This is a genomic window from Pontibacillus sp. HN14, from assembly GCF_021129245.1.
Taxonomy (GTDB): domain Bacteria; phylum Bacillota; class Bacilli; order Bacillales; family BH030062; genus Pontibacillus.
Genome location: NZ_JAJOLR010000004.1, coordinates 169,718 through 227,388, shown reverse-complemented (window position 1 = coordinate 227,388; position 57,671 = coordinate 169,718). Strand labels below are relative to the sequence as shown.

Here is a 57,671-nt window from a genome sequence, read left to right as displayed (position 1 = left end):
CATATTATCTAGCGTCATTGGCTGATCTGCAAAGTAAAGCGTTCCATACAGTCGACCTACTGAAGAGGTGATTCCGTACAGGCTCATGTTTTTGGCGATCACTTGAATAAATTTTTCTATTGTTTCTTCATATTCTGTCCATTCTTGACTTCTTTCTTTATCTACCAATGGACGACCCTCCACTAGCTTTATTCGACATTGTCCTCAAGTATTTTATCACTATTATTCCAAAAGTGCGAGGTCATGACAAATAAAAACTTAATTTTTATAAAAAAATTTTTTTACGTTCTGTTATTTTTTGATTAATTGCATCATTACACGTGAACAGAATGACCTGTTGATCCTGTGAAATTTGTTGAAGGACCTCTAACATTTCATCCGTTCGTTCGTTATCGAAGTTTACAAAAGCATCATCAATAATGAAAGGTAAAGGATGTTCTTCTTTTATCGTTTGACTTAAGGCTAACCGTAAGGCTACATATAATTGTTCTTTTGTACCTTGAGACAGGGACTCAACAGAGAAACGATACCCATCTTTCCTCTCTACCGTCAGGGCACCTTCTTCCGGCATCCATACACGTAAATATGTACCTCTTGTTAGGATGGAGAAAAAGTGGCCGCAATATTCAATAACAGCTGGCATTCTTTCTTCCTGATACATTTGTTTGGTCCTTTTTAAGAACGTATGGGCTACTTTATAGGTTGCCCACTCTTTCGCTAACTCCCGGCTCTTTTCTTTTCCTAAGGTCACTTCATGTCGTTTCTTTGAATACCGGTCATCTTTTTCAAGATACTGAATCGCTGAACGAAGATCGGCTAATTGCTGGCGCTTTTCTTCGATCTCCTTTTCGACCGCTTCGAGCTCTCCTCTCGCACGCTCGAGAGCTTCTTTCAATGAGGGTTCATCAATCTTCATTGACTTGGCTTCGGATGATGCGTCATTGTCCATATAGATGGTATCAATTTGTTTCTCTACTTGATGAAGTTCTGCCTCTATATTTGCTATCTCGGTTGCCATTTCCCCTTTCTGAAGAAACGACTCCGCTTCTGTGACACATGCTTTATCATACAGCTGTTGCAACTCCCTTTGGATCGGCCCTTGCCTTTGTTCTAGCTGCTCGAGTTGCTTCTGTAGATGGATGGAACGTTCCGTTAACTTAGAACGGTCACGCTTCGACTCTTCTGCCTTTTCAACATAGTCTGCTACGTTATTCCATATGAAACCTATTTCCCCTTCACGTCCTAGTTGTAAACGGTCTGCAAAGAAAAATAATTGATTTTCTAACGTTTTTTGACGGGCCGCGATGGATTCAATTTGTTCTTGCTTTTTCCACCATTCATGTTGTCTGGTCTGGAGGTTTGAGAGTCGCTGGTACACTTTTGGCCAATAGGTTTCGGACACATCACGAAGAAACGGATAGTTCTCCACCTGTTCCTCTATCACTTGCTTGATCCTTTGCTGACGTTGGCCTAGTGTATGAAGCTGTTCTTCTAATTGAATCTCCCTCATCCTTAAGGTTTGCCCCTCTTGCTCATATTTCAGGCGCTCTTGAACAAGGTGATCTTGTTCTTGTAACTGTCTCTCCCATTCTGAAAGGGTAGCAGTAGACACCTCTTCCCCGCGTCTGTCGTTTGTTGGTGATTGAACCGTTGATTGCTTTAATTGATTTACGAGTAAGAGAGTTGCGATTAATAGGATAGCGCTGAAAATAAACCAGATCGGATCAGACAAAATCCATCCACTTATCCCACCTGCAAAGGCAAGGACGATTCCTACAACCGCCATTTGGTTCCCAAGCTTTGATTGTTTCTTAGCAAACTGGTTTCGACTTTTAAGCTCTTCCTCTTCCATCTCTTTCTTCCATACATTCTCCCTGGCATTGCTTACCTTGGCTCGTAACCGGGCTTCTTCCTCTTCTGAAAGCCGTTTATCTCTATGTTCACTCACATAGCGCTGTATGCGTGACTGTTCTTCCTGATTGGCTCGGATTTCTTGGTGCAATCGATCCTTGTCTTCTTCAAGCGACGCTTTTTCCCGGCTCATTTGCTGCCATTCTTCCTCTAAGTAGAAAGGCAAGGAAAGATCTAAGAGCTCTTCAAATGTGAGCTGAATGCCTAATTCATCTAGCTTACGAGATATTTGATCCTGCTCTTGAGTAGATTCAGCTATCAACGTCTCCAAGCGAGCATCATTTCGATCATACTCTGGCTTTCGCTCCATCCACTTCGTTCCCTCATCGACAAGGTCCGCATCATAATCAGGCACGCCCTCCCTCTCAGCTTCAATCTCTTTAAGAGATTGTTGCACGACTTCTCGTTCACTAAGGATGGGCATCTCTTGTTCTTTCCATTTATAATACCGCTCAAGTCCCTGTTCAGGGAACGAAAGATGATCAGGTAACGACGTCCGCTTTTCGGTAAGTTGTTGATAACGGAAAATCAAATGGGCAGCTTGATTGTGTTTTTCCAAACGATCTTTATGAAGCGTACCGGCAGAGCGCTTCTCTTGTAACTGATTCAGTTCATTCGAGGCTTCATCTTCCTCCATTTTTAAATCTGCATATTTCCGTTCTTCTTGTTTTAACTGAGCTTGTGTTCCTTCCATTTCCTTAACTAGGGCAAATTGTTCGTTTAACTCCGGTTTCTTCCCCTGTTTCTTAAACAACCTCTCCATCTCTTTCTCAAGTTTCGATTCCACCTTGTAGATTTGTTCAGAACCGGTCATACCAACCCCAAACAAAACATCTCCAATAGCTTTAGAACCGATTGTATGAATATGTTGGATGTCATGAAGATCAAAGGAGAAGATGGCTTCAAATGTAGGTTGATCGATCCCTTTTAAATAATGCCTCAACCAGTCCTCCTCACGCTCAGTTCCATCGTCAAATAAACATCGCGCTTTTCCACCGTTCTGATTCATTTCACGCTCAACCGTAATCAAACCGTAAGAAGGATCTTCGATGACTAAACGTCCTCCAACCGTTCCTCCCATCTTAGGCACGAATGCTTTCACCTTTTTAGGTGGAAAGTTAAAGAGCATATACATCATAAATTGCCTCAGCGTGGACTTGCCTGCTTCATTTTTTCCATAGAAAACAGTTAAACCATCCTCTCGGAAATCAATCGTCTCCTGCTGCCATTTCCCAAAGCCATATATGAAAGCCTGTTTTAATCTCATTCTGTCCGCTCCTTCTCTAATAAGGATGTGAGCAAATACGTCTCTGCGTCTCGGACGATCTCTTTCTTCTCCTCTTCTGTAAACGATCCTATATACTTGCGACCTTGTTTATGCGAAGTTAATTCGCTCACGATCTGATCCACTTCTTGTTTTTTCGAATCAATGTGACGAATTAAATCAGCAATAAAATGAGACCCTTCTTTCAATTCTTCACGATCCCACGTCGGCTTCGTTTCCGTCACAAGACTTTGAATCCAAATCCAACTGGACTCCTCTTCCTCTGCCTCGTTCCAGATATCAATAAGATCACGGAGCGCCTCTCTTTCCCGCGCCCCTTCCATGTTGGACCCTTCTACAACCACTTTCACCAATACAGGTGCTAATGTATTTCTATTCTTTTCTTTCCAGTGCTCTACTTGTTCATAAAGCTCAATGCTAGAATGGACAGAATCAAACGACACATCCATAAACCGTATGGCACTCGTAGCCAAAAACGTGAGGGTTGTATCCCCCTCTCCTAATTCAATAAGGTAGCAGCCCTTCTCCCCACTCTCATTCTGATGCCGGCCTTGTATGTTTCCTGGGTAAACCACAGGCGGGTCATCCTGCAAGATCTGTCGCTTATGAATATGGCCAAGAGCCCAATAATCAAGACCCACCTCATTTAATTGTCCCAGCCTAAAAGGAGCATAGACATCATGGTCGGTATTTGTCGCAATACTCCCGTGTAACATTCCGATATGGAACACATCTTCTTCCGACCGCTTGTACTCCCCTACCTTCTCTTCATAAACCGCTCTTTCGGGGTAACTAAATCCTTCAATGTTCGCCACGTGTTCTCCATTTTTATAAAAAGGAACGACCGAGACAGATTCCTCTTTAAAAATAGTCACATTCTCCGGGTATTCAACAGGATAGAAGCTTCCCCCTGTATGATCATGATTTCCATGGGAAACAAACACGTTGATTCCTGCTTTATGTAAGGTTTGAAATCCATTCTTTAAACGAATCTGGGCTTTCAAACTTCGTCCATCTTGATCAAATAAATCTCCCACCATTAAAACAAAATCCACTTTGTTCTCAACAGCGTGAGAAATGACCCGTTCAAATGCCTGAAATGTACTTTCTACCACCTCTTGATATAAACGGCCCGCAAGCCCTGATCCGATCCCTTTAAAGGGACTGTCCAAATGGAGGTCTGCACAATGTATGAAACGAAGCGTCGGCTTCATATCTCAAAGCTCCCTTCTTAACCTATTGCTTGTATTTTACCAGAGGAATCCACCGAAAGCACGTTCGCCTTATAATTCATTCGGATCAGGATACGCTATGAAAGGAGGTGATTATAAATGGCAAAGAGAAAGAAGAATCCTTCAGAACGTGGAAAAAGTGCTGCAAGTGTTAAAGGCTCTCCAAACAGCGGACCTGTCGAGCGTTTCCGTGATGAGCCTGATCATCAAACAACGAATATGCAATATAAAAAAGAAAACACAGCCGGGGAATAATCCCAGGCTGTGTTCTGATTATGATTCTTTTTTAGATAATTGAAAGGCACGTTTGAAACTTTTTACTACATTCCCTTTTCCATACATCAACACGCCGCCTCGATAAATTCTTCCTCCAATAACAGCAAGAAGAAGAATGGTCCCAATAAGCAGTCCAATCGAGACCCCTACTTCCCAAAGAGGCACGTCAAGCATCCCTACCCGCAGAAACATTAACATCGGCGCAAAGAACGGAATAAATGAAGTTACTGTAACAAGTGTGGTCTCAGGAGCGTTCAAACCATACATAGCGATCATAAATGCCGCTACGATCAGTAAGATCATTGGAGTAACGACTTGTTGCGCATCCTCTGTACGACTGACAAGAGACCCAAGCATCGCCGCAAGCGTCGCATATAACAAGTATCCTAATAAGAAAAAGATTACAGCATAAACGAGTGTGGTCGCATTCGCATCACCTAATCCGAAATAGGTAAAAATGCCACCTTCTAGTTGATCCATATTCCTAGAGACCGACTGAACCCCTACGAGTAGAATCAAACCGAATTGGGTAATTCCTAACAGCGCAATCCCTATAATTTTTCCAAACATTTGCGTCACAGGGGAGACACTCGAAATTAAAATCTCCATCACTCGAGATGACTTTTCCTGAGCCACTTCTTGCGCAATCATATTTCCATACATAATGACTCCAATATAAAGAAGGAACAGCATGACATATACCAAACCTCGCGCCTCGCTTAGCTCTTCTTGTGTCTTAGCTTTCTTATCGAGGGCGACCTTCTCAAAGGAAACAGGGGCAAAAATTCCATTCACGGTTTGTTGGTCGATCCCCGCTTGTTCAGTCGCAACAGACACCTTCACTTGCTGAAGAGCTTGTTGAAGACGCCCACTAATGGAGCTCTCAGCGATTTGCTCGGTATAGTACGTACCTGTCGGGATCCCTTCACTAGTTTGAAGCATTAACACCCCTTGATACTCTCCATCCTGAACCGCTTGCTTCGCTTCTTCCGCTTCTCCCTGGAAGGATTCAAGTTCGAGTTCAGCTTGCTGGGCATTGACTTGTTCTTCTAAATCTTTAAAGAAAGACCCTTCCTCATCCACCACGGCAATCTTTGGCGCTTTACTTTCACCATCATCAAACGAATCCATTACATTTTGGAAGTTCGTTAAAGCGAAAATTAATAATAGGATAATACCTGTCGTAATGAGAAACGTCTTCGATTTCAGCCGGCTAAGATACGTATGACCGAGAACGATCCAAAACTTATTCATACGAATCCCCCACTTTCTCTATAAAGATATCGTTTAACGATGGTTCTTCAAGGTCAAAGGTGCGGACAAACCCTCGATCTTGAAGGGCACGAAACACTCGTCCGGCAGCTTCTTCATCTTCAACTTGAAGTTCACATCCCTCTCCTACAGCTCTGTAGGACACTACGCCTGATAGGTCTCGAAGGTACGATACATCAAAGTCCGCATGTACCACAACGTTCTTCTTTCCAAATGACCGTTTTATCTCTTTTAATCCACCGTGAACAACGGGCTTCCCCTTATGTAGAATACATAAGTGCTCACAAAGTTCTTCCACATGCTCCATACGGTGCGAGGAAAATACAATCGAGGTCCCGCTTTCTTTCAAGTTCACTACCGCTTGTTTCAACTGTTCCACATTAACCGGGTCAAGCCCAGAAAATGGTTCATCCAATATGAGCAGTTTTGGCTTATGAATAACGGCTGAGATAAATTGAATCTTTTGCTGATTTCCTTTTGATAATTCCTCTATCTTTTTGTTCTTGTATTCTGGCACATGAAAACGTTCCAACCACTCATCTAACTCTCGTATGACTTCCTGCTTGGTCATACCTCTTAATTTCCCTAAGTAAATGAGTTGATCTTTAACGGTTAATTTTGGATATAACCCTCGTTCTTCGGGTAAATACCCTATGAGGTGGCTTTTGCTATAGTCAATCGCTTCCCCGTTCCATTCGATTGACCCTTGGCTTGCATCTAATAAACCCAGGATCATTCGGAATGTTGTCGTTTTGCCCGCTCCATTTGCACCTAAAAAACCAAAGATCTGACTTTCCGGTATGGTTAATGACAAATGATCGACCGCTGTGTGAGACCCAAAGCGCTTTGTTACTTCATTTAATGTTAACGTCATACAACTTCTCCCCCTTCTCATTTATAAATACGTGTCATCAGATCAGAAGTTTCATTTTTTATGAAGGAGGAGAAACAGCTACTACTTTCGAATATGTAAGAAGAAGAGAAAGAGGAGGAATTGATTATGGAAGCTTATATTTTAACAGTCTTTGCTCCAGACGGAACTCAATTATTAGAAGAGTCCTTTGAAGCTCAAGACGACCAAGATGCTAAGAAAATTGGCCAGAATCTACTCGCAGATAACGGGTACGACGAACACACTCACCGCTGCGTGTCCCCTGATGGCCGTATGGTGTTATTCCATCGCTAAACTAAAATGCGCCTGCCTGGATTTCAATCATTCCAGACAGGCGCTTTCTTTCCTTATTCTCCTTTAAACACAGGTGAACGCTTTTCCATAAAAGCGGCTACCGCTTCTTTATGGTCTTCTGTGTGACGAAGTTCAAATTGATGAAGGCGCTCCTGGTCCATTAAATGCTTCAATCGTTGGACAGACTGCCCGTGATACACGCGCTTCGAACGAATCATAGCTTGTAAAGGCCTGCGGCTCCAGTAAGCGGCCAGGTTCTCTGCACGTTCTTCTACTTCCGTTTCGCACACTTCATCGACAAGACCTTCTGTAAGAGCTTCTTCTCCGGACAAAGCTTTCCCGTCCCAGGCAAACAACTTAGCCCGCTGAGTGCCTAGTCGTTCCTGAAGCCAAAAATGACCGCCCCCATCAGGCAACAGGCCTACCCCAATAAAATTCATAGATAGGCTTGCTTCTTTATGAGCCACTACATAATCACAAGCTAGCGCAAGGCTAAGCCCTAAACCTACAGCAGGGCCATGAACAGCAGAGATCACTAATTTCTTCATAAGGAATAAGCGCATCATAATTTCTTCGATATCATCCATCACTTCTTCATAAGCCTGTTTATCCCGCGTTCCCTGCATCATCGCTAAATCTCCACCAGCACAAAACCCCTTCCCCGCTCCAGAAAGGATCACAATCAGGTCCTGATTGTCTTCAATGGTTTGCAAGTGATGCTTTAGTTCCCTAAGACTGTCCTGATTTAACGCATTCATTTTATCTGGTCGATTCAATTGCAGATGCGTAATGCCATTCGATCGGTCTATCGTATAATAACTCATAAAACTCCCCCATTCGTTTAATAAAGTCAAATTCCGCTACAATCGTACCAACAACATTCGAGGAACTTCCTAAAAAATCCTGCTTTTTTGGGGGAGATAATTAAGTTAAAAGGGTTCGTTGATATGTCTTTACACGCGCCTTGTAACAACTCGCTTGCATGTTTTACGTCACACTACAACTTTAAAACATAAAAAAACCCGCTAACCTAATAGGCTAGCGGGTTTTAAAGTCTTATTGTTGTTCGCCTTCTCCAGCACCGTAAAGGTCTTCAAGAGGCTTCGTGATGATGCGACTAACATCGTTAATCACTTGGTTTAAGCGTTGTTCTTGTTCCATAAGTTTAGAAATTTGAGGGTGCTGTTGAACTGTCTCAACTACTTTACGAGCTTGTTCAACTTCTTCCTCAGAGATTTCTTGACCTTGCATTTGTTTCTGCTGAAGTTCAATCTGAGTGTTACGGAAGTTATCGAACATTTGCTTCGCTGCTTCGTCAGACATTACTGCGTTGTATGCTTCTTGTAATTGTGTGAATTCTTCACTGTTGCGTAGAGCTGTTTCTAGCTCATAAGCGTGATCATAGATATTAGCCATGTATATGCCTCCTACAAGTGTTTTTCTTTTTCATTCCTTACCACTATAACAAACGAGACTAGCTGTGTATAGGAATTCCCATTAATCATCCTATTAAAAGAATAATTCCCGCCTGAATAAGGCCAATCAGCCCTCCAAGTAGCGCCCCTAAATAGGTAATCATTTTAAATTCTCGTTTTGATATGCCTAATACAATTTCCTCTAAACGCTCCACAGGGAAAGACTCTACTTCTTTACGAACCACTTCTGATAAGTGAAGGGTTTCCATAATAGAAGGAAGTCTCGTTGAAAGCGCATCTCCCACTTTGTGAACGAGTTGGGGCACGAGGGTTTGAATGATGTATGGTTGGACATTTTCTGTGTGCTCACGAATCGAACGCTCAAGCCATACGTTTGTAGGAATGGCTTTGACGATTTCTTCACTCACTTTTTCAGGAATGCCATCTAATCCAAGTTTCTCTTCATAGACAGAAAATGGCCTTTCCATCCACTTATCCCATTCCGTATGAAGCACTTCTTTCAACCAATAATGAGCATCCTCAGAGTTTAAGAAATCAGAAACAGCAGGCTGCACTTTATCGGCAAGCCCCTGGTTCCCCATAAAGGATGAAATCATATTGCCAAGGAAGCCTTGTCCTTCAAGATAATCTTCAATAATTACACCGATCTTTGCTTTTCCTTCTTCACTTGAAATGAAAGAATCGATTTGATTTAAGATGTATTCACTGGCCTTACCGACTTGGGCTTTCCCTTTATAAAAGGCTTGGTCCCCAATTAATTCTCGAACTGATTTCTCTCTTCGATCCTTCATATAAGCCGCTACCTTATCTTCAGTAAAACCTTTTAGCTTACTTTCAATGACTTGCTGACTGACCGGGATCTGAAAATCATCCATCACTTGTTGCAAGGAACGTTCACTAGAAAGAAAAGTCGACGCTTCTTTCTGGGCATAATCCACAACTTGTTGCTGAAAGGATTCATCAGCTAGCTTTCTTTGAATACCCTCAGGTGTTAACAAGTGATCAGTTACCATTTTTCCCAGTTGTTCAGCCAGTTCATCATGACGTTTAGGAATCAAACCAGGTGTAAACGGAATACGTTTGTTCAGGAAATATTTCGGTTTAAAAGGACGAAATAGCATACGGATCGCAAGGGAGTTCGTCATCCCACCAATTAAGGCTCCTATTGCGATCATCATTAGGATCATTATAAATGTATTCATGAGATCTACCTTTCTTCTTCCATCTATTCACTAAAAGTATAGTATACCCAAATCAAAAAGGTAAGAAAAGCCTTCGCATGAAATGTTTTCTTCGCTCATAAAATGAATTAGAAACGGGGAGCTAGGAGGCCAGAGAACATGGAATCATATCATTTTTATGTTAAAACGTACACAAGTCAAAAAATGAGGATTATTGTACCTAAAGAAGTGTACCCTGCCTTTCATCACGTCAAAACCATCTGGTGCGGAGTGGAATCAAAAGAGATTGAAGTCATGACCCACCAGAAAGATGAAGATACGCTTTATCTTTCATCTCAATTGCATACAGAACTGAAGTTACCAAACCTTACAACCGTGTCTTGTTCCGTAGATGAGGAGCGCCTACTACTTCAGCCTCTTCTTGGTATTTTTACAGCAGGCTTTACCGACAATGCGACGTCCCCCATCGGAGACCGGACATCCATCTTTGAAGCGATGGCTCTAACTGGACAATCCTATGGTTTTGAAACCATCGTATTTGGCTACCAACACGTTAACACAGAGAACGAAACCATTGATGGTTATGTCTTTCATAATGGTGCTTGGGAGCGCCAGACCTATCCTATTCCTTACGTCATCTATGACCGCATTCCGAATCGTAAAATTGAGCACCATCCTCTCGTTATTCAGACAAGAAAAAAACTACAGCAAAAGACCATCTGGTTTAATTCTGGATTTTTTAACAAATGGAGAATCTATGACAAACTAAAGCGGACGTACCAAGTTTCCCATTTCCTCCCATCCACAACTCTGCACCCATCGCCTGAGCGTGTTCTTGAAATGCTCCAACATGAGAAGAAGCTATATATTAAACCGATACATGGCAGTAAGGGTACAGGCATTAAGCGGTGTCGTTTACGCGAAGAAACCGGTGAAATCGAATGTCAGTACTACGAAGGGGAAAAGCTTGTCCACCAACGTTACCAGGACGGTCAAAACATGCTCAAGCAACAGTTTCCAAATGGGTTATATGGATATATTGTACAGCCAGAAATTGACCTTAAAACGAAACGCTCTACCCCTATGGATTACAGGGTCCACACGAACAAAAATGAAAAAAACGAATGGGTCGTAACAGCTATATGCACAAAGTTCGCTGGAAAAGGCAGCCTTACCACTCATGTAAGACGAGGCGGCTCCCTTCATACGTTAGATGAATTGTTTGACGACCGGGAGAGTCAACGGGTCTATACCCAACTCGAACGCTCCGCTTTAGAGATAAGCCAAGTACTCGATCGTACGCTAAAAGGCCCTCTTGGCGAAATCGGCTTTGACTTCGGCATCGATCAAGAAGGTCAGGTATGGATGTTTGAAGCCAACTCAAAGCCCGGATATGTCCTATACGACCACCCAACCTTTCAGCGAGAACAAAACGTCATCCTATCCTACCCATACCGATACGCCAAATACCTATACCACCAACGCCAACCATAACCCGTGCCAGACACCCTTTCACACACTAAAGCATCGATGCGTGCCAGACACGCGTCGATGCTTTAAATGAATGCAGTGTGTCAGACACCCGTTATCGCTTTAAAGGAGTAAAGTTATCGGAGTCGTCCATAAATGGTGGAAAATCGAGTAGCATGTTCCATTTCATCAGTCATAGCTATGAATAGAGGTTCATAGGCATATTGCACGGGTATACGAAGAATCATATCTCTATATAAATCACTTGCTTCTAGTTCATCCTTCAGTGCTTCTACTACTCCGTCTTCAAAGGATTCATAATCTCTTCGCTTCATCGGATGTTCATAATAGTGACCTGTTAGTTGATAATACAGCTTCTGAAAGCTGTGATAGTGTTTTTCTTCATCCTCTGCTGCATGCTCGATAAACTCCTTAAATAAGGGGTTAGGGGTATCTTCCATTAATCGTTTATAGAAATCATTAGCTGTCCACTCCGCTTCAATGGCAGCCTCTAAATTGTTCAAAAAAGCAGATTGTGTCACGGTATTCCACCTCTCCTTCTACTACTAAATGTATGACAGAAGAAAAGGGCTATGCATAGCGCATCTCTAACATCGGAAAACTAATTCTGAAAGGAGATGATCTTAAGTGGCAGACCCAAAAAACGAACGCGAACGAGACAGCCGTGAACATTATGAAGTTGATGTGGATCGGATGATTAATGAAGGTATGGCTGGTGGTACGGTTAATTCAAGATACAATCGCGCTCAGATCGAGGAAGCACGCGAATTACCAAAGCAACATGAAGCCTATCCTCATGAAACAGAACATCAAAAGCACAAATAAAAAAAAGGCGATCCTCTCTCGGATCGCCTTTCTCTCATCTTTTGTTTAACGACTTTTTACAATCATCTGCACGGCTTCTTGAATCAGTTCGTCAGCCGGCTCCCCATTTTCCTGAGACTCTCGCAGGCACGTCTCTAAGTTCTTTGCTACAATATAGCCAATCGAACGGTCGATTGCGGAACGTGCAGCAGATAATTGTGTGATTACGTCTTTACACTCTTTATCTTCTTCCATCATCTTAAGAACACCACGAACTTGTCCTTCAATACGTTTTAAGCGATTTTTCATATCTTGCGTATATTGGTTCATGTCTTGGACTTCTTGATTTGCCATCATTTCTTCCCCCTTCCGAATTTTTATCTATAAATAAGCCAATTTGTTTAGTACCCTTATAAGTATATTATACAATACCATCGCTTGGAAAAAAAGCGATAGCCTGTCTACTTATTAATCCTATTGGTATAATAGGGTTAATAACAGTAAAAGACCTTGTTAAAGTTGGTTGTTGATTTTTAACACGTGACATATAAGTCCCTAATATGGAGCACCTGAAAGTGAGAATGTTTCCGTTAGCGTTAGTCTGAGCGTAAGGTGGTTCCCTTAAAAGCCTCCTCGTTCGCTTGCGCTCTCTGGAGGGTCTCGCGCCGTCTCATCATAATTAGATAAGGGGTGTCTGGGGAACGGGGAGACTCCTGCGGGAGAAAGAGGTCGACGAGACCCCGGACTGAACGAAGTGAGGGAGGAGGCTCGACAGCTCGCCCGCGGAAAGCGAGCCGATCCCAAGACACCCCAAGCACCAGCGAACGAAGACGGCCAATCTATACCTGAATGTCACAGCTTCAGGTATTGAACAAGCCTATAAATAGCAACACTAAACTATAACAGAGCCAATGGTAAAAAACTATAATAGAAGAAAGAGGGATTCTAATGTTCGAACAGATCCAAGCCATCTTTCCACAAGCTATTACGTTAACGACACACATGAATGATGATTGGAATCGGTACCACTGGTTTAAGACTCCTGAAGATGAGATGATCGGTATCCCTAAGAACACGATCACTAAGAATGAACAGGAGTTATTAAATACGTTTCTTACCCCTTTTATTGAGCAACAGCCAACACGGACGACTAGAGAACAGCTCTGGCAAAGATGGATGCAAAATGAAGAAGTGCCAAATGAGCACACACCATTTCCCCATTCCTTTCGCTTGGTCTTCTTTTCATTAGCCAACCAAGACATTGAGCCCGAAGTATTTCACGAAGCCATTCAAGGTCTCTTCCCGTATCCAATGCCAATCATCTGGAATCATCAGCATGAGGGCATTATTGTGGAGGAGCAATTTGAACACGCAAGAGAACCAATCGAATATGAGCAAATGATTGATGTATTGATGAGCGACTTTTATACTAAACTCACGCTTTACATTACCCCTTACTACGAATCAAAGAACGATATTCAACATGCTCACACATGGGGAACGACTCTATTTCATAAGATGCTTCGCTACCATCCAAAGCCCGTTACAACCTATCAGGATGCGATTACCTATTTGTACTTAGATGGCCTGAGCCAGCAAGATGCCGAAAACATAACGTATACATTGCTTCACCCAGTCATCGACGAACCCGATCTATTACATACAATTCAAATCTTCCTTGAATCAAATTCAAACACCACTTTAGCCGCTAAAAAATTATATATGCACCGAAACAGCCTGCAATATCGGGTGGACAAGTTTATTGAGAAGACAGGGATAGATGTAAAGCAGTTTCAAGGCGCACTCATCACCTATTTGGCCATTATGAATCTTCATCATAAGGACTAGCTTTTAGGTAAAGTGCACAAACACCTATACGATCTTTGTGCACTTCTTCCATTTACCATTTTCTAAAAATTATCTACACTTAAGTCAGTTAATAAAACGCTTTCATAAATAGGGGGAAGAACAATGGCTGAGTTAAAATTAGATGGCATCCAAAAAGTTTATGATAATAAAGTAACAGCAGTAGACAATTTCAATCTCGATATTAAAGATAAAGAATTTATCGTATTTGTAGGTCCTTCCGGTTGTGGTAAATCAACAACACTTCGTATGATTGCAGGACTTGAAGAAATTTCTGGCGGAGACTTTATGATTGATGATAAGCGCATGAACGATGTAGCACCAAAAGATCGTGATATTGCAATGGTGTTCCAGAACTATGCTCTTTACCCACATATGAACGTATATGATAACATGGCTTTCGGCTTAAAACTTCGTAAGTTCAAGAAAGATGAAATCGATCGCCGTGTGCAGGATGCAGCTAAAATTCTAGGCCTTGAAGGATACTTAGATCGTAAACCAAAAGCCCTTTCAGGTGGACAACGTCAGCGTGTAGCCCTAGGCCGTGCGATCGTACGTGATGCTAAGGTATTCTTAATGGATGAACCTTTATCAAACCTTGATGCAAAACTACGTGTTCAAATGCGCGCAGAAATTCAAAAGCTTCACCAACGCCTTCAAACGACTACGATTTACGTTACACACGACCAAACAGAGGCGATGACAATGGCAACACGCCTTGTCGTTATGAAAGACGGATTCATCCAGCAAGTCGGCCGTCCAAAAGATGTTTACGATGAGCCAGAAAACGTATTCGTAGGAGGATTCATCGGTTCACCGGCCATGAACTTCTTACACGGCACGCTAAAAGATGGCGACTTCTACATTGATGACTACCGCATCAAAGTCCCTGAAGGAAAGATGAAAATTCTTCGCGAACGTGGTTATATCGACCAAGAACTGATCCTTGGAATCCGCCCTGAAGATATCCATGACGAGCCTGTATTCATCGAATCGAGCCAAGATACAAAGATCAATGCAACGATCGATGTAGCTGAGCTAATGGGTTCTGAATCCTACTTATATTCTTCCGTAAAAGGTCAGGAATTCATCGCCCGCGTCGACTCCCGTTCTGATATTAACGGAGGTCAAAAAATTGACCTTGCCCTAGACATGAACAAAGCTCACTTCTTTGACAAAGAGACTGAAAATCGCATTCGATAAACAATATAATACGAAAGGCTGCCCCATTTATTTGAGGCAGCCTTTTTAAGTTTTGTAGCGACTTTTACTCCTGTGTTCCTGGCACTTCAGCACGGCATCCGGACGCTTTCTCGCCATGTCCCGACTCTTTACACCGTGGTCCTGACTCTCCAGCACGGCATCCGGACGCTTTTTCCCCTCGTCCCGACTCTTTCCATCATGGTCCTGACTCTCCAGCACGGCATCCGGACACTTTTTCCCCTCGTCCCGACTCTTTCCATCATGGTCCTGGCACTTCAGCACAGCGTCCGGACACTTTCTCCCCTCGTCCCGACTCTTTACACCGTGGTCCTGACTCTCCAGCACGGCATCCGGACACTTTTTCGCCTCGTCCTGACTCTTTACACACAAAAAAAGTGAGCTTTTTCAAAAGCCCACCCCTTTAACCTCTATTTACCGCTCCTCTTCCTGCACCACAAACTCATTCGTCGTTTCGCACTGAGAGCAGTAAAGCACATGAAGGCAAGTATGCTCATCTGTTGAATGCTTTAATCCATCTACTAACTTTAGTCCCTCATCCTCTAAATAAGGACTATACTCATCCAAATAATCCACCAATCTCCCCCGGTCCCTCATCTCCCCTTCACACTCCGGACAAGAAGTAGCAAGTACCTCAAATCCATTACAAGCTGGACAAATGAACATCTTTTCACCTTCTTTATCTCAATAATAAAGCAATAGACATCCCTGATACATTCCATGGGACCGCCCCCCCCCTTTAATGATGGGGCTTGCTCGGGGACTGCGAAGACCCCCGCTGGGAAAGGAGCCTAGGGGAGACCCCACAGAGAGCGATAGCGAACGAGGAGGCTTCCCAGCTCCCAGCAGGAAAGCGAGCTGTCCCCGAGCAAGCCCAACCACTTATCAACGTTAACGGTCCCTTCTCAGCTACAGAGCTGTATTACCATAAAAAGAGGGATGGTTTCCCATCCCTCTTAAGCCATAGTATGAAGTTGTTATTGTTGTTGAGAACCACCATACTGCTGTTCAGCCATTTGAACTAAGCGCTTAGTGATCTCTCCTCCAACTGATCCATTCTGACGGGAAGTGGAGTCTGGACCAAGTTGAACGCCAAATTCTTGTGCAATTTCAGTTTTCATTTGGTCTAAAGCTTGTTGTACACCTGGTACTACTAATTCATTTGAGTTGTTGTAAGCCATGATGTTTTCACCTCCTGTGATAACTATTGTGACCCTTATAAGGAAAACTATGAACAGAATGCTTTGGTAATTTTCACTAAAAGTGTTGGAGATAATTACCTCTCATAAGTCCTATTATTTTTCACACAATAGGATTACACAGAAACACAAACCTCAACTTTTCAAGCAGGGGCTTTCGGCTCTGGTAAACAACCCAGAGGAGCCCACCAATACATGATAAAGAGGTGAATCCACATGGCTAACAACAACTCTAACGAACTTGTAGTACCTGGTGTACAACAAGCACTTGACCAAATGAAGTATGAGATTGCTCAAGAGTTCGGCGTAAACTTAGGCCCAGACTCTACAGCTCGTCAAAACGGTTCTGTAGGCGGAGAAATCACTAAACGTCTTGTACAAATGGCTGAGCAACAGTACGGTGGAAAATAATTTAATACGATTGGAAAAAGCCCTCGAGTAACTCGAGGGCTCCTTTGTGTGTGTTTATTGGGTAGGCTGTGTCATTGCTTTTGGATCAATGTATTCGTCTACTTGTTCTGCTGTAAGAATTCCAGTATCAACAGCCGCTTCTTTTAGCGTTTGATCATGCTCAAAAGCATGCTTTGCAATCTTAGCTGCTTTCTCATAGCCGATGTGTGGATTTAACGCTGTAACGAGCATAAGAGAATCTTTCAAATATTGATTGATCTTCTCTTGGTTTGGTTCTAAACCTTCTACACAACGCTCATTAAATGATTCCATACTGTCCGCTAGAAGCTGACATGATTGAAGGAAGTTGTATGCAATTACCGGTTTAAAGACATTCAGCTCGAAGTTTCCTTGGCTTGCAGCAATACCAATCGTTGCATCATTCCCCATAACTTGTGTTGCGACCATTGTAACGGCTTCACTTTGAGTCGGATTTACTTTCCCTGGCATAATTGAGCTTCCTGGCTCATTAGCAGGAATAGTAATCTCACCAATTCCGCAACGAGGACCACTTGCTAACCAACGAACATCATTCGCGATCTTCATCATATCTGCTGCTAACGCTTTCAAAGCTCCGTGGGTGTGGACGAGCTCATCATGACTCGTTAGCGCATGAAATTTATTTGGTGCAGAAACAAACGTCTCAGAAGTGAATTCACTAATGGCTTTACAAACTTTATCAGAGAAATCTACGTGAGCATTTAAACCTGTTCCAACTGCCGTTCCACCAATTGCTAGTTCGCGAACGTAAGTCAGGCTATCCTCAAGCATCTTTTCGGTCTTTTCAAGCATACGGTGCCATCCTGAAATCTCTTGGCCGAGCGTTAATGGTGTGGCATCCTGCAGATGCGTTCGACCAATCTTCACGATTTCGTTATAAGCTTCCATTTTCTCTTTTAACGTTTTCTTTAATGTTGCCAACGCAGGTAATACAGCTTCTTTTACTTTCAGTACAGAAGCAACGTGCATAGCTGTTGGGTATGTATCGTTTGAACTTTGCGATTTATTCACATCATCATTTGGGTGAAGACGTGCTTCATGGCCGTGTTCTTGTAGCCATTCGTTCCCTACGTATGCCATCACTTCATTTACATTCATATTAGATTGCGTTCCGCTTCCTGTCTGCCATACGACAAGAGGGAAATGCTCTTCTAGCTCTTCATTTGTTATGCGATCTGCTGCATGAGCAATCGCATCTGCTTTTTCTTTCTCAAGAAGCCCTAGTTCGTAGTTCGCCTGAGCCGCACTTTTCTTCAGAATCGCGAACGCATGAATAACCTCTTTTGGCATTCTTTCGTTTCCAATCGGAAAGTTTTCTTTGCTTCGCTGTGTTTGGGCACCCCAATATTTATCAGATGGTACTTTAATTTCGCCTAACGTATCCTTTTCAATACGATAATCCATCGTGATCCTCCCTTTCTCACACTCCATGTTTATACCACAGATCTTAATCAATAAAACCTGCTTATAGAGAAAAATACTCTATCCCTTATTCATTCTCCACCCGTATCAAAATTCCTTCCTTTGTTCACAGAAACCATAAGACACACCTCCACCTATGCCTTATAATGGAAACAAAGTATAAAGGAGGGAGTATTTTGCCGAATATATGGACACATATTTTGTTTGCTGAAGATATTATGGACGGAATAAAAGCTCAAGGTGAGTTTCAAACAACAGGCAATTACGTCAATTTAGGAGCACAGGGCCCAGACCCATTCTTTTATCATAATTTTTGGCCGTGGAAAAAAGACGAGTCCATCAATAAAATTGGAAATGTGCTTCATCATGAGGCATGCGGTCCGTTTCTTATCGACCTTATTGCAGGTGCGTCTGAGTTAAATCAATCGACCAAAGCCTATGTACTTGGATTTGTTACTCATCATATTTTAGACCGAAACACACACCCCTTCATCCATTATTTCGCAGGGTATGAAAAGAATAAACATCAGAAGCTCGAAGTGATCATAGATACCATTATGATGGAACGTTTTCGACATTTGAAGACATGGAAAACGCCTGTATACCGTGAGATTGATGTCGGTCCGGCTCTTGATGTGGAACTCACAGCTTTTCTGACCCAAAAGATCAGTTTTTTCTTCCCCCAGGTCGTCAGTTCCATTCCTGCTGACTTTGTCCATGCAGCGTATCAAGATATGAAACGCGCGTTCCGTGTTTTGTATGATCCCTACGGATGGAAAAATGCCCTTCTGGGTCAACTAGTGTCTTCGTTTTCACACCAGCCAATCGCTTCTAATAAGGACTTCTTGAACACAGAACACCGAACCTGGTATCATTCTGCGACAAATGAGCCGCGTAGTGAAAGTTTCTTGGATTTATACGAGGAAGCACGGCGTGAAGGGTTAGAAATTTGTTCTGAAATCCTCTTATACTGGGAGGAACCCACCGACGAAGGTCTAGAAAAGATTTCTTCCCTTATTCAGAACATTTCTTATGACACAGGTAAACCAGTAAGCGAAAATGCCGTCAATCAATACAGCAATCCTATCGTCTGAATCACGACGTAAAAACGGGACAACCCTTTAGAAGGTCGTCCCGTTTCTTCATTAAACATGTACATCTACCTTATCCTTCTGAATCGTATTCTGACGAGCTTCTTCCATCCCTTTTGAAATATCCACCTTCTGAAGTAAAATCAAACCGACTACAAAGAAAATAACCAAGCTAAAGATCCCAAGCTTACTTGATCCGGTGATTGCCCCGACAAATCCGAACAAGGCAGGGCCGATAATAGCTGAGAACTTAGCCGAAATTCCGTAAAAACCAAAGAATTCCGCGTGTCGGTCATCAGGAACTAAACGACCAAAAATCGATCGACTGAGTGATTGTGCTCCTCCTTGTACGACCCCAACACAAATCGCGAGCGCATAGAAATGGGCGGCAGAACTCATAAAATAACCAAGAATTACGATTCCTATATAGACAACGAGCGTGACAGTCAGAGCTCGCTTTGCAGTAATTTTTGTGGCTAACCATCCAAAGAAAAAGGTACAAGGAATGCCCACAAACTGTGTAATGAGAAGTGCGGCAATAAGGTGTGATGATCCGATTCCGATTTCACTACCGTAAATCGTAGCCATTTTAATTATCGTAGAAATGCCATCGTTATAGAGCCAAAAAGCAAGTAAGAAGATCAGTAGTTGTTTGTATTGATTGATTTCGCGAAATGTATGAGCAACGCGGGAAAAACCAATGCGGGCATAGGATTTGGTCCGTTCCACCTGCCCCTCTCTTTTCTCTTCCTTCACATTTTTGAATAGAGGAATGGAAAAGACAAACCACCAAATTCCAACCGTTACAAAAGAAATTTTTGTTCCCATCTCTGTAGAGGAGAAGCCAAACCATTCATACTTCTGAATCATCAGTAAGTTAATGGCTAACAACAGACCTCCACCAATATATCCAAAGGCAAATCCTCTAGAGGATACCCGGTCCATGTCTGTTCCTTTTGAAATTTCAGGCAAGAAAGCATCGTAAAAGACGTTCGCACCTGAAAAACCAATCGTTCCAATTATTAAAAGAAAAGAGGCAAACAGATATTCACCACTATCTACGAACGCGAGCAAAACACTCGCAATCATCCCCATATAAGCGAAAAAGCGTAAAAATTTCTTTTTGGCAGCAGAATAATCACTAATCGCTCCTAAAATGGGTGCCAGAATAGCTACGATTAGAACCGCAATCGATTGGGAATATCCCCAGTAGCTTGTTGCTTGCTGATCCGGTAAAGTTGAAGCAGCGACCTGCTGATAAAAAATTGGTAGAACCGCCGCCATGATCGTTGTAGCAAATGCAGAATTAGCCCAGTCATAGAGCGCCCAGCTTCGAACGAGTTTTCGATTCATCTTTGCCCCCACGCTTTCGTCATAGGATAGTTTAAGACAAGCTTAGCAGAAATCTTTTAAAGAAAACGCTTTATTTTCTAAATTTTAACACAAAATTAATACATCCTGAGGTGATTATTTTGAAAATCGCAGTATTCGGAGGGACCGGACGCGTAGGCTCCGCACTCATTCAAATGGCCATCGAACAAGGCCACACCGTACAAGCACTCGTACGTAACAAAGAAAAGGCTCAAGAACAGATCCCTGAAGCCACCCATATAAAAGGTGACGCAACCAATCTAAGTGACATATCCGCAACCATTGAAGGGTGCGATCTGGTCTTTTCAAGCCTTGGAACGGACAAAACCACTACCCTAACCGAAAGCACGCCTAAGATCATACAAGCAATGAAAGAAGCTGGCACGACCCGTATTGTAACAATCGGTACGGCAGGGATTCTCAACAGTCGTTATGAAGAGGGAAAGTATCGTTTTCAATCCTCTGAATCCAAAAGAACCAAGACATTCGCGGCAGAAGAACACCTTAAGAGCTACCTTGAATTAGCCTCATCCACGTTAAACTGGACAGTCATCTGCCCTACTTATTTACCTGATGGAGAAGAAGAAGGCAATATCCGATATGAGGTCAACTACCTGCCTGAAGATGGCAAGAAAATATCAACCCAAGACACCGCCCGCTTTGCCCTTGAGGTATTAGAAAACAACACCTTCCACCATTCCCGGTTAGGAATCTGCTACTAAACACAGCGGAGATGCTTTAGTGTGGATAGCGCCGCCTGCGTTTGATGAGTGCTTGGGCTTGCTCGGGGACAACTCGCTTTCCTGCGGGGAGCTGGGAAGCCTCCTCGTTCGCATTCGCTCTCTGTGGGTCTCCCCTACGCTCCTCACCCCGCGGGAGTCTCGCAGTCACCGAGCAAGCCCTGCCATAATGAAGTTTAACGGCTGCGGGATTAGTAGGGCCTGTCTTTACCGTGATTGCACGTTTCCGTTCCTCCTAATATGGCAAAGGTGGGCCTGGAAACTGCGAGACTCCCATGGGCAGAAGAGCCTAGGTGAGACCCCGGAGGCCGGCTTGCCGGGTGAGGAGACTCACCAGCTCCCCACAGGAAAGCGAGTGGTTTCCAGGCCCACCTTCCACTACATAAAAGCTAACGGAAACATCCTCTCTCAAAAAAGCAGGGAGCCCACTTTCGTGGGCTCCCTGCTTTTTGCGTTAAGGGACCAGGTTATAATATTCTTCAAGCGTAGCATTTTGGTTATAGACTTTTGTAGCGACGTCTTTCCCAACATATCGCAGGTGCCATGGTTCATACTCATAGCCTGTAATATCCGATTTCCCCTCCGGATACCGAATAACAAACCCGTAGTTATGTGCATTCTCAGCAAGCCATTCTCCTTCTTTCATATCTCCAAGATCCTGACTTAATTGGAAGGATAACTTGGCTACCGTTACATCCATGGCAAGTCCTGTTTGGTGCTCGCTATGGCCCGGAACGGCAGAGAATTGTCTGGCATGTTCTTCCCCGTGTTGCTGGACGTTACTTGCGAATATCGCGTCTTGCCTATCGTAAGAACGGTAACCTGAAGCAGCTACCAGGTCAATGCCTGCTTGGTCTGCTCCTTTAAACAATTCTTCGAGTGCACGGGCAGCGACTTCGCGCATTTGCTTTTTCTCATGGAACTCATCAAAGTAAAATGGCACTTCAGGAACGGTTAGATTAGGAGGGGTATAGCCATCCGGAAGCTTTCGTTGTTTATTGACAACGACCTCTGTACTCGTTGGCTCCTCCACCACCATTGCCGTCGAATCATCAGACGGTTGTTGGGACGGTTTTTCTTTTTCCCCATTTTTGTCATCAGATGGTGAAGAGTCTGATTTCTCTCCATCATTTTGTTCAGTTTGGTCTTCCTCAGGTTCTTGATCGGCTTTATCTTGCTCCTCTGCCGATTCATCTTTAGCGGGTTTTTCTTTTTCTGTGATTGTCGTATTTTTTGAAGCATTCTCTTTTGCTGGTTGGGATTCATTTGTTTCCGATTGACAAGCCGTCAACGCAAACACACCAATCATCCCGATTAGAAGCATTCTCCTCATGATGTATATCCTTTCTATTTCAAACTACTTTACAATATAACACGTTTTAGAAAAAGATGACAAAAGATATAAAGCGTCCTCATGCTTACCATTACACGTCCTATCATTTGTGAAAACGTTAACAAAAGCGACACAACTCCCACGTTGTTTCTTACAGAATGGTGATATAATAAAGGTGTAAAGAAAAACAAAAACACATAAACAACTTAGGTGGCTCAACCATAGCGAGTTCGTTTCCAAGCGAACAAGAAATAAGAATGGGAAAGGGAACACACCTCCTGTGAAAAAGGAATAACCAGTAGCCCTTTAAACCATGAAGCCCTCAGTGAAATTGGAGTGTGCGACTTACTTTTTAGACGATGACCCATAAGGAAATGTACCATCCACTCCTTATCCGGTAGCCTAAACCTCGTGTCACTCTCTAGAAAGTTGAGCGTTCCTCATCTGTAAAACGTGTGACGTCAGTTTTACACATGGAATGCAGGTTGTCGGAGGAAACGGATCTTGAAGAAGAATCCTTTCAAGTACGGCATCAGAAGCAACAAAGTAAGATCAAGGATGATTCTTACATGGTTGGGTCCCCTAAGTTGTTTAGCCCCTTCTAGCGAATACCAGACTTGTGGTATTCGTTTTTTCTTGTCCGCTCCGAACTATTTTTCCTCCTCATCTGTTTTGGGGTACGGTTTAGACAGGTGGTTCACCTCCTCTTCTAGGTGTTCTAATTTCTTCTCATGTCTTACTAACAAAAAGATGGTAACAGCTATGGGAAAACCAAAGTTCCCCATAGCCTGCATGAACGTATAATAATCCATAAATCGGTCTCCCTTCTTATCTTGAGTTTTATGCCCTCGCTAGCCGTTCTTTCTACTGATCCATCTACCACTGAGGTACAGGGGAAAGACGATCTTCCCTACCATCATTCACACTTCCCCTGGTTATTTAATTCTTCCAGTCCAGGGACATCCTCCAATGAAGAGTTCCTTATATAATGAAGAATGTGTAGTTTCAATTCTTGTTCTAAATCTTCTCGATTCTCTCTTGTGGTTCGACGCAAGGAAGATTTTAGTTTGGGATCAAATGTTTCAACGATCTTTCCCTCTGTGCCATAACCTTTTTGGGCTTCTCTTACCAAATCATATAAAACTGCCATAAGCTCACTCCTTCTGTTTCGTTAATGCATTTTTTAATTTCATAAGAGCCTTTTTCCGCAATTTAGATACAGCCTGTTGAGATGTATGTGTATGGTTAGCTATTTCGCTATCCTTCATCTGGTGTACATAAGTCATATCCAGCACCCCCCTTTGCTTGTCCGATAACCTCAGATAGGCTCGTAGCAAATCATCATCTTCTATACACTCCTCCAAGGTGCGCGGTGTTTCGGTATAAAGAGATCCCTGGTCATAAAGCTGATCCTTAAACGTTTCCCCTTCTTCATCCCCCACTGACTGATCTAGTGTTAACCTATTCCTTTCAGCGAACTGCCTCACCTTTTTATCAAAATTAACACTGTGAAAATAGAGCGATGTATTTAAGTAAGAGGTGAAACGTATCCCAAAGTAATAGGCTTTAAAAGCTTTATCTAAATGATCCATTCTCTCTTGAGTAGGCGAAGATAGATAGTCTTCTATCAATTCCTGATGCTCAGGTTTATGCAGAAACGTCTCAACAGCGGGATTACCCTTTAAATTTGGAAACTTCTCAAAAAACCTTTCTTCGAAACTCCTCATCATTGCCCCCTCCAAACAAGAACATATGTTCGGTTTTTATTTAAAAAAAGAAGCAAAATGAGAACAGCGTCTCTATTTTTGCTTAATCTATTACTTTATAAAGAAGCTTTTTAGAAGGGAATTACAACCGATCCTGCTTAAATCGTTCATTTGTACTATATATTACATCACAGGCACAACTGGAATAAAGAGGTGAAGGACCTAATTTTTTCTTATTTCAGAATATACAACTCAAAATGACGTTTACATTGACTCATAGTTTGAGATAATAGTAAAAACATAATTTACCAAAAGGAGGAAGGTTCATTTGAGCAAACTCTATTTAAAACAAAAGATACTAATCCTCGTTATGATCGGTGTATTTATGATAAGCGGGTTAGCTGGCGTGGGCGTCATTATACATGCTAAGGCTCAGCCTACTAAAGAAACCTCTCAGCACGAAACCCGTTCTGAATCTCTTCAATTAAATGATATTCTTATGGCCAAAAAGAGCGAAGTTGTTCAATTTTTGTTGGAACGAAAGGCTACGGAGCGTGAAGCTTCTTATTTTGAAAACGAAACGATTGCAAAAGAGACAATGAACAAAAAGTGGGCTTTAATCCCTAATGTGGCGTCTCGAGGAGATATGATTCTTGTAAGAAGTGAAAGCGAGGGGACCTTAGAGTGGCAAGGGCGCACCTATACACTAAAGCCCTTCGGGTCAGGGTTTTACACATATTTGCCGATCCCTATGAGTGTGAAACCAGGAAACTATCCGATTGGGAATCGTACCTTAACGATTCAAAAGAAAACATTTGAGACACAGCACATCACGGTTTCAGAAGAGAATGAGAACATTCGAAACAATACAGAGCAAATCATGAAGGATCAACAGAAGATTGACAAAGCTAGAAGTCAATCGGAAGAGGAGTTCTTGTTTCCTCCTAACTCTTCGTTCATCCAACCTGTTGAAGGGCAAGTAACAACACCGTTTGGTTACACCAGATACGTGAACGGCGAATTTTCAGGCAGCCATACAGCCATTGACTGGGGAGCACCAGCTGGTACCCCTGTAAAAGCTACAAACGATGGGATCGTCGCTCTTGCGGATTCCCTTCATTTAACGGGGAATTCCGTTTATATTGACCACGGCATGGATTTATTCTCCCAGTATATTCACATGTCTAAACTTAACGTGAAAGCCGGAGATCACGTTAAGAAAGGGGATATCATCGGCTATGTTGGAAGTACTGGTTTTTCGACAGGGCCTCATATGCACTTTACATTCTGGGTGCACAACGTTCCCTCAAATCCCAATCAATATCTCGGAACGAGCCCATTCCATCTCGATCAAGCTCAATGATGAAAGAAGGAGAGACAATGGATTTGTCTCTCCTTCTTTAGTGTTGCCGCTCCAGTTCTTCTACGGCTTTTTTTGTGAAGGCAATCGAATTCTTTAGCTTCTCTTGTTTATCAGCTTGTGTGCCAATTGTCGATTGTAACTGCTGCATCGTAGCAGCAGTTTGCTGAATGACTGAGGCCAGTTCATGTACAGATTGATCAATACCTTGTGAAGATTGCCGGATATCTTCAGCTTGCTCCCCAAAAGTTGTTAATTGCTCAATAAATAGAGAAATCTCCCTTGTGATCACGTGGAATGTGCTCGCCGTCTCTTCTGTAACACCTATACTCTCTTCCAGGTGATCCTGATTCTTTTTAACGAGAGACTCTGTCTCATACGCCTCCTTTTGAATGGAAAGAAGGTTTTCATTAATCTGTTGGGCGGTGGCATTTGATGTTTCTGCGAGTTTCCTAACTTCATTGGCCACAACCGCAAAACCCTTCCCTGCCTCACCAGCACGTGCCGCTTCGATACTAGCGTTTAAAGCTAATAAATTCGTTTGTTCAGCAATTCTTTGAATTTGTTGTGTAAAGCGTGTAGATTCTTCAATACCTTCTGTAAGCCCTTTCATCTTTGCGCTCATTTTTCGAAAAGAGGATTGAACCTCGGTCATTGTGTCGGTTAGTTGCTGGATAGATCCCATTCCGTCCGAAGCATTTGTATGCATCTTGTGACCAGCCTGGACAAGTTCTTCGAATGCTTGAATCATGGTTTCAAGAAGTCCGTTTGCCTGATCTGTAGCGTCCGTGATATCCGTCACAGATGAAGCTTGTGTATGAGAAGCTAAAGATATTTCATGAAAAGAAGCATTCATTTCATTCATGGTGTTGCTACTTTCGAAACTCGCCTCACCGATTTCCTTCATGTGTTGGTAAACGGTTTGAGCGGTCTGATGAATGAGGTCTACTTGTGTTGTCTGTTTCGCTACGAGCGTTTCACTATCCTCAAGAGATTGTTCTGTTTGGGTGAGAAGACGTTTCGTTAAGCGGACTTGTGTCATTAAAACAATAAAGATTAAACCATAAAACACAAAAGCAATTGTAATCGCACGGGAGTCAAAGCCAAGTGCTTTTCCTTTCTCTAGCGCAAAATAGACAAGCAATAGTGACCCAAGCGCTCCTCCGACTGAAAGAACTCGCACAGAAAGAGAAATGGCTGCTACGGCTAACACATAAAAAGCAAAGAGAAAATTGGTTACATAACCTGAAGAAATCATAACGATTAAGGCAATGAGTGAAAGGCTCCCTACTGCTATGTATGGAATGACAGAAATAAAACGTTTCTTCCAGTGCAACAAACCCATTATGAGTACACTTACTAATCCACCGCCACCAATCGTGATCATATTCATCTGCGGAGCTTGTACAATATACTCAGCCCCTACTCCAAGAATCACAGAAAGAAGCAAAACACTTATTAGAACGCTATTTTGCTTATTCTGAACCTTATCTTTCATATGAGATTGCTCCATTCTTAATCTTCCTCCTTTTCAAAAGTATAGCTCTATCTATCATTTTACATTTTTTCTCACTTTTTGGGTAGTTCGATTTACCTAAACCTATTTTTTAAATCTATTTAAACAACAAAAAAGCCGCTCCGAGTCAGAACTCGGGTAGCGGCTTCTTCATCCGTTCATCATGTACAATTCATCATTCGTATGTGTAAGGTTTATAAACTTCACTTAATTGAAGCAGGCGTTCTTGATCACCAAGGTCAATTGCCTCATTAATCTGGGCTTCCAGGTTTGATTTGTTCCACTTGTAGCAAAGCTCATCTAATGCTAAAGTGCTCGCTAATTTAATCTCGTAAGGGACGTCACGTTTGGCGTGAATCACATCTCGATCTTTCATAGGGAACCAAGTTAGGGCGTACGACATTTTTTCCTTTCTCATGGAACTCTCCCCCTTTTAAGTAGTATATGATAGATCTTTATAAATTGAAACAATTTTCTGATAAAATTGCTATTGATTCTATGTTCCCCACGTTTTTCTCTATCAAACCTAAGAGGCTGTAGGGAATTTGCTCAATCGTTCCTTATTTTCCTTACGCGCATAAAATATAAGAATAAAGATTAATCCTTTAATGAACAGGAGGATCATGGATGAGCTTCTCTCCATTTAAACTCTATACCCAATATAGGCCTGATATAGAACATTTCACTCCTTTCTCTGAAAGAACCTACACCCTTACCCATTCAGATCAGACAGGTGATTTGTTCTTAACCGTTTCAAAGGAATTTGCGACGGACCAGACAAATGAGATGCGGGATGAAGTATTCGGATGGTGGACGCAACCTAAGAACAATCAGGTGCAATTTCAAGGGAGTGTCCTAGTGGGAACAGAAGACATTCCTGAAACAGCACAACAGATCCGCTATCAAATTTTCATGAGAGAAATGAGCACAGCCCTCAAAGGAATCTTTTACGGAGAACGCTGGCTACTAGAAACATACCCTTTTTTGAAAGAATCCCCAATATGGATACAATTCAGAAGCAACCTCCCCCAATACAGCGGAAATATCTACTTTGGTACAGTAAAAGATTATATGTAATTTCTCTGCTATTTTAGTTGGAAAGGGCCGTCGTTTTATGAGTGCTTGGGGTGTCTTGGGAACGGTTCCGTTTCCGCGGGCGAGGTGGAAAAGCTGAACCACTCCCCCATAAGGGATGTTTCCTTTATCCATATATCGCAAGGTGAATCGGGAAATTGCGAGACTCCTGCGGCAATAGAAGCCAGTCTAGTTCCAGCGTGGAGGACCTAGCGAGACAAGTCATCTTTTTTCCAAAGGCTTATCGCCTTTTCCAAAAAGCTGTCTTGTCCGTACGGTCCTAGGCACCACGCTTGCACATTTCTATCTAGAGGAGACCCCGGAGGGAGCGTTAGCGAGTGAGGAGGCTCCCCAGCTCGCCGCGGAAAGCGAGTGATTTCCCGATTCACCTTACGCTGCTCATTCCAAAACCAACGGACACACTTTCAAGCTATAGAGCCTAAATAAAAAGGCTATCCAAATGGATAGCCTTTTTATCATTTATTTACTATGAATACGGCTCGCAATATCAACCGTACGTTTCGCCTGATGTCTTACTGCCGCTTCTACATCTTCTTGCATGTTACCGTCTTGGCCTACGGTTACAGATGTACCATATGGATTTCCTCCGCCAGCAAAGACTGCTTGATCAGAGTATCCTGGTGCAGCTACAATGGCTCCCCAGTGGAACATCGTTGTATAAAGGTTCGTGATTGTTTGTTCTTGACCACCATGAGGATTTTGAGCAGATGACATTGCACTGACGACTTTATTTACAAGTTTCCCGTTAAACCAAAGTCCACCTGTTGCGTCTAAGAAAGACTTCACTTGAGCAGGCACATTCCCAAATCGAGTGGGTACACTAAAGATAAAACCATCGGCCCATTCTAGGTCATCATTTGAAGCAACGGGAACATCTTTTGTCTCTTCTAAATGCTTCTTCCAAGCTGGATTCTGAGCGATTGCTTCTTCAGGTGCTGTTTCTGCTACGCGTACAAGTTTTACCTCAGCGCCCGCCTCTTTAGCTGCTTCTTCTGCCCATTTTGCTAATTTGTAATTTGTACCGGTAGAACTGTAATAAACCACTGCAATGTTTGTCAATCTAATCTCTCCTTTAATCCAATCAGTATAGTCGACCCATCTTTTCCACAAAATGAAAGAATGGGGATGCTTATAGTATATACCCAACCTGCACTTAGCTCAAAACAAAGAGTTTCAAATTCGAGATATTTTTTTTAAAATGGTCTTTTTTATCAGCCATTTCAAGGGAATCACGGCCTCTTATTAAACAAAACGAAAGACAACCCTATATGGATTGTCTTCCTTCATGATGTATTAAATTACGAGTTCATAATATTGAGGGAACGTCCAATATGAATCTCTCCAGCCGCGCTGAACGGCTAATTCTTCAAAAGACTGAGCATGGCTATTAAAAAACTTAATAATGGCCTCTTCTATGTTCTCTTCTGAAGGATTGAACTGTAACAAAATAGGCTTAGAAAACTTCATTCCACGCACAGAGCCTTCAATGATCACAGTTTCTTTAATCAATGGCTTCACCCCTTTTGTCATAGAAATTCCTAAAGCTAATCTGTCGTCTACCGTTCTGTTTGTGCAAATAATTAGATTAAAATAATTTCTTAATAAATGAATACCCTTTTAAGAATAGATTAATCCCCAATTCAACATTTAGATTACAAATATGACAATAAACAGGTCTTTTTACCCATTTTTGCTTCAGGATATAAAATTGGGTTAAGGAAACATTATTTTATAGTGACAATAGAAGTGAAGATAGCAACGTTTTTTTCTCTAGACTCATATGAATCCCTTTTGGTAAGCTATATAAGGCTTATAGAGAGGGAACGGAGGATCACGACATGAATGAATATGAGAACCTAAAAAAAGGTGAGCAAGGTGCATGGATTAGCATCTGTGCTTATCTCATATTGTCTGCCACAAAATTAATTATTGCTTCTATTGGTCAATCAGAGGCGTTACGCGCAGATGGCTTAAACAACGTAACGGACGTTATTGCATCCCTAGCCGTACTGATCGGGTTACGCATTTCACGTAAGCCACCTGATAAAGACCACCACTATGGACACTTCAGGGCTGAAACCATCGGCTCATTAATTGCTGCTTTCATTATGATGACTGTAGGACTACAGGTTATCTACGAAACCATTCAGCAAATCTTCGCTGGGCAAGAGGCACAACCAAGTCTGCTAACTGCATGGACAGCAGCTGGTGCAGCCGTAGTTATGTATGGAGTGTATCTCTATAACTTACGCTTATCCAAACGGATCAACAGTCACTCCTTATATGCAGCAGCTCAGGATAATCGCTCAGATGCCCTCGTCAGTATTGGCGCTTTCATCGGAATTATAGGTGCTCAATTTGGTGCTTTTTGGCTTGATCCCGTCGCTGGTTTTATAGTTGGACTTATTATTTGTAAAACAGCTTATGATATTTTCCGCGACGCTTCCCATACGTTAACAGATGGCGTTAATGAGGAGCTTCTCGATCAAGTTAAAGAAACACTCAATCAGGATAGTGATGTGAAAGTCGTGGAAGATGTAAAAGCCCGCTTACACGGCAACCAGGTACTCGTTGACGCAACCATCCTAGTGGATCCAGAACTTAGCGTGCAGCAAGGTCATGACATCACAGACCGCCTTGAGGATTCATTAGCTGATGAACACGGTATCTATCACACTCATATTCATATCGAACCGTATCATGACGAAGATCACACTCAGAATAGCTAGCATGACTCACACACCAGATATACAAAAAGAGCTTGGGATTCCAAGCTCTTTTTGTATATCTGGTGTAATTTTATAACTTATAAGAATGCTCCCTTAAGAAGCCGGCAGCGTTTCTAAAAGGTGGTCTAAATGCTTCCATCCATAAGCCGTCTCCTCATACGTCCCTTTTCCTATTGTTATATTTTCGGCTTCCACTGCAACTGCACCGTACCGTTCATAGAATCGTTTGTTGGGGTTACGAGTTAATACCCATACAAGAATAGAACCATATCCTTTTTGCGCCATATCGTTCGTAAACGCTTTCAATAATTCCGTGCCAAGGCCCTTCTTTCGCACCTCATCTAACAGGTAAATGGCATAGATTTCACCATCATAGCCGTACACCTTGGTCCGCTCTTTTCCTCCTGATATAAACCCAACCACCTTCTCCGATTCATCTGTAGCCACAAAGATCGTTTGATTATTAATCGGAGCTTTTAAAATCGTTTCCCATAACGTAATGCGGTTCTCTAATGTTAAGCTCTGGATGTCTTCTTCCTCCAGCAGCGGTTGATAGGTTGTTCTCCAACTTTCTACATGTACATAAGCAATCGCTTTAGCGTCTTCCTGGGTCGCTCTTCGAATTGTATACAACTGCATCTCCTCCCCCTGGTCAACATTTACGTATCCTTACTTTTATTGTATTCGGTATTCCTCCTTATGTATAGAAAAACGCCATCAGAAGATGACGTTTTTTTAATTTATGAACAAGAAAACGAAGAAATACGATCTGTATCAATTACGTAATACACCCAACGTTGCTGGGACTGTCTCCAACGATATCCGCCCACAGATGTTCTTCCGATAAAGGTTGGATAATACCAGAACCTTCTCCCGTTATTTAAACGAACGCGCGTATAGCGATATAAACATCTATAAAAAGCACCAGGGTCTACCGCAAACACACTCGGTTGGCCGCCGTACCCGTCAAACTGACCTTGCGCCGGTGGTGGACCAATTGGGGGCTGACCGCCTCCTCCTTGGCCAGGTGGTGGACCAAACGGGGGTTGCCCTCCTCCCTGACCAGGTGGTGGGCCAAATGGGGGTTGCCCTCCTCCTTGACCAGGGGTAGGACCAAATGGTTGTTGTTGAGGAAACCCGCCCCCAAAACCTCCACCATATCCACCCTGCCCAGGTAGCAATTGACCTACAAGCCAATTTAAACCGTTCTGTCTATAATCCATGCTGTCATGGCTCCTTCCGTAATAAGCTCCCTATACTATATGCTTATAGCCATACAGCGTGACAAACGCCTTTTATCCAATCGTCAGGACATATACCGTTCCAATCGCCACTACAACTGTAACAATCGTATGGACCCGGAAAAATGCTAATACAACACCCACTCCTCCAGCAATCAGTCCTACGTGAGGCTCCCCCTCGATTACAGTCGTAATACCAGGAAAGATCAATGCTCCAAGCGCCGCATAAGGGATCGCGTTCAGCCATCGAGAAACCCACGCAGGAAATGTCCAACGGTCGACCACAAATGCAGGGAGAAAGCGAGGAATCATTGTAACGAGTGCCATCCCCATAATGATGAATATCATGCTTCTTCCTCCTTTAATAACCCAATTCCACTTGCTCCGCCCACAAGTGTAGCTGTAACGATGGCCCAACCGTCGCTGACCCCTAATGAAGATAACGCATAATTAACTCCCATACTGATAACAGCAATAATTCCAATCCTCCACTCTTTCCTAACAGAAGGAACAAGTAACGCTATGAACATCGCATATAACGCCACCACCATACTTTGACTAAGAGCAGCTGGGATTACCTCTCCTAACACCCCACCAAGGAAAGATCCCCCAATCCAAGAAGCGTAGGAGACTAGAATCATAGCCGCATAAAACAAAGCTCCATGGGGTTCTCTCGCTTCCTTTTTGTGAAGGGATCCAACGGCAAACGTTTCATCTGTTAACCCAAGCGACATCGGAATCTTCCATTTCAAGGACAGAGAGCGAACCTGATTCATAAACGAAAAGCTCATAACAAAATGCCGGAAATTAAGGACAAAGGTCGCCAGTATAATTTCAATTGCTCCAACCCCTGTCAGGATCATATTGGTCGCCACAAACTGGCTTGCGCCTGCAAACACCAGCACGCTCATCATCGTAATCTCAAACAAGTTCAAACCCGCTTCACTTGCTAATACCCCATATGTAATTGCAATCGGCATGTACCCAAACATAATCGGCAAGCCTGCAATCGCTCCCTTTTTTAAAGCATACCGCGCCCCGTTATTCGACCTCTCAATCGTATGTGAATTCACCTGCACCCTACATCCCTCATCACCTTTTAAATTGAACCCATTATAATCCACTTTCAAGAATATGAGAAGGAATAAAAAAAGTTGTTTGTATTCTTAAGATCCCGGGAATCCTTTCCTCACAACTAAGAGGAGGGATCTTGATGGAACACCGTATATCTCACGACAATATGGATGATCTATTAAAACAGTTAGAAGACGATTATATTAATGCTTTAGAACAAAATGAATGTGAAAATGTTGAAGCCTTTATTGAGCAATTCTTGTACGATTCCTGGGATTACAATGATCGCAATATCGATATGATCAAATCCGTTATGAGTCGGTATACACAAGGCGAAGTCTATCAAACTACATTTGCAGGTGCCTTTAATGAAATGGTCGACCATCTTCAATCGAAACTGTCTAAGCTAGATGAGGATAATGAGTTCCCTATGATTCACCATAACCTTGGTGCTTCTATACTTGTAGCGTTTGTAGATGGGCTTGTGGTTCAATACTATACGGGGATTTATACAGTAGAAGACTTACGCAAGAACACGCCTCAATTTAAACAAACCATCCTCAAGGCGCTTTGCACGGATGCAGTATAGAAAAAGAACCTGCCGCTTGGCAGGTTCTTTTCAGTAATGATTAGTTTTTCGGGATTTTGATGTGCTGACCAATTTTTAAGAAATGAGGGTTTTTGAGTTTGTTATAAGTTGCTAACTCTTTCCAAGACTCTTCATATTGTGATGCGATTTTGCCTAGTGTTTCTCCCTGACTGACAATATGCACACGGTAATCATTCGTTTCTTCTGGTACAGGGATATAAAGACTTTGCCCGACCATTAATTGGCGCACATTGCTAATGTTGTTGTACTCAGCAAGTTCTTTCCAGTGGATTCCGTAGTTCGCTCCGATTTTGCCAAGGGTATCGTTCCACTTCACGGTATAGATCAGATCATTGGCCTTTTCATCTACTTCTGGTTCTTCTGTTTCATCTTCATTGTTCTCTTCTTGCTCATCAGTAAGGTCAAATGAATATTTCGCATAGCCATCGTCTCTTGTACTTACATAAGCAATGTCTTCATTCGCCTCTGCATATCCTTGTGCATCTGGAGAAGAATAGAATACTAGACTCGGATCGCCCTCTACCGGCGCAATGGACCAGTTTCCATCCGCTTTAGGGTCAATGGTTTCATTATCTCGGATATAATTCACAAGCACTTGGCGGTTTTCATCTGGAGATTCAATAACGATATTGTCCCCTCCAGGGTTCGCAATTGGTGTTGCTGTCGCACGATAGTTGTTTGTAGCGATTAGGAATTGCTGATCTTCATCAATCGGTTCCCCGTTATACTCCAAGTTCTGAATACGATGTGTGTCATGGATGACTTCTGTTCCGTCGTTGTTATAGCGTTGAGGGACAGTCACATCAATTTGATAACTCACTCCATCGATGACATCAAAGTTGTAGCTTGGGAAACCTTCATCAGAACGGTCATTTGGTTTCACAAGGAGTTGTTCCTCGTCACTTTCAGGATCAATCTGATTAAATTGGCCGGCACTCCACTCTAACCATTCACGTACTTCAGAACCGTTTAACTTTAATACATTTACCGTATTTGGATATTTATATAAAGAGGTTGTATCTTTAATAGCTAAGTCGCCCGCTTCAATATCCGTAAAGTCTGTAACCCCGTCGCGTCCAGCTTTGAAAGGTGCTCCGGCTGATAAGACTGGAAGGCCTTCATATTCGGTTCCCTGAATGTAGGTTTCAACATAACGCTTTTGCGCATCGGTTACGATTTGTACTGTAGGATCATCTTGAACCTGGGAGAAATAGCTGTAAAGATCGGATTCCGTTTGCCCAACTGGTGCATTTACGTACTCAATTGTTCCTTCATGGTCTTCCTTGACCGCTTTTACTATTTCTTTATCCGGATCTGCTAACGACTGATCATTTTCAGAATCATAGATGGCATCAAGACTGGATTGAGCATCTTTGATTTCCCATTTACCGTCTGTCTTCTCAAGAGTGAAATCAATCTTTCCTAAATGAGAGCCCCAGAATCCTGGCATCACTGCAGGCGTTCCATTTAACGTACCCTTCTCGATGTCCGCTCCTTCAAGATCTGCATAGTCTTCCCCTGGGAATTCAGAGTGAGCATGTCCAAACAGAACTGCGTCAATTCCTTCTACTTTAGAAAGGTCATAGGTCGCGTCTTCTTCCATTCCATCCTCTGTCACACTTCCTATGCCAGAGTGAGCAATCGCAACAACCATATCTGCCCCGTTTTCCTTCATTTCAGGAACAAACTTTTCGGCAGACTTCACAATATCTTTCGTGATGACTTTCCCTTCAAGGTTACTCTTATCCCACTGCATAATTTGAGGAGGAACAAAACCAATTACCCCAACTTTAACCGTGTGCGTTTCTCCATCTTCATCTGTTACTTCTTTATCAAGAATGATATAAGGATCAAAGTAGTTCTCATCGTTCGATGGGTCATCATCACCATCGTCTTTATACACATTTGCGTTTACATATGGGAATTCTGCTCCTGATGTTACTTCACTTAAGTAGTCTAAACCATAATTGAACTCATGGTTACCGAAGTTACCCGCATCATAATCAAGGATATTCAGTGCTTTATAAACAGGGTGCTGATCCCCTTCTTCCCATTCTTTATCCTTCGCCATATAATCAGCAAGAGGGCTACCCTGAATTAAATCCCCGTTATCAAATAAAAGAGAGTTCTTCGCCTCTTCTTTCGCTTCTCGGATTAAAGTAGCTGTTTTCACTAAGCCAAAATCGTTTACTTCTTTATCAGAGAAATAATCATAGTTCATCACATTGGAGTGAATATCCGTTGTCTCCATAATCCGTAGCTTTACAATATCTTCATCCTCAGCTGCTTGCACAACATTTGGAGCAACAAGTGATGTCGCCATCCCCAAGGCCACAACAGAACTCACCGCCACTTTCTTCTTACGATTCATTTGCCTCTTGATACTTCGTAACACGTTCATTCCCCCTATGTATAATTCCAAAATGAGTCATTATTCGACCCTATGATAACATATTCAGAGGAATAATATGACACAAAATTGTAAAATTCATCATATTAAGGGTGACATTTCTATCCTATAAAAAAGACAACACTAATCTTTCCTAAAGCTTAGTGTTTAAGGGTCCATCTATAAACGTTCAATAATCGCTGCCGTCGACATACCGTGTCCGATACATATCGTGAGAAGACCGTACCGGCCCTGTCTACGCTCTAATTCATGAAGGAGCGTAGTCATAAGCTTCGCTCCTGTGGCCCCTAGGGGATGGCCAAGAGCAATCGCGCCTCCATTTACATTTACTTTTTGCAAATCTGCCCCTAACTCTTGTTGCCAGGCAAGCACAACAGGAGCAAATGCCTCATTAATCTCCACCACGTCAATATCATCAATCGTCAAACCTGCTCTATTCAGAACTTTTTTGGTAGCCGGAATGACTCCATCTAACATCAATGTTGGATCTGAACCGACCACGACTCGCTTTACAATTCGAGCTCTGCTTTTAACCCCCAATTCTTTCGCTTTTTGATGATCCATTAAGAGCACAGCCGCGGCCCCATCGCTCATCTGACTCGCATTTCCTGCAGTGACAAGCCCATCTTCCTTGAAAACCGGACGAAGCTTAGCCAAGCGCTCAAGAGACGTGTCTCTTCTTGGTCCCTCATCCTCCTCCACAAGAACAGGGTCCCCTTCTTTCGTACTCCCTTTATAAGGAAGGATCTCTTCTTTGAAAGCTCCTGACTCCATCGCTTTAATGGCTCGCCGATGACTTTCATAAGCGTACTGGTCTAGTTGTTCACGTGTAAATCCATATTTCTCAGCAATCCGTTCAGCTGAAAGGCCCTGATGGATAAATTCATATCTATCATGAAGCGAATCAGGGATCGTTCTCTCGTCTCCATCACTTAATATAGGAACTTTGGACATATTCTCAACACCTGCTCCTATGGTGACTTCCATATCCCCTGCCAGAATTTCCTGAGCGGCAAAATGGATCGCTTGTTGTCCAGATCCACACATTCGGTTTAATTGAACTCCGGGTACTTCCACCGGAAAACCCGCTTCGAGTCCTGCAAGTCGTCCAATGTTGAACCCTTGTTCGCCTACAGGTGAGACGCATCCCATCACAATATCCTCAATTAGCCCCTTATCAACTTGAGCCTTTTGAACAAGCCTTCGCAAAACCGCACTTGCCATATGAACAGGGTGAACGTCCCGAAAGACTCCCCCTCTTTTTCCTACAGCAGTTCTGACAGCTTCCACAATGACTACTTCCCGATTCATTTCCCCACGCTCCTATTGTTTTAGTAACGATCTAGCCGTTCGCTATTTTTTTGTAGTAACGGATCGTTCTCATCTGGCTCTGGATAAATATCAGGATGAAGTAGGTAGGCTAATTTCTGTAGCCCCAATAATAACCGAGGAGAAGGTCGACAGTATAACGATTCTTCGAGCACAAAAATTCGGTCCTCCTGAATCGCCTTAACCCCTTCCCAGCCTGGCCTTTTCCGTACTGCTTCAGGCTTCATCTTCTCTTCCTTTACTCCAACCCACGCCATACACACAACATCTGGGTTTAACACACGCACATCTTCCCAAGTGCATTGGACACTTGCCTCTTCTGCATTTGAGAACACATTCTGGCCACCAGCTAGTTCACTCATTTTCGTTAACCAGTTCGGCCCACCCGGAGAGAAAACAGGCTTAGGCCACCATTCAAAGTACAGTCTTGGCTTCTCAGAAATGGTTTCACCCAGTTGTTGAAATTGAGAAAGGATGGATCGATAATGATGAACCACTTCCTTTGCCTCTTCTTCCTTATTGGTACAACCGCCTACTTTCAGTAAATCTTCAGCAATTTCCTCAAGAGAATTTGGGTTAAGAACGATATAGGGCACATTACGCTTCTTTAATTCTTCGATATTTCGCTCCATACCCGGTACACTTAAAGAAGCGAGGACAAGATCTGGTTTCAGACGTTCTACATGATCCATATCAATGGAAAGATCAGGGCCAAGCTGTGGTAAATCTTTTACTTCTTCCGGCCAATCGGAATACTGATCGACCCCAACCAGCTGGTCTATTAACCCAAGGTAAGCCAAGAGTTCTGTATTACTGGGACACAGGGATACAATCCTCAATATAAGGACTCCTTTCAAAGAGAAATAAATAATTTAGCTTGCACTAAGCCTATCATTTCATATAATATTTTTCTTAATATTATAACATTTTAAACAGGTAAGACGAACACAAGAAGAAGGAGGAATTTATCATGAATATTATTGCAATGGGTGGCGGCGGATTCTCCACAGAGATGGACAACCCGAGGCTGGACCGATATATCTTAAATCAATCTGAACAACTTCGTCCTAAGATATGTTTCTTAGCGACTGCAAGCGGCGATGATAAGGAATACATCAAGAAGTTCTACACATTCTTCAATGAAGAAGCATGCGAACCTACGCACTTATCGTTGATGGAACCAGTTGTAGAAGACTTTGAATCGTTTCTTCTATCCCAGGACATTATTTATGTAGGAGGCGGAAATACGCGCAATATGTTGGCGCTTTGGAAAGAATGGGAGCTCGACAAGATCTTAGAGAAAGCATGGAAAAAAGACATTATCCTTGCAGGGCTTAGCGCTGGGGCGATGTGCTGGTTCAAAGAAGGGATCTCAGACGATACTCCAGGCAACATGAGTAAAGTGCGTGGACTAGATTTCATACGCGGAAGCATTTGTCCCCATTATGATGGGGATCCAAAATGGAAAGAAGGCTATCATACGTTTATTCAACAAAATCAAATCGAACCCGGATTTGCGTTAGATGAAGGGGCTGCGATTCACTTTGTTGGGCGTGATGTTCACGTGGCAGTCTCCTCACGTCCAAATGCAGGGGCTTACCGTATAACAGCAGGGAAACAGGAAGTAAATGAAGAAATGTTAGACATGGTCCACCTCTCTCTTGATCAATAAAAGAACTCGTTTATCTGCGCTCTCCTTTCATATTTGCTATGATAGATAGAGAACGTAATTCATCCTCATTCGTTCGTATGAGGAACAGCTTATAAAGGTGGAAGTTTATGATTGAAGTGAATCAAGTGACAAAGCGATACAATGAAAATAAAGTGGCGGTAAGCCAACTCAATCTTTCCGTTCCAGACGGAAAGATTATTGGTTTTCTGGGTCCAAACGGAGCCGGAAAATCCACGACCATTAAAATGATTACAGGAATTCTTCCTATTGATGAAGGATCGATTACCATCAATGGCCACGATATATCTGACAATCCGATTGAAGCAAAACGTTCATTTGGCTATGTCCCGGATCACCCGGATCAATTCTTGCGTCTAAAAGGAATCGAGTACTTGCACTTTATTGGAGATATGTACGAAGTTCCTCAGTCTATTCGCAAGGAAAAAATTGAGCAACTCACCAAGACGTTCGACATTTATGATGTTTTAAATGACCGCATTCAGACGTATTCACACGGCATGCGCCAAAAAATAGTCATTACAGGTGTCTTGCTCCATGACCCTGATGTATGGATATTAGATGAACCATTAACAGGTCTAGACCCTAAATCATCTTATGCGGTGAAAGAAATGATGCGCGAGCATGCCGCAAAAGGGAAAACTGTATTCTTCTCGACCCACGTACTCGAAGTGGTTGAACAATTATGTGATGAAGTTGCGATTATTAAAGACGGGACGCTTCAGTTTTATGGAACGATGAATGAAATGCGGGAGAAATACCAATCTGATGACACCCTTGAACATATCTTCTTGGAGTTGACTGAACATGAATAAGACTCTCTTACTCAGCAAAGTCATGATGAAGATGCACTTTTCGTGGTCCACTAAAAGTGATGGGCAAAAAGCAGGCACCTTTTTGGTGGGTGCTTTATTTATCCCCTTACTCCTGATGTGGTTTTGGTTCCTCGATAGTATAATCGGAGGGTTGTATCAGGTTTTATCACCAGCTGGCTTATCACCAATGATTCTAGCCATTTCTTTAATCATGGTAAGCATTGTTCTTTTATTTACTAGCCTCCCCTCGATTTTAACATCTTTTTTTTTCTCAGAAGATATCGAAACCTACATCCCACTCCCAATGCATCCGTATCAGATTATTTTCGGTAAATCCATCGGGCCCCTAGTGACCGTGTATGGTTTCGCGTTATTTGGACTTGGCCCTGTTTTTCTCTTGTACGGAATGTACGCATCGGCCTCCATCGGTTATTTTTTTACGGCAATCGGAACACTTCTTTTATTCCCAATTGTCCCCTATGTTGTAGCTGGCCTTCTCATGATGGTAGTGATGCGTTATGCAAACATCTCAAAGAATAAAGATCGAACAAAGGTAATCGCTGGAATCTTTTCGCTAATATTTATTATTGGTATAAATATAGTGATTAGACTGAATCAAGACCCAGAGAATGTATCCAAGGATGTCGGTCAATGGCTAACGAATCAAGAACATACGATTTGGAATACAACGAAGTTTATACCGAATGCCTTCTTAGCTACAGAAGGACTTAATGGGCAACTCCCAGCATGGCAATCCCTTCTCGCTTTTATTGGGTTCGTAGCTTTCACAATCATAAGTGCAGGCGTCTTTTTATTTGCAGGGCAGAAACTCTATTACCATGGAGTCAGAGGAGTATCAGGCGGAGGAAAAGGAAAGAAAGCTGTAGACCTTCAGAGGAACAACAAAACCCGGAAACCTTTTTGGAGCTATACGTGGAAAGAAATCAAAATCGTTTTTCGAACGCCTTCCTTCTTTATTAATTGTGTGATTCAAAACTTATTTGCCCCTATCTTTCTGGCCATCATGTTATTCCTAGATAACGGGATCGGAGAATTAACGGGTGAAATCGGTTCTGTTGATGGCAAATATATCATACTTGGGATGGTCGGCTTTACACTATTTATACTCGGAACAAACCCGACTTCTACCACTGCCATCTCACGAGAAGGACGAAGTTGGTTCACGAACTTATATATGCCCATCAAACCAAGTACTATCCTATTCAGTAAAGCCTTAGCCGCCTTTTTCATCCAAGGAATTTCGCTCATTATTCTGTTCTTCCTTTTCGCCTTTGTTATCCACATTCCTTTGGTGCACATCATTCTTTGGGTGTTGTTAGCGCTTGGAATAAGTTGGTTCTCTAATTTGTTTGGTGTTTATTTAGATGCTAAGCAACCTAAGCTTGAGTGGAGCGATGAGCAACAGGTGTTTAAGGCCAGGTTTGTGCCCTTGCAAAGTATGCTAATCCAGGCCTTTTGCTTTGGTCTATTTATATTCGTACTTTGGGTAGCTCCTTTTAAAGGCACCCCCATAACAGCCACTCTTCTCTTCGCAGGGATTGGCGCTGCGATTTATATCACACAACGTCTGCTTTATCATGTTGCCATAAATGACTTTCATAAGATTCAATAAGCACCTGGTTTTCCAGGTGCTCTTTTAGTAAATATTCAGATTTTTATTTCGCCACACGAATATAAACAGTATAATAAGAAGAACTGTTACTGCAAAGGAGACTTGGAATGGAGATTAAACGACTCGGATCAATAGATGCAGAAGATTATTGGAACTTACGTCTGGAATCTCTACTGACAAACCCGGAAGCCTTTATAACGACATATGATGAAGCGAAACAACGAACAAACCCGATTGAACGTACGGCCGATCAGTTAAGCAATCAAAGTACCCATACATACGGTGCATTTATTGAAGGACACCTACGCGGCGTAGTTACCCTACATCCAGAAACCCATACAAAATTCAAACACAAAGGACATATCCTCGCTATGTATGTTTCCCCTCAAACAAGAGGGCTCGGTGTAGGCACCGCCCTTTTAGAAGCGTGCACGAATCATGCGCGCTCCCTTCAAATTGAACAACTTCACCTAAGCGTTGTAGCGACCAACCAACCAGCCCTCGACCTTTACCGGAAGTATGGCTTCACGAAATACGGCCACGAACCAAAGGCCATTAAAATAAACCATAATCACTATTTGGATGAGGAATTAATGTATATAGAAATTTAACAATTATTTTATAGGCTTGTTCAATACCCAAAGCGACATTGAAGTGTAGATAGGGCCGACTTTATTTACTAGTGCTTAGGGTGTCTCGGGAACGACTCGCTTTCCGCTCAGACGAACGCTAACGGAAACATTCTCACTTTCCGGTGCTGCTTATTAGGGACTTATATGTAACGCGTAAAAAATCAACAACCAACTCTAACAGAGCCATCTAAAAAAGAGCCAGAAACCCGGCTCTTTTTTTAGCGGTTTCTGGCTCAACAGATCAAGTTTCTTCCTTATATATTACTTTACAATCATTACCGGGCAAGATGCACCGAGTGTGACCTTATGAGATACACTCCCGAGTACCACTTCTTGAAGAGCGTTCAAGCCTCTGCTCCCCATAACGACAATGTCATACTCTTCCTCATTCGCGAAACGGGTTAGTTCTGTCCCGGGGTCGCCTTTTAACAGCTTAAAATCATAACTAACCTCTTTTCGATCAAATAAACCTTCAATCGGTTTAACACGTTCGTGCCTTTTTTGTTCCAGGAGACTCATGTTTCTTCCTTCCGTTAACACATCATGCTTGGAGGCAGCCAAGTCTACCACATAAGCAATAGTGATTGTTGCACAGGCTTCAATCTTAGCTAGATGTGCGGCTTTTTGAGCAGCCCGCATAGCTGATTCGGATCCGTCTGTAGCTAGAAGAATTCGTTGGTACATAAAACAATCCCCCCTAATAAATGGCTCTATACCCTATCATACCATGCTTTAGGGCTTATAAGGGGACTTAAATATTCAGACAAAAAAATGTCATTTTTATGGTTTAGGGGTCTATATAAGAGCATGTACGAGATATTTGGAGCATATGACGAATTTATGCGCTTACATGCGATTATTTGTTTTCCGACCTTCGTGTTATAATCACTCTCGTTGTAATCGGAATTGCTTTCGGCGCGGTCGAAAGACAACACAAAAAGAATAGAAAGAGGTGTCGATTTGAACCTAGAAACAATTAAACAACAATGGTTCGGTAACGTTAAAGGTGACGTTATGGCTGGTATTGTCGTTGCTCTTGCTTTGATTCCTGAAGCGATCGCATTCTCCATTATTGCCGGAGTCGATCCAAAGGTTGGATTATACGCGTCATTCTGTATCGCGGTCATAATCGCCTTTACAGGTGGTCGTCCAGGAATGATTTCAGCAGCTACAGGGGCCATGGCGCTCTTGATGGTTACACTCGTTAAAGATTACGGACTTGAGTATCTATTAGCTGCCACGGTTTTAACAGGGATCTTGCAATATCTATTTGGGGTATTAAAAGTCGCTAAATTTATGAAGTTCATCCCAAGATCCGTAATGATTGGCTTCGTGAACGCTCTTGGAATACTGATCTTCACGGCTCAACTTCCGCACTTTGAAGGAGAAGGCTTGGCGATGTACTTAATGGTTGCTGGTTCACTTGCCATTATTTATATCCTTCCTCGCTTCACAACTGCGATTCCTGCACCGCTCGTTGCCATTATTGTAATGACAGTCATTGCATTAACAACAAGCGTTGGCGTACGAACAGTTGGAGACATGGGTACGTTACCAAGTGAACTACCAATGTTCTTGATTCCTGATATTCCATTGAATTTTGAAACGCTTCAAATTATCTTCCCATATGCATTAGCCTTATCCATTGTGGGACTACTTGAATCGTTACTAACAGCTCAAATTGTAGACGATATGACGGATACAACGAGCGATAAGAACAAAGAAGCTCGTGGTCAAGGTATTTCAAACGTCTTTGCTGGATTTTTTGGCGGTATGGCCGGCTGTGCGATGATTGGTCAATCTGTCATTAACGTAAAATCTGGTGGACGCGGAAGACTTTCCACATTAGTAGCAGGTCTGTTCTTATTAACGCTCATTCTCGTCTTACAAGACGTTCTTGTTCAAATTCCAATGGCCGCTCTTGTAGGTGTTATGATTATGGTTTCGATTGGCACATTCGATTGGTCTTCTTTAACGAAGCTTCATCGTATGCCTATCACAGACGCAGCCGTTATGATTGTAACCGTAGGAACAGTTGTGTACACGCATAACTTATCCATTGGCGTATTTGCCGGTATTATCTTGAGCGCTATCTTCTTCGTAGCGAAGATCTCGAATATTCATGTAGAGAAAACGTTAGATAAAGAACACAGTAAGCGTCTGTACCGTGTTACAGGTCAAATGTTCTTTGCTTCTATTTCTGACATGGCAGACTATTTTGATTACAAAGAAGAGGTAGACACTGTCATGATTGACTTCAGTGCCACTCACGTTTGGGACGATTCAGCGGTTGGAGCGATTGATAAAGTCGTGATGAAATTCCAAGAACAAGGTACCAACGTTGAGATTATAGGCTTGAATGAGGCAAGTTCTACTCTTGTTAATAAATTAGCCGTTCATGATAAACCAAATGCAAAAGCATCTGGACATTAAAATCAATCACAAAGATCCCCTGACTCTTAGAGCCAGGGGATCTTTTTTATACTATCATTTTAGGGGTAACAAGTTCTGTGTAGATTTACATGAAAAAATGTTGTACAAAAAGTGCGAGTGATGTAAGGGCAAGTGTTCCATAGTTAAACAAGAAGTTATTTTCTTTCGAAAACTGTTGTTCTTTTCCCGTCAGCGATACCATGGCTTGTTTACGCAATTTGGACTCTTGGATCAAGTCTGATCACCACTTTTGTAAACGTTTTCATTTAGTTACACTTAGTGTACCATACTCACCAATTATCTGACAAGTCTGATAATTATTTTGTTTCAATTGAATTTGAGAGATTTTATTGTGAATGGGGGCGTTACATTTGATAAGTGCTTGGGCTTGCTCGGGGACAACTCGCTTTCCTGCGGGGAGCTGGGAAGCCTCCTCAGACGGCAAGCCGTCTTCCGGGGTCTCCCCTAGGCTCCTCATCCCGCGGGAGTCTCGCAGTCCCCGAGCAAGCCCTGACTATATTTGGATTAACGCCCCCGAGCTCACCAGCTCCCCACAGGAAAGCGAGTGGTTTCCAGGCCCGCCTCCCCCTCTTTCTAAAGCGAACGGAAAAATAACAGAAACAAGCATAAAAAAAGATATGGTTTCCCATATCTTTAACGGTTCGTATTTATTTATACAATAGCTGATACGGCTACGTAAGCAGTTACAGTCACAATGACGACGAGCCATGCTGGGCGTTTCCAGAAGTAAAGGAGGGTAAAGGATCCTATACTTACCGCAAGGTCTTTAGGTGCGTGGATGGCGCTTGTCCAGATTGGATCGTAAAATGCTGCAATTAATAACCCCACTACAGCAGCATTGACACCTAATAAAGCAGCGCGTACTCGGTGTATTTTTCGTAGGGTGTTCCAAAATGGTAGAACTCCAATTAAGAGGAGGAATGATGGCAGAAACATTGCAATCGATGCGACAATACCACCAGGAATACCTTTTATTACGGTTCCGATATAACTTGAGAACGTAAACATCGGGCCAGGGACGGCTTGAGTCGCTCCGTATCCTGCTAAGAATAAGTCTTTTGATAGGAGTGGCGCCACTTCTGCTTCTAGCATCGGCAATACAACGTGCCCTCCGCCAAATACAATAGAACCGACTCGATAGAAGATATCAAAAATCGTCACATAGATGGATGAGCTCATATTCGCAACGAAAGGAATGAATGCAAGTAACGTTGCAAAAAGGGTCAGTGAGACTACGCCTGTTCTCTTTTTGAAGTGAAGACCCACGTCTTGACCTTCAGGCAGTTCTGCATTTCTGTATAGATACATTCCAATTATAGCTCCAAGTAGGATGACACCGATCTGAAATAGTGCAGTTTGATAAAAGAGAAGTGCAATCGCTGCTACGACTGCAATGGTGATACGCGGGCGATCTGGAGTTAATTTCTTTCCCATATTCATAATTGCATGGGCCACGACAGCTACCGCTACAACTTTCAATCCTTTTACCCAAACAGCATCTTCGATTCCTAATGAGTGAACCGTAAGGGCGAATAGAATCAAAACAATAATGGAAGGTAATGTGAAACCGACCCAAGCACAGATTCCACCTACAATCCCTCCTCGGACCATACCGATGGAGATCCCAACCTGACTACTCGCAGGGCCAGGTAAGAACTGACACAAAGCTATAAGGTCCGCATAACTTTTATCATCAAGCCACTTTCGCCTTTTCACATACTCATCCTGAAAATAGGCTAAATGAGCAACAGGACCTCCAAACGAAGTGAGCCCTAACCGAAAGGCGACGAGCAAAATTTCTATGTATGTCTTCAATAAAATTGCCTCCTTCAACAAACATCCCCCTCATTTTATAGGGAAGCTTGCCAGGAGGCAATAGACAAAGTAACATTTACAAATTGTTCATATAACAGCCTACAAAGGTTTTGCAGAACCTTCAAATTCCTCATTTGCAGTGGTCAACGTTTCATCCAGGAGACGCTTTTCTAACGTCGATTCAATTCCAGCGTGTTTGTACTTCGGAGACACGCCCATTTCGACTCGCTCAAAACAATCATACACACTACTCTTCACCGCACTTTCTCCGATTACTTCAATAGTAGCTTTCTCAACTTCTGTATTCATACAACGGTAGCCGTATGCATAGCCAACTACTTCACCGTTGCAAAGAGCTACCCATCCTTTATGGTCTTCCTCTTTAGCATCATTTAAAATCTTCGCACGAACCCACTCATTTGATTGTTCTTCATCACACATTTCAAGGGAGAGGGATACGACGTTTTCTATATATTTACTTGTTCCATCAAACGGTACGTATGATATCAACATGTTTGTTCACTCCTTATTATTACCAGTCCATTCCCTTTTTGGAGTTATCTATAAACATGTTCTTCCCTCGAAGCTGAGGGATTTTAATTTAGTTAGGCGGGGCCGTTACGTTTGATGAGTGCTTGGGGTGTCTTGGGAACGACTCGCTTTCCGCGGGCGAGCTGTCGAGCCTCCTCCCTCACTTCGTTCAGTCCGGGGTCTCGTCTACCTCTCTCTCCCGCAGGAGTCTCCCCGTTCCCAAGACACCCCTAACCTTATTATTACGAACGGCACCACGTCTTATGGATTTAAAGAAAGCGAGTGATTTCCCGAACCACCTTTTGATCATATGAAAGCTAACAAACCCGATTAAATAAACGTCAACAGTGTAGAAATCGTTATAATACTGAGTAATGTTGTGACGAGGGTGATGCTTGAGACAAGTTCTGGTCTTGAGTTGAATTCTACTGCGTACATTGTTGTGGTGGCAGCTGATGGCATGGCGGCTGAGACGATTAGTACCTTGGCCAGTAATGGGTCAACGGGTAGGATCCATACCAGGACCAAAGCGATAAGGGGGGATATAATTAATCTAAGGCTTGAAGCATAGCTCACTTTCCCCCACTCAATGGATTTAACAGAAATATTGGCTAGCTGCATACCTAAAACGATCATCACTCCCGGAATAGCTGCGTCTGCAATAAGGGAAACGGCTGAGAAGATGTTCTCAGGCATAGGAATGTGTAGCAAGTTCAATGCTAAAGCGATAATGGCCGCGTAGGTAGCAGGCATTTTCATAACGGATTGAGCTGCGATTTTCATACCCGATTGCCCTCTTGCTGCGTAATACACCCCAAAGAAATTCATAATAATCGCCTGCAACACTAGGAAAGATACTGAATAGGTAAACCCTTCTTCCCCAAAAGCAAACAGGATGATTGGTGCTCCGTAGTTTCCTGAATTCATGAATGCTGTAGATAAGATCATACCGCTTTCCACTGATTGGCTGTATCCTTTTGCGAATGTCGTAATCTTGTTGATCAAAATCATGATCGCCAACAAGCAAGCCGCAAAGATCACAATCATAATATATTCACTATTCAGCTCCGCATCATAAAACGTCTCAAAAACGAGACATGGTGTCAGTATGTAGATCGCTACTGTAGAAACAGATTTGATATCGAGTTTCTTCCATTTTTGAACGCCAAATCCACATAAAAATACTAAAATGACAGGGAGAACAACTTCAATAAACACAGTCATTCTACATCGCTCCCCTTCTTATTTTGAGTCGCAATTGTACACAATTCTTCTGTTCCATTCTATGTAGGACCTCTCCTTCTCGGAATTCTCTCATAAACATAACGAGGATTCTTCACACTCGACTAGTGCAAAGAATCCTCCACGCTCATATATACCATTACTTTTTAACCAAGACAAGGGAATATACCCAACATTCATTATACTAAAACATGGAATAGTAATCTTCACTAGCCTCCCTGCAACACCAAAAAAATTCGCCCCTCTTAGTCAGAGGGGCGATCAAGTATTACTTCATAGAATTCAATAAATTTTCAATTACATAGGCACCTTGCATTGCTTTGGCTTCATCACGTGCTCCGAACTTTCCGTTGCTATAACCTTGATAAAGACCTGCTTGTTTGCCTTTAAGGATCGAATCTTTCTTCCAATTCATTTTCTTCTCATCCTTGAAAGAAGTACGATCATCTAGGGTAATTTCACCATACATGTTCTCAAAAGCATTGATGGCTAAAACAGCCATATGTCCTCGATCGAGTTCTTGATCTGGAGCAAATTTCCCTTCTGCAACTCCATTGGTAATACCTGCTTCATAAGCTGCTGCAATCATCATATCATCTGTATCTTCGAACGGATTTTCTAAATCATCACTCACTTCTAGCTTGAATGCATTAGCAAGCATTTTAACAAATTGACCTCGCGTGAGGGTATCGCCTGACTTAGTCTCTTCCCCGTATACGTTGTCAAAAACACCATTTTCGGCGAGTCGTTGAAGCGTTTCGTGCGCCTTGGTTCCTTCTGTGACATCGCTAAACGGTAGATTCATAGAATCCTTGTTTCCACCTGAGTTAGAATCTGTCGCTACCTCAGAGATTCGTCCTTCAGCCTCATAAGTGATTGGTTCATCAAATGATTTCACATAGTCGAGCGTTGCCTGTAGATCATTTGGGCCAACTTGCTTATTCTCGCCCAATTCCGCTATACGATAGTCCGCATTTCCGTACATATAGTTATTGACTACAACAGTATAGGTTTCATTCTTTTTCACCGGGGTACCATCTGGAAGCTTCATATTCACGACCTCATTTGTTGCACCATTCCACGTGTACTCGAAGCCGCCAACACTTACGTCCGGACCGTACTCCTCACTGAGCTGAGCATTCAATACTTTCTCAAGGTCTTCCCCTGTCAGCTCTACACTGTTTAATACGTTACCAAATGGTTGAACGTCGAAGAGGTCTCCCCACGTGATTTCACCAGCAGAAACATCGTCACGAATTCCTCCGCCATTCATTAAGGAGAAATCAGCATCCATCGCTTCAATCATGCCATCTGCGATTAAATTCCCAAGAGCATTATCGCCTACCTCGCCTCGTACTCCGTAACCGCCCTCTAAATCAACAGCAGCCTGACCAACCACTTCTTCTTTAATCGGCTTTACTAATTCTTCATACTTGTTCAGGATCTCACTAACCTCAGGGTCAGGCTCTACATTCATTTGGACGTTTGTGATGACTTCTGCGCTTTTATCGACAATGTCGCCAGTTTCAGGGTCAATTTCAATATCCACATCAGCGAAAGCTGTCCCGTAAGAATAAGCTTGAACAATCAGCTTGTCATCTACAATAGCGTTGTTTTCCGTATGGTTATGTGCAGCCATAATAATATCTACTTCATCATCAACTTTGTTCGCTATCTCTGCTGCATCACCAGTCAGAGTATCCCCTTCCTGGTAACCCGGATTGTGAGCCAATACAACAATCGCTTCCACGCCTTGTTCCTTCAATTCAGGAACATACTTATTAATCGCCTCTGATTCATCGGTAAATTCTACATTCTCATTTCCTTCACTAACAATCATGCTTGGTGTTTCTCTTGTCACCACACCAATAAAACCGATTTTTTGGCCTGCAACTTCTTCAATTGTGTAAGGATCAATGACAAGCTCTTTCGTATCTTTATATTGAACGTTTGCTGCTACCATAGGGAAGTCAATTCCATCATAATCCTCTGTACCATCAGGGTGCTCTCCACCATTAATCATACGGAGCATTTCTTTAACACCTTCGTCAAATTCGTGGTTTCCAAGCGTCCCTACATCAAAGCCCATTTCTTCCATAATCTCAACCGTCGGCTCATCTTGGAAATAGGAGGATACAATCGGACTTCCTCCCACCATGTCACCGCTATGTACAAGTAGTGAATTTGGATTTTCAGCTTCACGATCTTCAATATAGCTTGCTAAATATTGAATACCGCCAACAGCATCTTCTTCACCGTCCCCATCTACATCAAAAGCATCCTCGTGGTCAATCTTTCCATGTAGATCATTCACAAGTAATAGTTGCGCACTAATCGTATCAGGTGTTTCTGTTCCTTCATCTGCCATAACCACTTGCCCAGGTACAGCCGTAGCCGATAGTGCGATTAAACTCGTTAACGTTAACCCCGTTCCTTTTTTTAAACCTTTTCTCATATCCCCAAGATCCCCTTTCCAATAGTGGAAAATTTTATTCTAAGAATAAAATAACATAATAATGGTGGATTTTGTCTCAATTTGTCACATTTTTTGTTAAAAAACAGTGCATAACGTTATACTTTTGTAAATATAGGTTGAAGATTTCGTAAACCTTTGTCGATATTTTGAACATTCTGTTACGAATATTTTCTACCTTTACAACTATGATAAAGTTAGAAACAAGAAGATCGATTTTTTTGGAGGATACGTACATGAAATCTATAAGTCTATTGCTCTTACGTTTCGCTGGGTTGTTCGGTTTAATTGGAGCTTTTATCGGTTCCCATATGGCCGGCTCCCAAGGGGGCGCCTATGCCCTACGCCCTATTCACGCCCACATTTTAGTGGTTGGCTGGTTATCCCTTTTTGCTTGGTCTGCCTTTTACCAGCTGTTTGAAACACGTTTTATCAAGCTTGCCAAAACCCATGCATGGACAGGGATTATCGGTACGACAGGCCTAACGCTTGGAATGTGGCTTTACATGGTAAACCCTTTTAACCTTGCAGAAGGATTCACCACTGTCTTTTACATTGTTGGTGGAACGCTTCTATTAGTAAGTTTTGCTTTGTTCTTTGTCTTAACCTTTCTCGTACAACCTGCCAAAAGAAACTAATGGACAAGAAATCGGGCAGTAAAAAAGCATCCCATTGCTACATGCAATGGGATGCTTTTTCTTTAGAGTAACGGAGCAAAAAGACGTGCTACAGCTTCTTTCCACTTCTCTGAAGTTTTTCGCTTTGAGAATTCCTCATAGATAACCTCACTAGACTCCTCTAAGTCTTTATAGTAATTCTCAATCAACTTCTCAACAGGTTCCCCGCCATATAAGATGACATTAACCTCAAAATTGAGGTAGAAGCTTCGTAAGTCCATATTAGCTGTACCAATCGAAGCAGTCTCGTCATCAATAATCATAATTTTATGGTGCATAAAATCTTTCTCATATAGGTGAATTTGAATGCCGTCCTCAAGCAATTCAGGGAAATAGGAATGCCCTGCATAATACGTTAACCAATTGTCAGATGGTTTTGGTATGAGTAATTTCACATCAAGTCCTTGCTGCGCGGCAATCCGAAGGGCCGTGTGAATTTCTCTTGAAGGTACGAAATAAGGTGTCGCAATCTTAACGGACTTTTTAGCACTATGAATGAGTGTGGTATACACATCCCTCATAATTTGGTGCTCATTGTGCGGACCACTTGGAACCACTTGTGTATGAGTATTCGATTGCTCAGGTTCTGGTATGGCTTCCGTACTATATTGCTCGACCAGGTTCTCGTTTGTAATGTACCACCAATCCACAAGGAAGATCAGATGGAGATCCTTAATAGCAGCACCACGCAGTACCATGTGCGTATCCCGCCAGTCAGGAAATTCTTCGCTAATCCCGTGGTACTCATCGCCAACATTCATACCACCTACAAATCCAATTTCATTGTCGATTACAATAATCTTACGATGGTTCCTGAAGTTAAATGTTTGAGTTGCGAGTCCACTCGCAATAGGAAGGAAGACATGCACATCAATGCCCGCTTGCTGCATATCTTTTACATCCTTCTTCTTTAACTTCAAGCTCCCGGCTGAATCGTATAGAAGCCTGACGGTGACGCCTTCCTGAGCCTTTTGCTTAAGGATTTCTTTCATCTCACGTCCCGTTTCATCACTGTTAAATAAGTAATATTCCATGTGAATAAAGGACTTGGCTTCTTTTAGCTTTTCCATGATCTCAGGAAAGGCTTCCTGCCCATTCGTTAGAATCTTTACGTTGTTGTGATTCCGTAACGGGGTTTGAGCATAAGATTCAACAATTTTACGAATTCGTTCCTGAGGACCATTTAAAGGCTGTAGGTCACTCTTTCTAGTGTCCGGTTCTTCCTGATCAAAGACTACATGAGCTTTCTTTCTTTTATCCTGAAACAAGATGCCTTGCCTGGATAATTGTCCCGAGTAAATGTAAAAGAAATACCCAATAATGGGAAGCATGAGAATAAGAAGAATCCAAACAATCGTATTGGTAGATGACCTGCGTTCAAGAATAATGTAAAAGGAAATGACTAAAATAGCTCCGATATAAAATAAGATAAAGATCATTTGGAACATAAAACTAAGAGGAAGTAAGATGATACCAAAAAAAGCAATTCCAAGTAAAACAAGTAATATAAGTTGTATATGAGGTTTCATAATGGATCTCCTTTGCAAGAGATTTTCTTCTGACTGATAACGTTTTCCCTACCCATCTATCCCTCAAACAACGTTTTGGATAAAGGATAATAGTAACAAATCCGTTCCGATTCTCTAAACCATTCATTTAAGAACCGTTATGTACAGTTTAAATAGATAAAAAAAGCCGCTTGTTTAGCGACTTTTATTTTTGCTCTAACTTTAATTTATGCTTCGAATCATCGATGACATAATTTGTGTAGGTTAATAATCCCTCAATATCCTGAGGAGGTAAGGAAATAAACCCAATACTCTCTAAGGATCGTTTCAAGGATGCAGGCAATGTTCGGTAATATTCTTCAAACTCCTTATCTTGAGAAGTCTCAAGTAGTAAAGAGAAAGCTTTATTATAAGCATGCCACAACATGTTCGCGCCATCGCCTTCTTCCGATTTCCTTTTAGCCTTCCTTGCCCACAAGTCATCCTCTAGTTTCGATAACCCTGCCACATGTTCAAATCCTGTCTGACGAAGGTGTTGCCGAAGCTTCGTCATTACTTCTGCAACCTCATCAAATGTGACCGTAGAATTTGGGGCAAACGGCAACACTTCCATAATTTCTGCCGATCGATCTAACTTCCTCAGATGGGTCACAATATGAGCTAAGCTCACATTATTCTCATAGATAAATTGATGAAGCAACATAGCTTCTGTAAATGTCGCAAGAGCTGCATGCGTAGCGCCAAAAGCTCGGCCAGCACCGATTTGCTCTTCCGCATATCTAAAACGTCCTTCAATGAGACGCTCCACATCCTGGATCGCTCCTCTTTCTCCCTTTATAGAGGAAAAATAGGATTTTGCCCAATTTTGCAATTTACTCAACTCAGCGTTCGTGTCTTTAAGAATAATAGATTCACTTAAGAAACGATAATGCCATGGGTTATAAGCTAATAGTTCTTTATTTGGAAACTCTAATATAGACTTCGTTTGGAGTTGAATATATTCTCCTTTATAGAAAATAACCTGATCTCCTAAGTATCGTTCTCTTCCTGTAAAGCAGATGATATTAAGATCACTATATTCATCAGCATCACCTCTTGCAACAGAGCCGATCAAAATAGCATACGTACTAAATAAAAGCTCATTTTGAACAAATTCCTTTGCCAATTCCAATAAACGATAATTTCGAGGATACATCCTTTTCCCCCTCTTTAAAATAGTGTGATGCGCCAACCTCCGCCAACTGTAAGACAGGTGTGCAGGACTTTAGAGAACTGACCCCACATTGAAAAACCATTCTCTCTATCTAAACAAAAGACTCATTGGGTATAATAGGAATATTCTATACGTTTGAGTTCAATTTTTACTGGATTTGTTTTATCCTTAGTACAGTAAGCGTCATCAATTGCTCATACAAGTAGGTATACCCTTTTCATAGACGTTTCAAAAGGCGAATCTAAAAAAAGGAGATTCAGCATGTCTAAACTATCAGAAATGTATCATCATTATTTAGGATCGAAACAAAAGTGGTTACAATTCGCCCTTTACTTATTTGGGATCATTATCTCTAGTTTGGGATTGGCACTCCTTGTCATCTCAGCCGTAGGCGTAGCCCCCGGAGATAGTGTAGCGCTTGGACTATCTAAGCGTTTTGATATTAAAATTGGCTACTTACTCATTATTGGCTTTATTGCACTCGTACTTGTTAATGCCAAGATTGAAGGAAAGCGCCCTCGGTTCGAATCCCTCTTCCCTATTTTGTTACGAGGATGGACCTTAAATCTTTGGCTTTATAACGTATTAGGCAATACAAGACTAGACGTTTTGTGGGCCCAATGGGGTGTATTCGCGATTGGAGTTGTCTTCATGGGCCTTGGAATCGGTATGTATTTACGAGCTCCATTCCCCCATATTCCTGTCGATCACTTTATGATGATTGTGAACGAGAAAACCAACCAATCCAAACGTGTGGTGCGTATCCTATTCGAATTCGCCCTCGCTGGCCTTGGTCTTTACCTTGGAGGCTGGGACGTAGTTGGACTCGGCACAGTCATTACGGCTATCTTCTTAGGCCCGATCATCCAATACTTCTTCGAGATCACTGGCTTTGTGGAGCAACTAAGCCAATCCAAACGCTCGAAAGAAAAAGATTCCGTACTAGAGTGAACGCTTTCTGCGAGCGTTCACTCTTTTTATAATCAGAATATTGACCGTGATCCCGATCAATATTCCATTAATAAAAGAGAACACATCGCCATAGTAACGATCATCCCAATAAGACACCGGGCCTCGAACAATCAAGTTACTTACCGGATAAAAAATCGGCACAGCATCCTCGACATGTGTCAACAGGTCAATCACAACATGTCCAAGCCACCCGTACATAAAGCCCGTCCATCGATTAAGTCGCCACCCTTTAAAGAAGACTACTACAGCAAACACAACTCCCCACACAAAGATCGAGTGACCCGCTTGTCTCAACACTTCTACTACCGGATGTGCAAATAAAGCATGGGCGAGATTATGGATGACACCCGACCAACCAATCTCCTGAATCGCATCCGTCGTAAATATGTCGCCAAAAATAACGATGTAAAAAAACATAATATAGTAAATAAGATCAGGAAAAACACTACCAATCAAGGCATAGGGAACAGCCTCTTTCCTCTTTCTTAAAGCAACATACGTCCAAAATCCATGATGTATTGTATTCAAGTTGGTTTAACCCCTTTTTTAGAGAGACCTCGCTCCCAAAATATCCATCCCCCTCCCCTCCTTCTCTTCTCTATCCACCCCAATAATCCCTTCTAACCAGTCTCTGGCGAGGAGCAATGTAGAATCAACCTTTTTTATCCTTCAATTAAAGAATAGTGTTAACGCTAGCTTTTGCCTTAATATACGGGAAACAGTAACATCCCATATGGAAGAAATAAGTTTTTCTCAAATGAGCGTCAAGATCCGTTCATCCCCTTCTTGTAAGGGTTTGCTCGGGGACTGCGAGACTCCCACGGGGTAAAGAGACTAGGGAAGACCCCGGAAAGCGCGTAGCGATTGAGGAGGCTTCACAGCTCCCCGTAGGAAAGCGAGTTGTCCCCGAGCAAACCCAAGCACTCATCTAACGTAACGGACTCAACCACATTCAAAATTAAAAGCCAAGCTGGCGGGACACCAGCTTGGCTTACTCATTATTCCTCTTCAAATTGATCCAAAAATTCCCCATACCCTCTTTCCTTCATCTCATCTTTCGGGATAAATTCAAGGGCTGCCGAGTTCATACAATAGCGAAGACCCGTCGGCTCAGGACCATCTTCAAACACATGACCCAAATGAGAATCGGCTTGTTTGCTTCGCACTTCAGTCCGCGTCCCGAATAGTCCACGATCTGGTTTTGTCACAATATTGTCCTCAACTAGCGGTTTAGTAAAACTCGGCCACCCCGTGCCCGATTTATATTTATCTTTCGAGCTGAACAGAGGCTCACCGGATACAATATCCACGTAAATGCCTGCTTCTTTATTATCCCAATACGCATTCTCAAAGGCCGGTTCTGTGTCATCTTCCTGCGTCACTTTATACTGCATATCGGTTAGTTTCTCTTTTAATTCCGCTTTCGAATAGTTCCCTGGTATATCAACGTTTAAATCATCGCCCCATACCTTCTCTAAATATTGATCCCGACCAGAATTGCTTCGGTAGATCTTATAGCGAATGGAGTTTTCCTTATAATAATCCTGGTGATAATCTTCTGCTTTATAAAAGGTTTTCGCTTCACGAATCGGGGTGACAATCTCCTTATCGAATCGACCTGAATTCACTAGCTCTTCTTTAGATCGTTTAGCAGCTTCTTTTTGCTTTTCATTATGATAAAAGATAGCAGTCGTATATTGATACCCGCGATCCACAAACTGTCCTCCATCATCTGTTGGGTCTATCTGCCTCCAGAAAACCTTAAGGAGGGTTTCATAACTGATGACATCCGGATCATAGTGAACTTGAACGGATTCAATGTGCTCCGTAGACCCTGAAGAAACATCGTTATAAGAAGGGTTCTCCATATCCCCTCCTGTGTAGCCTGAGATCACTTCGCTCACTCCGTTTAACTTCTCAAAAGGGGGTTCCATACACCAGAAACAACCACCAGCGAACGTGGCGACAGCTTCGTACTCATCGGCATTGACCGCTTCGCTCCCTGTTGATCGTTCAAACATGTATTTGTAACCCATTGGAATAAAAATCACACCTAATACGACTACAACAACGGCAGAAAGGATCCATTTTAATTTCATTCTGTTGCTTCCTCCTTCATGTTGCGTGGTAGTGTAAACCAAAATACAGCACCCTTATCCAAACCACTAGTCACACCAAT

Annotated in this window: 60 protein-coding genes (2 of these 60 running past the window's edge); 20 read left to right on the top strand and 40 right to left on the bottom strand. The window is 42.5% G+C overall.

The features are described from left to right. The 3 genes from LQ226_RS14535 to LQ226_RS14525 all read right to left on the bottom strand — a co-directional run. Positions 1-168, bottom strand: partial view of a GbsR/MarR family transcriptional regulator gene (locus tag LQ226_RS14535; protein WP_231418679.1) — the 5' end (the start) only. Its footprint begins 381 nt before the window's first position; only the first 168 of its 549 coding nucleotides appear in the window; the start codon lies at positions 166-168; its stop codon lies beyond the left edge, outside the window. 97 nt (positions 169-265) lie between these two features. Then, positions 266-3,178, bottom strand: a complete 2,913-nt coding sequence (locus LQ226_RS14530) for an ATP-binding protein (protein ID WP_231418678.1) — start codon at positions 3,176-3,178, stop codon at positions 266-268. Then, entirely contained in the window at positions 3,175-4,410 is a 1,236-nt protein-coding gene (locus tag LQ226_RS14525) for a metallophosphoesterase family protein (RefSeq protein WP_231418677.1), read from the bottom strand. The genes LQ226_RS14530 and LQ226_RS14525 overlap by 4 nt, the downstream gene beginning before the upstream one ends. 117 nt (positions 4,411-4,527) lie before the next feature. Between LQ226_RS14525 and LQ226_RS14520 the strand changes: the two genes are divergently transcribed. After that, positions 4,528-4,683, top strand: a complete 156-nt coding sequence (locus tag LQ226_RS14520) for a YuzL family protein (protein ID WP_231418676.1) — start codon at positions 4,528-4,530, stop codon at positions 4,681-4,683. 18 nt (positions 4,684-4,701) lie between these two features. Here LQ226_RS14520 and LQ226_RS14515 read toward each other — a convergent pair whose 3' ends face one another. Together LQ226_RS14515 and LQ226_RS14510 are read right to left on the bottom strand one after the other, a co-directional pair. Continuing rightward, positions 4,702-5,958: an ABC transporter permease gene (locus tag LQ226_RS14515; RefSeq protein ID WP_231418675.1), complete on the bottom strand. Its 1,257-nt coding sequence runs from the start codon at positions 5,956-5,958 to the stop codon at positions 4,702-4,704. Continuing rightward, positions 5,951-6,850 carry an ABC transporter ATP-binding protein gene (locus LQ226_RS14510; RefSeq protein WP_231418674.1) on the bottom strand — a complete coding sequence of 300 codons (900 nt, stop codon included), beginning with the start codon at positions 6,848-6,850 and terminating at the stop codon, positions 5,951-5,953. The genes LQ226_RS14515 and LQ226_RS14510 overlap by 8 nt, the downstream gene beginning before the upstream one ends. Positions 6,851-6,976: 126 nt before the next feature. On the opposite strand from LQ226_RS14510, the gene LQ226_RS14505 reads away from it, so the two are divergent. Continuing rightward, positions 6,977-7,162 (top strand): YhzD family protein, encoded by a 186-nt coding sequence (locus LQ226_RS14505; protein ID WP_231418673.1) that lies wholly within the window; start codon positions 6,977-6,979, stop codon positions 7,160-7,162. Between the two features lie 53 nt (positions 7,163-7,215). Here LQ226_RS14505 and LQ226_RS14500 read toward each other — a convergent pair whose 3' ends face one another. From LQ226_RS14500 to LQ226_RS14490, 3 genes are all read right to left on the bottom strand, one after another. Then, positions 7,216-7,986: an enoyl-CoA hydratase gene (locus tag LQ226_RS14500; RefSeq protein WP_231418672.1), complete on the bottom strand. Its 771-nt coding sequence runs from the start codon at positions 7,984-7,986 to the stop codon at positions 7,216-7,218. A 232-nt stretch (positions 7,987-8,218) separates the two neighbouring features. Next, the gene (locus LQ226_RS14495) at positions 8,219-8,578 is read right to left on the bottom strand and encodes a YlbF/YmcA family competence regulator (RefSeq protein WP_231418671.1); all 360 of its coding nucleotides are present in this window, start codon (positions 8,576-8,578) and stop codon (positions 8,219-8,221) included. Between the two features lie 85 nt (positions 8,579-8,663). Further along, positions 8,664-9,800 carry a DUF445 domain-containing protein gene (locus LQ226_RS14490; RefSeq protein ID WP_231418670.1) on the bottom strand — a complete coding sequence of 379 codons (1,137 nt, stop codon included), beginning with the start codon at positions 9,798-9,800 and terminating at the stop codon, positions 8,664-8,666. 138 nt (positions 9,801-9,938) lie between these two features. On the opposite strand from LQ226_RS14490, the gene LQ226_RS14485 reads away from it, so the two are divergent. Then, entirely contained in the window at positions 9,939-11,273 is a 1,335-nt protein-coding gene (locus LQ226_RS14485) for a YheC/YheD family endospore coat-associated protein (protein ID WP_231418669.1), read from the top strand. A 113-nt stretch (positions 11,274-11,386) separates the two neighbouring features. Here the strand turns inward: LQ226_RS14485 and LQ226_RS14480 are convergent, their stop codons facing one another. After that, positions 11,387-11,791, bottom strand: coding sequence for a ferritin-like domain-containing protein (locus LQ226_RS14480; RefSeq protein WP_231418668.1), 405 nt, complete (start codon positions 11,789-11,791; stop codon positions 11,387-11,389). A gap of 106 nt (positions 11,792-11,897) precedes the next feature. Here LQ226_RS14480 and LQ226_RS14475 point away from each other — a divergent pair, with 106 nt between their 5' ends. After that, a complete protein-coding gene (locus LQ226_RS14475; RefSeq protein ID WP_231418667.1) occupies positions 11,898-12,095 on the top strand; it encodes a hypothetical protein in 198 nt (65 codons plus the stop codon). Positions 12,096-12,140: 45 nt separating this feature from the next. On the opposite strand, the gene LQ226_RS14470 is transcribed toward LQ226_RS14475, so the two are convergent. Beyond that, positions 12,141-12,431, bottom strand: a complete 291-nt coding sequence (locus LQ226_RS14470) for a metal-sensitive transcriptional regulator (RefSeq protein WP_231418666.1) — start codon at positions 12,429-12,431, stop codon at positions 12,141-12,143. A 591-nt stretch (positions 12,432-13,022) separates the two neighbouring features. Here LQ226_RS14470 and LQ226_RS14465 point away from each other — a divergent pair. Beyond that, entirely contained in the window at positions 13,023-13,922 is a 900-nt protein-coding gene (locus tag LQ226_RS14465) for a PucR family transcriptional regulator (RefSeq protein ID WP_231418665.1), read from the top strand. A gap of 123 nt (positions 13,923-14,045) precedes the next feature. After that, positions 14,046-15,143 (top strand): ABC transporter ATP-binding protein, encoded by a 1,098-nt coding sequence (locus tag LQ226_RS14460; protein WP_231418664.1) that lies wholly within the window; start codon positions 14,046-14,048, stop codon positions 15,141-15,143. Positions 15,144-15,188: 45 nt separating this feature from the next. Here the strand turns inward: LQ226_RS14460 and LQ226_RS14455 are convergent, their stop codons facing one another. The 3 genes from LQ226_RS14455 to LQ226_RS14445 all read right to left on the bottom strand — a co-directional run bounded on the left by LQ226_RS14455 (position 15,189) and on the right by LQ226_RS14445 (position 16,342). Next, positions 15,189-15,425 carry a hypothetical protein gene (locus LQ226_RS14455; RefSeq protein WP_231418663.1) on the bottom strand — a complete coding sequence of 79 codons (237 nt, stop codon included), beginning with the start codon at positions 15,423-15,425 and terminating at the stop codon, positions 15,189-15,191. A 150-nt stretch (positions 15,426-15,575) separates the two neighbouring features. After that, positions 15,576-15,827 (bottom strand): hypothetical protein, encoded by a 252-nt coding sequence (locus tag LQ226_RS14450; protein WP_231418662.1) that lies wholly within the window; start codon positions 15,825-15,827, stop codon positions 15,576-15,578. Between the two features lie 311 nt (positions 15,828-16,138). Continuing rightward, positions 16,139-16,342, bottom strand: coding sequence for an alpha/beta-type small acid-soluble spore protein (locus LQ226_RS14445; protein WP_036786801.1), 204 nt, complete (start codon positions 16,340-16,342; stop codon positions 16,139-16,141). Positions 16,343-16,576: 234 nt separating this feature from the next. Between LQ226_RS14445 and LQ226_RS14440 the strand changes: the two genes are divergently transcribed. Continuing rightward, positions 16,577-16,771 (top strand): alpha/beta-type small acid-soluble spore protein, encoded by a 195-nt coding sequence (locus LQ226_RS14440; protein WP_231418661.1) that lies wholly within the window; start codon positions 16,577-16,579, stop codon positions 16,769-16,771. Between the two features lie 54 nt (positions 16,772-16,825). Here the strand turns inward: LQ226_RS14440 and fumC are convergent, their stop codons facing one another. Further along, the gene (fumC, locus tag LQ226_RS14435; protein ID WP_231418660.1) at positions 16,826-18,214 is read right to left on the bottom strand and encodes a class II fumarate hydratase; all 1,389 of its coding nucleotides are present in this window, start codon (positions 18,212-18,214) and stop codon (positions 16,826-16,828) included. A gap of 194 nt (positions 18,215-18,408) precedes the next feature. Here fumC and LQ226_RS14430 point away from each other — a divergent pair, with 194 nt between their 5' ends. Continuing rightward, positions 18,409-19,326 (top strand): zinc dependent phospholipase C family protein, encoded by a 918-nt coding sequence (locus tag LQ226_RS14430; RefSeq protein ID WP_231418659.1) that lies wholly within the window; start codon positions 18,409-18,411, stop codon positions 19,324-19,326. A 51-nt stretch (positions 19,327-19,377) separates the two neighbouring features. Here LQ226_RS14430 and LQ226_RS14425 read toward each other — a convergent pair whose 3' ends face one another. Continuing rightward, positions 19,378-20,676 (bottom strand): MFS transporter, encoded by a 1,299-nt coding sequence (locus tag LQ226_RS14425; protein WP_231418658.1) that lies wholly within the window; start codon positions 20,674-20,676, stop codon positions 19,378-19,380. A 119-nt stretch (positions 20,677-20,795) separates the two neighbouring features. Here LQ226_RS14425 and LQ226_RS14420 point away from each other — a divergent pair, with 119 nt between their 5' ends. Then, a complete protein-coding gene (locus tag LQ226_RS14420) occupies positions 20,796-21,416 on the top strand; it encodes an NAD(P)-dependent oxidoreductase (protein ID WP_231418657.1) in 621 nt (206 codons plus the stop codon). A gap of 472 nt (positions 21,417-21,888) precedes the next feature. Here LQ226_RS14420 and LQ226_RS14415 read toward each other — a convergent pair whose 3' ends face one another. From LQ226_RS14415 to LQ226_RS14400, 4 genes are all read right to left on the bottom strand, one after another. Beyond that, the gene (locus LQ226_RS14415) at positions 21,889-22,767 is read right to left on the bottom strand and encodes a M15 family metallopeptidase (RefSeq protein ID WP_231418656.1); all 879 of its coding nucleotides are present in this window, start codon (positions 22,765-22,767) and stop codon (positions 21,889-21,891) included. Positions 22,768-23,417: 650 nt separating this feature from the next. Next, positions 23,418-23,579 (bottom strand): YvrJ family protein, encoded by a 162-nt coding sequence (locus LQ226_RS14410; protein ID WP_231418655.1) that lies wholly within the window; start codon positions 23,577-23,579, stop codon positions 23,418-23,420. 104 nt (positions 23,580-23,683) lie between these two features. Continuing rightward, entirely contained in the window at positions 23,684-23,917 is a 234-nt protein-coding gene (locus LQ226_RS14405) for a hypothetical protein (RefSeq protein ID WP_231418654.1), read from the bottom strand. A 4-nt stretch (positions 23,918-23,921) separates the two neighbouring features. After that, positions 23,922-24,497, bottom strand: coding sequence for a sigma-70 family RNA polymerase sigma factor (locus LQ226_RS14400; RefSeq protein ID WP_231418653.1), 576 nt, complete (start codon positions 24,495-24,497; stop codon positions 23,922-23,924). Positions 24,498-24,801: 304 nt separating this feature from the next. Here LQ226_RS14400 and LQ226_RS14395 point away from each other — a divergent pair, with 304 nt between their 5' ends. Further along, entirely contained in the window at positions 24,802-25,836 is a 1,035-nt protein-coding gene (locus tag LQ226_RS14395) for a M23 family metallopeptidase (protein WP_231418652.1), read from the top strand. A 37-nt stretch (positions 25,837-25,873) separates the two neighbouring features. Here LQ226_RS14395 and LQ226_RS14390 read toward each other — a convergent pair whose 3' ends face one another. Together LQ226_RS14390 and LQ226_RS14385 are read right to left on the bottom strand one after the other, a co-directional pair. Next, entirely contained in the window at positions 25,874-27,346 is a 1,473-nt protein-coding gene (locus LQ226_RS14390) for a methyl-accepting chemotaxis protein (RefSeq protein WP_231418651.1), read from the bottom strand. Positions 27,347-27,524: 178 nt separating this feature from the next. After that, a complete protein-coding gene (locus LQ226_RS14385) occupies positions 27,525-27,767 on the bottom strand; it encodes a hypothetical protein (protein WP_231418650.1) in 243 nt (80 codons plus the stop codon). A 209-nt stretch (positions 27,768-27,976) separates the two neighbouring features. On the opposite strand from LQ226_RS14385, the gene LQ226_RS14380 reads away from it, so the two are divergent. After that, entirely contained in the window at positions 27,977-28,426 is a 450-nt protein-coding gene (locus LQ226_RS14380; RefSeq protein WP_231418649.1) for a staygreen family protein, read from the top strand. Between the two features lie 477 nt (positions 28,427-28,903). Here LQ226_RS14380 and wrbA read toward each other — a convergent pair whose 3' ends face one another. After that, on the bottom strand, positions 28,904-29,503 hold the full coding sequence (wrbA, locus tag LQ226_RS14375) for an NAD(P)H:quinone oxidoreductase (RefSeq protein ID WP_231418648.1): 600 nt from the start codon (positions 29,501-29,503) through the stop codon (positions 28,904-28,906). Between the two features lie 234 nt (positions 29,504-29,737). After that, the gene (locus LQ226_RS14370; protein WP_231418647.1) at positions 29,738-29,953 is read right to left on the bottom strand and encodes a hypothetical protein; all 216 of its coding nucleotides are present in this window, start codon (positions 29,951-29,953) and stop codon (positions 29,738-29,740) included. Positions 29,954-30,282: 329 nt separating this feature from the next. Here LQ226_RS14370 and LQ226_RS14365 point away from each other — a divergent pair, with 329 nt between their 5' ends. Beyond that, positions 30,283-31,173: a cation diffusion facilitator family transporter gene (locus tag LQ226_RS14365; RefSeq protein WP_231418646.1), complete on the top strand. Its 891-nt coding sequence runs from the start codon at positions 30,283-30,285 to the stop codon at positions 31,171-31,173. Between the two features lie 93 nt (positions 31,174-31,266). Here LQ226_RS14365 and LQ226_RS14360 read toward each other — a convergent pair whose 3' ends face one another. The 4 genes from LQ226_RS14360 to LQ226_RS14345 all read right to left on the bottom strand — a co-directional run bounded on the left by LQ226_RS14360 (position 31,267) and on the right by LQ226_RS14345 (position 33,487). Further along, positions 31,267-31,812: a GNAT family N-acetyltransferase gene (locus tag LQ226_RS14360; RefSeq protein WP_231418645.1), complete on the bottom strand. Its 546-nt coding sequence runs from the start codon at positions 31,810-31,812 to the stop codon at positions 31,267-31,269. A 101-nt stretch (positions 31,813-31,913) separates the two neighbouring features. Then, complete coding sequence (locus LQ226_RS14355) at positions 31,914-32,396, bottom strand: hypothetical protein (protein ID WP_231418644.1); 483 nt, start codon at positions 32,394-32,396, stop codon at positions 31,914-31,916. 72 nt (positions 32,397-32,468) lie between these two features. Then, positions 32,469-32,762: an AzlD domain-containing protein gene (locus tag LQ226_RS14350; protein WP_231418643.1), complete on the bottom strand. Its 294-nt coding sequence runs from the start codon at positions 32,760-32,762 to the stop codon at positions 32,469-32,471. Further along, positions 32,759-33,487: an AzlC family ABC transporter permease gene (locus tag LQ226_RS14345; RefSeq protein ID WP_231418642.1), complete on the bottom strand. Its 729-nt coding sequence runs from the start codon at positions 33,485-33,487 to the stop codon at positions 32,759-32,761. The genes LQ226_RS14350 and LQ226_RS14345 overlap by 4 nt, the downstream gene beginning before the upstream one ends. A 140-nt stretch (positions 33,488-33,627) precedes the next feature. Between LQ226_RS14345 and LQ226_RS14340 the strand changes: the two genes are divergently transcribed. Further along, on the top strand, positions 33,628-34,077 hold the full coding sequence (locus LQ226_RS14340) for a hypothetical protein (RefSeq protein ID WP_231418641.1): 450 nt from the start codon (positions 33,628-33,630) through the stop codon (positions 34,075-34,077). 40 nt (positions 34,078-34,117) lie between these two features. Here the strand turns inward: LQ226_RS14340 and LQ226_RS14335 are convergent, their stop codons facing one another. The 3 genes from LQ226_RS14335 to LQ226_RS14325 all read right to left on the bottom strand — a co-directional run bounded on the left by LQ226_RS14335 (position 34,118) and on the right by LQ226_RS14325 (position 38,676). Then, positions 34,118-36,469 carry a bifunctional 2',3'-cyclic-nucleotide 2'-phosphodiesterase/3'-nucleotidase gene (locus tag LQ226_RS14335; protein ID WP_370635511.1) on the bottom strand — a complete coding sequence of 784 codons (2,352 nt, stop codon included), beginning with the start codon at positions 36,467-36,469 and terminating at the stop codon, positions 34,118-34,120. A 198-nt stretch (positions 36,470-36,667) separates the two neighbouring features. After that, positions 36,668-37,819, bottom strand: coding sequence for a thiolase family protein (locus LQ226_RS14330; RefSeq protein WP_231418639.1), 1,152 nt, complete (start codon positions 37,817-37,819; stop codon positions 36,668-36,670). Between the two features lie 20 nt (positions 37,820-37,839). Then, positions 37,840-38,676 carry a cobalamin-binding protein gene (locus LQ226_RS14325; RefSeq protein ID WP_231418638.1) on the bottom strand — a complete coding sequence of 279 codons (837 nt, stop codon included), beginning with the start codon at positions 38,674-38,676 and terminating at the stop codon, positions 37,840-37,842. Between the two features lie 131 nt (positions 38,677-38,807). Here LQ226_RS14325 and LQ226_RS14320 point away from each other — a divergent pair, with 131 nt between their 5' ends. The 4 genes from LQ226_RS14320 (at position 38,808) to LQ226_RS14305 (ending at position 42,586) form a co-directional block, all read left to right on the top strand. Then, on the top strand, positions 38,808-39,509 hold the full coding sequence (locus LQ226_RS14320; RefSeq protein ID WP_255688662.1) for a Type 1 glutamine amidotransferase-like domain-containing protein: 702 nt from the start codon (positions 38,808-38,810) through the stop codon (positions 39,507-39,509). 107 nt (positions 39,510-39,616) lie between these two features. After that, positions 39,617-40,342: an ABC transporter ATP-binding protein gene (locus LQ226_RS14315; protein ID WP_231418637.1), complete on the top strand. Its 726-nt coding sequence runs from the start codon at positions 39,617-39,619 to the stop codon at positions 40,340-40,342. Beyond that, positions 40,335-41,975, top strand: a complete 1,641-nt coding sequence (locus tag LQ226_RS14310; protein ID WP_231418636.1) for a putative ABC transporter permease subunit — start codon at positions 40,335-40,337, stop codon at positions 41,973-41,975. Before LQ226_RS14315 ends, LQ226_RS14310 begins: the two co-directional genes overlap by 8 nt. Positions 41,976-42,082: 107 nt before the next feature. Continuing rightward, complete coding sequence (locus LQ226_RS14305; RefSeq protein ID WP_231418635.1) at positions 42,083-42,586, top strand: GNAT family N-acetyltransferase; 504 nt, start codon at positions 42,083-42,085, stop codon at positions 42,584-42,586. 282 nt (positions 42,587-42,868) lie between these two features. On the opposite strand, the gene LQ226_RS14300 is transcribed toward LQ226_RS14305, so the two are convergent. Then, the gene (locus tag LQ226_RS14300; RefSeq protein WP_231418634.1) at positions 42,869-43,291 is read right to left on the bottom strand and encodes a universal stress protein; all 423 of its coding nucleotides are present in this window, start codon (positions 43,289-43,291) and stop codon (positions 42,869-42,871) included. Between the two features lie 276 nt (positions 43,292-43,567). Between LQ226_RS14300 and LQ226_RS14295 the strand changes: the two genes are divergently transcribed. Beyond that, a complete protein-coding gene (locus tag LQ226_RS14295; protein WP_231418633.1) occupies positions 43,568-45,040 on the top strand; it encodes a SulP family inorganic anion transporter in 1,473 nt (490 codons plus the stop codon). Positions 45,041-45,712: 672 nt separating this feature from the next. Here the strand turns inward: LQ226_RS14295 and LQ226_RS14290 are convergent. From LQ226_RS14290 to LQ226_RS14275, 4 genes are all read right to left on the bottom strand, one after another. After that, on the bottom strand, positions 45,713-46,876 hold the full coding sequence (locus tag LQ226_RS14290; RefSeq protein WP_231418632.1) for a chromate transporter: 1,164 nt from the start codon (positions 46,874-46,876) through the stop codon (positions 45,713-45,715). Positions 46,877-46,975: 99 nt separating this feature from the next. Continuing rightward, positions 46,976-47,389, bottom strand: a complete 414-nt coding sequence (locus LQ226_RS14285; RefSeq protein ID WP_231418631.1) for a GNAT family N-acetyltransferase — start codon at positions 47,387-47,389, stop codon at positions 46,976-46,978. Positions 47,390-47,737: 348 nt separating this feature from the next. Then, positions 47,738-48,631: an AEC family transporter gene (locus LQ226_RS14280; RefSeq protein ID WP_231418630.1), complete on the bottom strand. Its 894-nt coding sequence runs from the start codon at positions 48,629-48,631 to the stop codon at positions 47,738-47,740. A gap of 286 nt (positions 48,632-48,917) precedes the next feature. Next, positions 48,918-51,104 (bottom strand): 5'-nucleotidase C-terminal domain-containing protein, encoded by a 2,187-nt coding sequence (locus tag LQ226_RS14275; RefSeq protein ID WP_231418629.1) that lies wholly within the window; start codon positions 51,102-51,104, stop codon positions 48,918-48,920. Positions 51,105-51,358: 254 nt separating this feature from the next. Between LQ226_RS14275 and LQ226_RS14270 the strand changes: the two genes are divergently transcribed. Next, positions 51,359-51,760, top strand: coding sequence for a hypothetical protein (locus tag LQ226_RS14270; protein WP_231418628.1), 402 nt, complete (start codon positions 51,359-51,361; stop codon positions 51,758-51,760). Between the two features lie 62 nt (positions 51,761-51,822). Here the strand turns inward: LQ226_RS14270 and cls are convergent, their stop codons facing one another. Next, a complete protein-coding gene (cls, locus tag LQ226_RS14265) occupies positions 51,823-53,328 on the bottom strand; it encodes a cardiolipin synthase (RefSeq protein WP_231418627.1) in 1,506 nt (501 codons plus the stop codon). A 184-nt stretch (positions 53,329-53,512) separates the two neighbouring features. Beyond that, on the bottom strand, positions 53,513-54,502 hold the full coding sequence (locus LQ226_RS14260; protein ID WP_231418626.1) for a nucleotidyltransferase domain-containing protein: 990 nt from the start codon (positions 54,500-54,502) through the stop codon (positions 53,513-53,515). Between the two features lie 279 nt (positions 54,503-54,781). Here LQ226_RS14260 and LQ226_RS14255 point away from each other — a divergent pair, with 279 nt between their 5' ends. Beyond that, the gene (locus LQ226_RS14255) at positions 54,782-55,471 is read left to right on the top strand and encodes a YczE/YyaS/YitT family protein (RefSeq protein ID WP_231418625.1); all 690 of its coding nucleotides are present in this window, start codon (positions 54,782-54,784) and stop codon (positions 55,469-55,471) included. Here LQ226_RS14255 and LQ226_RS14250 read toward each other — a convergent pair. From LQ226_RS14250 to LQ226_RS14240, 3 genes are all read right to left on the bottom strand, one after another. Beyond that, positions 55,463-56,020 carry a metal-dependent hydrolase gene (locus LQ226_RS14250; protein ID WP_231418624.1) on the bottom strand — a complete coding sequence of 186 codons (558 nt, stop codon included), beginning with the start codon at positions 56,018-56,020 and terminating at the stop codon, positions 55,463-55,465. The genes LQ226_RS14255 and LQ226_RS14250 overlap by 9 nt on opposite strands. Before the next feature lie 470 nt (positions 56,021-56,490). Then, a complete protein-coding gene (msrB, locus tag LQ226_RS14245) occupies positions 56,491-57,591 on the bottom strand; it encodes a peptide-methionine (R)-S-oxide reductase MsrB (RefSeq protein WP_231418623.1) in 1,101 nt (366 codons plus the stop codon). Then, on the bottom strand, positions 57,588-57,671 hold the end of the coding sequence (locus LQ226_RS14240) for a sensor histidine kinase (protein WP_231418622.1). It continues 969 nt past the right edge of the window; only the last 84 of its 1,053 coding nucleotides appear in the window; its start codon lies off the right edge, out of view; it ends in the stop codon at positions 57,588-57,590. Before LQ226_RS14240 ends, msrB begins: the two co-directional genes overlap by 4 nt.

Excerpts from the sequence above, each read along its gene's own strand:
- LQ226_RS14530 (WP_231418678.1), bottom strand. The coding sequence starts at position 3,178 with ATGAGATTAAAACAGGCTTTCATATATGGCTTTGGGAAATGGCAGCAG.
- LQ226_RS14400 (WP_231418653.1), bottom strand. The coding sequence starts at position 24,497 with ATGATGAGGAGTTTCGAAGAAAGGTTTTTTGAGAAGTTTCCAAATTTA.
- LQ226_RS14280 (WP_231418630.1), bottom strand. The coding sequence starts at position 48,631 with ATGACTGTGTTTATTGAAGTTGTTCTCCCTGTCATTTTAGTATTTTTA.
- LQ226_RS14255 (WP_231418625.1), top strand. The coding sequence starts at position 54,782 with ATGTCTAAACTATCAGAAATGTATCATCATTATTTAGGATCGAAACAA.
- LQ226_RS14315 (WP_231418637.1), top strand. The coding sequence starts at position 39,617 with ATGATTGAAGTGAATCAAGTGACAAAGCGATACAATGAAAATAAAGTG.
- LQ226_RS14405 (WP_231418654.1), bottom strand. The coding sequence starts at position 23,917 with ATGGCAGTTTTATATGATTTGGTAAGAGAAGCCCAAAAAGGTTATGGC.
- LQ226_RS14300 (WP_231418634.1), bottom strand. The coding sequence starts at position 43,291 with ATGTACCAACGAATTCTTCTAGCTACAGACGGATCCGAATCAGCTATG.
- LQ226_RS14285 (WP_231418631.1), bottom strand. The coding sequence starts at position 47,389 with ATGTTGATATCATACGTACCGTTTGATGGAACAAGTAAATATATAGAA.
- LQ226_RS14335 (WP_370635511.1), bottom strand. The coding sequence starts at position 36,469 with ATGAATCGTAAGAAGAAAGTGGCGGTGAGTTCTGTTGTGGCCTTGGGG.
- LQ226_RS14390 (WP_231418651.1), bottom strand. The coding sequence starts at position 27,346 with ATGGAGCAATCTCATATGAAAGATAAGGTTCAGAATAAGCAAAATAGC.
- LQ226_RS14495 (WP_231418671.1), bottom strand. The coding sequence starts at position 8,578 with ATGGCTAATATCTATGATCACGCTTATGAGCTAGAAACAGCTCTACGC.
- LQ226_RS14500 (WP_231418672.1), bottom strand. The coding sequence starts at position 7,986 with ATGAGTTATTATACGATAGACCGATCGAATGGCATTACGCATCTGCAA.
- LQ226_RS14360 (WP_231418645.1), bottom strand. The coding sequence starts at position 31,812 with ATGCAGTTGTATACAATTCGAAGAGCGACCCAGGAAGACGCTAAAGCG.
- LQ226_RS14385 (WP_231418650.1), bottom strand. The coding sequence starts at position 27,767 with ATGAGAAAGGAAAAAATGTCGTACGCCCTAACTTGGTTCCCTATGAAA.
- LQ226_RS14270 (WP_231418628.1), top strand. The coding sequence starts at position 51,359 with ATGAAATCTATAAGTCTATTGCTCTTACGTTTCGCTGGGTTGTTCGGT.
- LQ226_RS14450 (WP_231418662.1), bottom strand. The coding sequence starts at position 15,827 with ATGTTCATTTGTCCAGCTTGTAATGGATTTGAGGTACTTGCTACTTCT.
- LQ226_RS14320 (WP_255688662.1), top strand. The coding sequence starts at position 38,808 with ATGAATATTATTGCAATGGGTGGCGGCGGATTCTCCACAGAGATGGAC.
- LQ226_RS14260 (WP_231418626.1), bottom strand. The coding sequence starts at position 54,502 with ATGTATCCTCGAAATTATCGTTTATTGGAATTGGCAAAGGAATTTGTT.
- LQ226_RS14470 (WP_231418666.1), bottom strand. The coding sequence starts at position 12,431 with ATGATGGCAAATCAAGAAGTCCAAGACATGAACCAATATACGCAAGAT.
- LQ226_RS14510 (WP_231418674.1), bottom strand. The coding sequence starts at position 6,850 with ATGACGTTAACATTAAATGAAGTAACAAAGCGCTTTGGGTCTCACACA.
- cls (WP_231418627.1), bottom strand. The coding sequence starts at position 53,328 with ATGAAACCTCATATACAACTTATATTACTTGTTTTACTTGGAATTGCT.
- LQ226_RS14425 (WP_231418658.1), bottom strand. The coding sequence starts at position 20,676 with ATGAATCGAAAACTCGTTCGAAGCTGGGCGCTCTATGACTGGGCTAAT.
- LQ226_RS14415 (WP_231418656.1), bottom strand. The coding sequence starts at position 22,767 with ATGAGGAGAATGCTTCTAATCGGGATGATTGGTGTGTTTGCGTTGACG.
- LQ226_RS14350 (WP_231418643.1), bottom strand. The coding sequence starts at position 32,762 with ATGATATTCATCATTATGGGGATGGCACTCGTTACAATGATTCCTCGC.
- LQ226_RS14445 (WP_036786801.1), bottom strand. The coding sequence starts at position 16,342 with ATGGCTTACAACAACTCAAATGAATTAGTAGTACCAGGTGTACAACAA.
- LQ226_RS14520 (WP_231418676.1), top strand. The coding sequence starts at position 4,528 with ATGGCAAAGAGAAAGAAGAATCCTTCAGAACGTGGAAAAAGTGCTGCA.
- LQ226_RS14490 (WP_231418670.1), bottom strand. The coding sequence starts at position 9,800 with ATGAATACATTTATAATGATCCTAATGATGATCGCAATAGGAGCCTTA.
- LQ226_RS14340 (WP_231418641.1), top strand. The coding sequence starts at position 33,628 with ATGGAACACCGTATATCTCACGACAATATGGATGATCTATTAAAACAG.
- LQ226_RS14460 (WP_231418664.1), top strand. The coding sequence starts at position 14,046 with ATGGCTGAGTTAAAATTAGATGGCATCCAAAAAGTTTATGATAATAAA.
- fumC (WP_231418660.1), bottom strand. The coding sequence starts at position 18,214 with ATGGATTATCGTATTGAAAAGGATACGTTAGGCGAAATTAAAGTACCA.
- LQ226_RS14305 (WP_231418635.1), top strand. The coding sequence starts at position 42,083 with ATGGAGATTAAACGACTCGGATCAATAGATGCAGAAGATTATTGGAAC.
- LQ226_RS14440 (WP_231418661.1), top strand. The coding sequence starts at position 16,577 with ATGGCTAACAACAACTCTAACGAACTTGTAGTACCTGGTGTACAACAA.
- LQ226_RS14525 (WP_231418677.1), bottom strand. The coding sequence starts at position 4,410 with ATGAAGCCGACGCTTCGTTTCATACATTGTGCAGACCTCCATTTGGAC.
- LQ226_RS14365 (WP_231418646.1), top strand. The coding sequence starts at position 30,283 with ATGAATGAATATGAGAACCTAAAAAAAGGTGAGCAAGGTGCATGGATT.
- LQ226_RS14410 (WP_231418655.1), bottom strand. The coding sequence starts at position 23,579 with ATGGATTATTATACGTTCATGCAGGCTATGGGGAACTTTGGTTTTCCC.
- LQ226_RS14515 (WP_231418675.1), bottom strand. The coding sequence starts at position 5,958 with ATGAATAAGTTTTGGATCGTTCTCGGTCATACGTATCTTAGCCGGCTG.
- LQ226_RS14380 (WP_231418649.1), top strand. The coding sequence starts at position 27,977 with ATGAGCTTCTCTCCATTTAAACTCTATACCCAATATAGGCCTGATATA.
- LQ226_RS14310 (WP_231418636.1), top strand. The coding sequence starts at position 40,335 with ATGAATAAGACTCTCTTACTCAGCAAAGTCATGATGAAGATGCACTTT.
- LQ226_RS14505 (WP_231418673.1), top strand. The coding sequence starts at position 6,977 with ATGGAAGCTTATATTTTAACAGTCTTTGCTCCAGACGGAACTCAATTA.
- LQ226_RS14465 (WP_231418665.1), top strand. The coding sequence starts at position 13,023 with ATGTTCGAACAGATCCAAGCCATCTTTCCACAAGCTATTACGTTAACG.
- LQ226_RS14330 (WP_231418639.1), bottom strand. The coding sequence starts at position 37,819 with ATGAATCGGGAAGTAGTCATTGTGGAAGCTGTCAGAACTGCTGTAGGA.
- msrB (WP_231418623.1), bottom strand. The coding sequence starts at position 57,591 with ATGAAATTAAAATGGATCCTTTCTGCCGTTGTTGTAGTCGTATTAGGT.
- LQ226_RS14275 (WP_231418629.1), bottom strand. The coding sequence starts at position 51,104 with ATGAGAAAAGGTTTAAAAAAAGGAACGGGGTTAACGTTAACGAGTTTA.
- LQ226_RS14485 (WP_231418669.1), top strand. The coding sequence starts at position 9,939 with ATGGAATCATATCATTTTTATGTTAAAACGTACACAAGTCAAAAAATG.
- LQ226_RS14355 (WP_231418644.1), bottom strand. The coding sequence starts at position 32,396 with ATGGATTATAGACAGAACGGTTTAAATTGGCTTGTAGGTCAATTGCTA.